The 53,595-nt window shown below is 70.8% G+C and carries 63 protein-coding genes, 3 tRNA genes and 1 riboswitch; of the genes, 62 read left to right on the top strand and 4 right to left on the bottom strand.

Annotated features, from left to right (window positions below):
- Nucleotides 1–107: 107 nt before the first annotated feature.
- Together ACWENR_RS07725 and ACWENR_RS07720 are read right to left on the bottom strand one after the other, a co-directional pair.
- On the bottom strand, nucleotides 108–521 hold the full coding sequence (locus ACWENR_RS07725; RefSeq protein ID WP_452276230.1) for a VOC family protein: 414 nt from the start codon (nucleotides 519–521) through the stop codon (nucleotides 108–110).
- A 121-nt stretch (nucleotides 522–642) separates the two neighbouring features.
- Nucleotides 643–1,302: a hypothetical protein gene (locus ACWENR_RS07720; protein ID WP_452276229.1), complete on the bottom strand. Its 660-nt coding sequence runs from the start codon at nucleotides 1,300–1,302 to the stop codon at nucleotides 643–645.
- Between the two features lie 531 nt (nucleotides 1,303–1,833).
- Here ACWENR_RS07720 and ACWENR_RS07715 point away from each other — a divergent pair.
- From ACWENR_RS07715 to ACWENR_RS07435, 57 genes are all read left to right on the top strand, one after another.
- Nucleotides 1,834–1,974 (top strand): hypothetical protein, encoded by a 141-nt coding sequence (locus ACWENR_RS07715; protein ID WP_176737369.1) that lies wholly within the window; start codon nucleotides 1,834–1,836, stop codon nucleotides 1,972–1,974.
- 51 nt (nucleotides 1,975–2,025) lie between these two features.
- The gene (locus ACWENR_RS07710; RefSeq protein WP_452276228.1) at nucleotides 2,026–4,554 is read left to right on the top strand and encodes a putative bifunctional diguanylate cyclase/phosphodiesterase; all 2,529 of its coding nucleotides are present in this window, start codon (nucleotides 2,026–2,028) and stop codon (nucleotides 4,552–4,554) included.
- A gap of 96 nt (nucleotides 4,555–4,650) precedes the next feature.
- Nucleotides 4,651–4,723: transfer RNA gene (locus ACWENR_RS07705), tRNA-Thr, on the top strand.
- A 25-nt stretch (nucleotides 4,724–4,748) separates the two neighbouring features.
- Nucleotides 4,749–4,821 (top strand) — tRNA-Met (locus ACWENR_RS07700).
- 131 nt (nucleotides 4,822–4,952) lie between these two features.
- Complete coding sequence (gene rpmG / locus ACWENR_RS07695) at nucleotides 4,953–5,120, top strand: 50S ribosomal protein L33 (RefSeq protein WP_013288652.1); 168 nt, start codon at nucleotides 4,953–4,955, stop codon at nucleotides 5,118–5,120.
- 124 nt (nucleotides 5,121–5,244) lie between these two features.
- Nucleotides 5,245–5,691, top strand: coding sequence for an FAS1-like dehydratase domain-containing protein (locus tag ACWENR_RS07690; protein ID WP_452276227.1), 447 nt, complete (start codon nucleotides 5,245–5,247; stop codon nucleotides 5,689–5,691).
- Nucleotide 5,692: 1 nt separating this feature from the next.
- Entirely contained in the window at nucleotides 5,693–6,085 is a 393-nt protein-coding gene (locus ACWENR_RS07685; protein WP_452276226.1) for a MaoC family dehydratase, read from the top strand.
- A gap of 126 nt (nucleotides 6,086–6,211) precedes the next feature.
- Nucleotides 6,212–6,284: transfer RNA gene (locus ACWENR_RS07680), tRNA-Trp, on the top strand.
- Nucleotides 6,285–6,496: 212 nt separating this feature from the next.
- Nucleotides 6,497–6,895: a preprotein translocase subunit SecE gene (secE, locus tag ACWENR_RS07675; protein WP_452276225.1), complete on the top strand. Its 399-nt coding sequence runs from the start codon at nucleotides 6,497–6,499 to the stop codon at nucleotides 6,893–6,895.
- Between the two features lie 38 nt (nucleotides 6,896–6,933).
- Nucleotides 6,934–7,656, top strand: a complete 723-nt coding sequence (gene nusG, locus ACWENR_RS07670; RefSeq protein ID WP_091102517.1) for a transcription termination/antitermination protein NusG — start codon at nucleotides 6,934–6,936, stop codon at nucleotides 7,654–7,656.
- A gap of 180 nt (nucleotides 7,657–7,836) precedes the next feature.
- Nucleotides 7,837–8,268: a 50S ribosomal protein L11 gene (gene rplK, locus ACWENR_RS07665; protein ID WP_452276224.1), complete on the top strand. Its 432-nt coding sequence runs from the start codon at nucleotides 7,837–7,839 to the stop codon at nucleotides 8,266–8,268.
- A gap of 79 nt (nucleotides 8,269–8,347) precedes the next feature.
- Nucleotides 8,348–9,064, top strand: coding sequence for a 50S ribosomal protein L1 (gene rplA, locus ACWENR_RS07660; RefSeq protein ID WP_452276223.1), 717 nt, complete (start codon nucleotides 8,348–8,350; stop codon nucleotides 9,062–9,064).
- 78 nt (nucleotides 9,065–9,142) lie between these two features.
- Nucleotides 9,143–9,970: an ATP-binding cassette domain-containing protein gene (locus ACWENR_RS07655; RefSeq protein WP_452276222.1), complete on the top strand. Its 828-nt coding sequence runs from the start codon at nucleotides 9,143–9,145 to the stop codon at nucleotides 9,968–9,970.
- Entirely contained in the window at nucleotides 9,967–10,656 is a 690-nt protein-coding gene (locus ACWENR_RS07650) for a hypothetical protein (RefSeq protein ID WP_452276221.1), read from the top strand. The genes ACWENR_RS07655 and ACWENR_RS07650 overlap by 4 nt, the downstream gene beginning before the upstream one ends.
- Nucleotides 10,657–11,004: 348 nt before the next feature.
- Entirely contained in the window at nucleotides 11,005–11,550 is a 546-nt protein-coding gene (gene rplJ, locus ACWENR_RS07645) for a 50S ribosomal protein L10 (RefSeq protein ID WP_091102532.1), read from the top strand.
- Nucleotides 11,551–11,604: 54 nt separating this feature from the next.
- Complete coding sequence (rplL, locus tag ACWENR_RS07640) at nucleotides 11,605–11,994, top strand: 50S ribosomal protein L7/L12 (protein ID WP_452276220.1); 390 nt, start codon at nucleotides 11,605–11,607, stop codon at nucleotides 11,992–11,994.
- Nucleotides 11,995–12,567: 573 nt separating this feature from the next.
- The gene (gene rpoB / locus ACWENR_RS07635) at nucleotides 12,568–15,999 is read left to right on the top strand and encodes a DNA-directed RNA polymerase subunit beta (RefSeq protein WP_452276219.1); all 3,432 of its coding nucleotides are present in this window, start codon (nucleotides 12,568–12,570) and stop codon (nucleotides 15,997–15,999) included.
- Between the two features lie 80 nt (nucleotides 16,000–16,079).
- Nucleotides 16,080–19,967 carry a DNA-directed RNA polymerase subunit beta' gene (locus tag ACWENR_RS07630; protein WP_452276218.1) on the top strand — a complete coding sequence of 1,296 codons (3,888 nt, stop codon included), beginning with the start codon at nucleotides 16,080–16,082 and terminating at the stop codon, nucleotides 19,965–19,967.
- A 98-nt stretch (nucleotides 19,968–20,065) separates the two neighbouring features.
- Nucleotides 20,066–20,437, top strand: a complete 372-nt coding sequence (locus ACWENR_RS07625; protein WP_452276217.1) for a hypothetical protein — start codon at nucleotides 20,066–20,068, stop codon at nucleotides 20,435–20,437.
- Nucleotides 20,438–20,815: 378 nt separating this feature from the next.
- Nucleotides 20,816–21,163, top strand: coding sequence for a hypothetical protein (locus ACWENR_RS07620; protein WP_452276216.1), 348 nt, complete (start codon nucleotides 20,816–20,818; stop codon nucleotides 21,161–21,163).
- 506 nt (nucleotides 21,164–21,669) lie between these two features.
- Entirely contained in the window at nucleotides 21,670–22,044 is a 375-nt protein-coding gene (rpsL, locus tag ACWENR_RS07615) for a 30S ribosomal protein S12 (protein ID WP_014440718.1), read from the top strand.
- Between the two features lies 1 nt (nucleotide 22,045).
- A complete protein-coding gene (rpsG, locus tag ACWENR_RS07610) occupies nucleotides 22,046–22,516 on the top strand; it encodes a 30S ribosomal protein S7 (RefSeq protein WP_013735957.1) in 471 nt (156 codons plus the stop codon).
- Between the two features lie 75 nt (nucleotides 22,517–22,591).
- The gene (gene fusA, locus ACWENR_RS07605; protein WP_452276215.1) at nucleotides 22,592–24,688 is read left to right on the top strand and encodes an elongation factor G; all 2,097 of its coding nucleotides are present in this window, start codon (nucleotides 22,592–22,594) and stop codon (nucleotides 24,686–24,688) included.
- A 221-nt stretch (nucleotides 24,689–24,909) separates the two neighbouring features.
- On the top strand, nucleotides 24,910–26,103 hold the full coding sequence (gene tuf, locus ACWENR_RS07600) for an elongation factor Tu (RefSeq protein WP_452276214.1): 1,194 nt from the start codon (nucleotides 24,910–24,912) through the stop codon (nucleotides 26,101–26,103).
- 350 nt (nucleotides 26,104–26,453) lie between these two features.
- The gene (gene rpsJ, locus ACWENR_RS07595; protein ID WP_007073037.1) at nucleotides 26,454–26,762 is read left to right on the top strand and encodes a 30S ribosomal protein S10; all 309 of its coding nucleotides are present in this window, start codon (nucleotides 26,454–26,456) and stop codon (nucleotides 26,760–26,762) included.
- Nucleotides 26,763–26,773: 11 nt separating this feature from the next.
- Nucleotides 26,774–27,439, top strand: a complete 666-nt coding sequence (rplC, locus tag ACWENR_RS07590) for a 50S ribosomal protein L3 (RefSeq protein WP_452276213.1) — start codon at nucleotides 26,774–26,776, stop codon at nucleotides 27,437–27,439.
- On the top strand, nucleotides 27,436–28,086 hold the full coding sequence (rplD, locus tag ACWENR_RS07585; protein WP_452276212.1) for a 50S ribosomal protein L4: 651 nt from the start codon (nucleotides 27,436–27,438) through the stop codon (nucleotides 28,084–28,086). Before rplC ends, rplD begins: the two co-directional genes overlap by 4 nt.
- Nucleotides 28,083–28,385, top strand: coding sequence for a 50S ribosomal protein L23 (gene rplW, locus ACWENR_RS07580; protein ID WP_091079396.1), 303 nt, complete (start codon nucleotides 28,083–28,085; stop codon nucleotides 28,383–28,385). The genes rplD and rplW overlap by 4 nt, the downstream gene beginning before the upstream one ends.
- Before the next feature lie 12 nt (nucleotides 28,386–28,397).
- A complete protein-coding gene (gene rplB, locus ACWENR_RS07575; RefSeq protein WP_091570064.1) occupies nucleotides 28,398–29,237 on the top strand; it encodes a 50S ribosomal protein L2 in 840 nt (279 codons plus the stop codon).
- A 12-nt stretch (nucleotides 29,238–29,249) separates the two neighbouring features.
- A complete protein-coding gene (gene rpsS, locus ACWENR_RS07570) occupies nucleotides 29,250–29,531 on the top strand; it encodes a 30S ribosomal protein S19 (RefSeq protein WP_007073032.1) in 282 nt (93 codons plus the stop codon).
- Nucleotides 29,532–29,571: 40 nt separating this feature from the next.
- The gene (gene rplV, locus ACWENR_RS07565; protein ID WP_091102565.1) at nucleotides 29,572–30,030 is read left to right on the top strand and encodes a 50S ribosomal protein L22; all 459 of its coding nucleotides are present in this window, start codon (nucleotides 29,572–29,574) and stop codon (nucleotides 30,028–30,030) included.
- Nucleotides 30,030–30,884 carry a 30S ribosomal protein S3 gene (gene rpsC / locus ACWENR_RS07560; protein ID WP_452276211.1) on the top strand — a complete coding sequence of 285 codons (855 nt, stop codon included), beginning with the start codon at nucleotides 30,030–30,032 and terminating at the stop codon, nucleotides 30,882–30,884. Before rplV ends, rpsC begins: the two co-directional genes overlap by 1 nt.
- Nucleotides 30,885–30,887: 3 nt before the next feature.
- A complete protein-coding gene (gene rplP, locus ACWENR_RS07555) occupies nucleotides 30,888–31,313 on the top strand; it encodes a 50S ribosomal protein L16 (protein WP_007465292.1) in 426 nt (141 codons plus the stop codon).
- A complete protein-coding gene (rpmC, locus tag ACWENR_RS07550) occupies nucleotides 31,313–31,549 on the top strand; it encodes a 50S ribosomal protein L29 (RefSeq protein WP_013288628.1) in 237 nt (78 codons plus the stop codon). Before rplP ends, rpmC begins: the two co-directional genes overlap by 1 nt.
- Entirely contained in the window at nucleotides 31,546–31,821 is a 276-nt protein-coding gene (rpsQ, locus tag ACWENR_RS07545) for a 30S ribosomal protein S17 (protein WP_088998356.1), read from the top strand. The genes rpmC and rpsQ overlap by 4 nt, the downstream gene beginning before the upstream one ends.
- Before the next feature lie 97 nt (nucleotides 31,822–31,918).
- A complete protein-coding gene (gene rplN, locus ACWENR_RS07540; protein WP_007073026.1) occupies nucleotides 31,919–32,287 on the top strand; it encodes a 50S ribosomal protein L14 in 369 nt (122 codons plus the stop codon).
- The gene (gene rplX, locus ACWENR_RS07535; protein ID WP_013288626.1) at nucleotides 32,284–32,604 is read left to right on the top strand and encodes a 50S ribosomal protein L24; all 321 of its coding nucleotides are present in this window, start codon (nucleotides 32,284–32,286) and stop codon (nucleotides 32,602–32,604) included. The genes rplN and rplX overlap by 4 nt, the downstream gene beginning before the upstream one ends.
- Entirely contained in the window at nucleotides 32,604–33,173 is a 570-nt protein-coding gene (rplE, locus tag ACWENR_RS07530) for a 50S ribosomal protein L5 (protein ID WP_073834925.1), read from the top strand. The genes rplX and rplE overlap by 1 nt, the downstream gene beginning before the upstream one ends.
- Nucleotide 33,174: 1 nt before the next feature.
- Nucleotides 33,175–33,360 carry a type Z 30S ribosomal protein S14 gene (locus ACWENR_RS07525; protein ID WP_007465272.1) on the top strand — a complete coding sequence of 62 codons (186 nt, stop codon included), beginning with the start codon at nucleotides 33,175–33,177 and terminating at the stop codon, nucleotides 33,358–33,360.
- Nucleotides 33,361–33,433: 73 nt separating this feature from the next.
- Nucleotides 33,434–33,841, top strand: a complete 408-nt coding sequence (rpsH, locus tag ACWENR_RS07520) for a 30S ribosomal protein S8 (RefSeq protein WP_013288624.1) — start codon at nucleotides 33,434–33,436, stop codon at nucleotides 33,839–33,841.
- A gap of 16 nt (nucleotides 33,842–33,857) precedes the next feature.
- A complete protein-coding gene (gene rplF, locus ACWENR_RS07515; protein WP_350711533.1) occupies nucleotides 33,858–34,400 on the top strand; it encodes a 50S ribosomal protein L6 in 543 nt (180 codons plus the stop codon).
- 52 nt (nucleotides 34,401–34,452) lie between these two features.
- A complete protein-coding gene (gene rplR / locus ACWENR_RS07510; protein WP_452276210.1) occupies nucleotides 34,453–34,842 on the top strand; it encodes a 50S ribosomal protein L18 in 390 nt (129 codons plus the stop codon).
- A 33-nt stretch (nucleotides 34,843–34,875) separates the two neighbouring features.
- Nucleotides 34,876–35,490 (top strand): 30S ribosomal protein S5, encoded by a 615-nt coding sequence (gene rpsE, locus ACWENR_RS07505; protein ID WP_091102580.1) that lies wholly within the window; start codon nucleotides 34,876–34,878, stop codon nucleotides 35,488–35,490.
- Nucleotides 35,490–35,672 carry a 50S ribosomal protein L30 gene (gene rpmD, locus ACWENR_RS07500; protein ID WP_007073018.1) on the top strand — a complete coding sequence of 61 codons (183 nt, stop codon included), beginning with the start codon at nucleotides 35,490–35,492 and terminating at the stop codon, nucleotides 35,670–35,672. The genes rpsE and rpmD overlap by 1 nt, the downstream gene beginning before the upstream one ends.
- The gene (gene rplO / locus ACWENR_RS07495) at nucleotides 35,672–36,115 is read left to right on the top strand and encodes a 50S ribosomal protein L15 (protein ID WP_091102583.1); all 444 of its coding nucleotides are present in this window, start codon (nucleotides 35,672–35,674) and stop codon (nucleotides 36,113–36,115) included. The genes rpmD and rplO overlap by 1 nt, the downstream gene beginning before the upstream one ends.
- Before the next feature lie 235 nt (nucleotides 36,116–36,350).
- Nucleotides 36,351–37,679, top strand: a complete 1,329-nt coding sequence (gene secY, locus ACWENR_RS07490) for a preprotein translocase subunit SecY (RefSeq protein WP_452276209.1) — start codon at nucleotides 36,351–36,353, stop codon at nucleotides 37,677–37,679.
- Nucleotides 37,680–38,333: an adenylate kinase gene (locus tag ACWENR_RS07485; RefSeq protein ID WP_350681984.1), complete on the top strand. Its 654-nt coding sequence runs from the start codon at nucleotides 37,680–37,682 to the stop codon at nucleotides 38,331–38,333. It begins immediately after the preceding gene.
- Nucleotides 38,334–38,426: 93 nt separating this feature from the next.
- Nucleotides 38,427–39,278, top strand: a complete 852-nt coding sequence (gene map / locus ACWENR_RS07480; RefSeq protein ID WP_452276208.1) for a type I methionyl aminopeptidase — start codon at nucleotides 38,427–38,429, stop codon at nucleotides 39,276–39,278.
- Between the two features lie 562 nt (nucleotides 39,279–39,840).
- Complete coding sequence (infA, locus tag ACWENR_RS07475; protein ID WP_007073013.1) at nucleotides 39,841–40,062, top strand: translation initiation factor IF-1; 222 nt, start codon at nucleotides 39,841–39,843, stop codon at nucleotides 40,060–40,062.
- Between the two features lie 93 nt (nucleotides 40,063–40,155).
- Nucleotides 40,156–40,269 (top strand): 50S ribosomal protein L36, encoded by a 114-nt coding sequence (rpmJ, locus tag ACWENR_RS07470; RefSeq protein ID WP_012184307.1) that lies wholly within the window; start codon nucleotides 40,156–40,158, stop codon nucleotides 40,267–40,269.
- Nucleotides 40,270–40,532: 263 nt separating this feature from the next.
- A complete protein-coding gene (rpsM, locus tag ACWENR_RS07465; RefSeq protein WP_091290326.1) occupies nucleotides 40,533–40,913 on the top strand; it encodes a 30S ribosomal protein S13 in 381 nt (126 codons plus the stop codon).
- A 17-nt stretch (nucleotides 40,914–40,930) separates the two neighbouring features.
- On the top strand, nucleotides 40,931–41,338 hold the full coding sequence (rpsK, locus tag ACWENR_RS07460; protein ID WP_014440747.1) for a 30S ribosomal protein S11: 408 nt from the start codon (nucleotides 40,931–40,933) through the stop codon (nucleotides 41,336–41,338).
- Between the two features lie 13 nt (nucleotides 41,339–41,351).
- On the top strand, nucleotides 41,352–41,978 hold the full coding sequence (gene rpsD, locus ACWENR_RS07455; protein ID WP_088998366.1) for a 30S ribosomal protein S4: 627 nt from the start codon (nucleotides 41,352–41,354) through the stop codon (nucleotides 41,976–41,978).
- 99 nt (nucleotides 41,979–42,077) lie between these two features.
- Nucleotides 42,078–43,100, top strand: coding sequence for a DNA-directed RNA polymerase subunit alpha (locus ACWENR_RS07450; protein WP_013735931.1), 1,023 nt, complete (start codon nucleotides 42,078–42,080; stop codon nucleotides 43,098–43,100).
- Nucleotides 43,101–43,134: 34 nt separating this feature from the next.
- Nucleotides 43,135–43,695, top strand: a complete 561-nt coding sequence (gene rplQ / locus ACWENR_RS07445) for a 50S ribosomal protein L17 (RefSeq protein ID WP_436688102.1) — start codon at nucleotides 43,135–43,137, stop codon at nucleotides 43,693–43,695.
- A 68-nt stretch (nucleotides 43,696–43,763) separates the two neighbouring features.
- The gene (truA, locus tag ACWENR_RS07440; protein ID WP_452276207.1) at nucleotides 43,764–44,594 is read left to right on the top strand and encodes a tRNA pseudouridine(38-40) synthase TruA; all 831 of its coding nucleotides are present in this window, start codon (nucleotides 43,764–43,766) and stop codon (nucleotides 44,592–44,594) included.
- A gap of 182 nt (nucleotides 44,595–44,776) precedes the next feature.
- On the top strand, nucleotides 44,777–45,823 hold the full coding sequence (locus ACWENR_RS07435) for a P1 family peptidase (RefSeq protein WP_452276206.1): 1,047 nt from the start codon (nucleotides 44,777–44,779) through the stop codon (nucleotides 45,821–45,823).
- Nucleotides 45,824–45,903: 80 nt separating this feature from the next.
- On the opposite strand, the gene ACWENR_RS07430 is transcribed toward ACWENR_RS07435, so the two are convergent.
- Entirely contained in the window at nucleotides 45,904–47,037 is a 1,134-nt protein-coding gene (locus ACWENR_RS07430) for a hypothetical protein (protein ID WP_452276205.1), read from the bottom strand.
- A 136-nt stretch (nucleotides 47,038–47,173) separates the two neighbouring features.
- Between ACWENR_RS07430 and ACWENR_RS07425 the strand changes: the two genes are divergently transcribed.
- The 3 genes from ACWENR_RS07425 (at nucleotide 47,174) to ACWENR_RS07415 (ending at nucleotide 50,720) form a co-directional block, all read left to right on the top strand.
- Nucleotides 47,174–47,779 carry a class I SAM-dependent methyltransferase gene (locus tag ACWENR_RS07425; RefSeq protein ID WP_452276204.1) on the top strand — a complete coding sequence of 202 codons (606 nt, stop codon included), beginning with the start codon at nucleotides 47,174–47,176 and terminating at the stop codon, nucleotides 47,777–47,779.
- A 41-nt stretch (nucleotides 47,780–47,820) separates the two neighbouring features.
- On the top strand, nucleotides 47,821–49,500 hold the full coding sequence (locus ACWENR_RS07420; protein WP_452276203.1) for an ABC-F family ATP-binding cassette domain-containing protein: 1,680 nt from the start codon (nucleotides 47,821–47,823) through the stop codon (nucleotides 49,498–49,500).
- A gap of 275 nt (nucleotides 49,501–49,775) precedes the next feature.
- The gene (locus tag ACWENR_RS07415) at nucleotides 49,776–50,720 is read left to right on the top strand and encodes an aldo/keto reductase (RefSeq protein WP_452276231.1); all 945 of its coding nucleotides are present in this window, start codon (nucleotides 49,776–49,778) and stop codon (nucleotides 50,718–50,720) included.
- 676 nt (nucleotides 50,721–51,396) lie between these two features.
- Here the strand turns inward: ACWENR_RS07415 and ACWENR_RS07410 are convergent.
- Nucleotides 51,397–52,302, bottom strand: coding sequence for a DUF559 domain-containing protein (locus ACWENR_RS07410; protein ID WP_452276202.1), 906 nt, complete (start codon nucleotides 52,300–52,302; stop codon nucleotides 51,397–51,399).
- Between the two features lie 122 nt (nucleotides 52,303–52,424).
- A riboswitch (TPP riboswitch) is annotated at nucleotides 52,425–52,533 on the top strand.
- Here ACWENR_RS07410 and thiE point away from each other — a divergent pair.
- Entirely contained in the window at nucleotides 52,528–53,154 is a 627-nt protein-coding gene (thiE, locus tag ACWENR_RS07405) for a thiamine phosphate synthase (protein ID WP_452276201.1), read from the top strand. Its footprint overlaps the riboswitch before it by 6 nt.
- On the top strand, nucleotides 53,148–53,595 hold a 448-nt coding region (locus ACWENR_RS07400), incomplete at its 3' end, for an FAD-dependent oxidoreductase (protein ID WP_452276200.1). The genes thiE and ACWENR_RS07400, both read left to right, overlap by 7 nt.

Here is a 53,595-nt window from a genome sequence, read left to right as displayed (position 1 = left end):
CGGCGCGATCCCGCGTCGACGCCGAACCCACCCGCCGCTCGCGGAGGGCACCCCGAGGACGTACGCGCCCGGCGACGGTCACCGGCACGTGCCGGGAGCGCCCGTGGTCACTCCGCGTAGGGCTGGTCCGTGCCCTGGTCGCTGTAGCCGAGGCTCCAGACGTAGCCGTCGGGGTCGGCGAAGGTGCCGCCGTACCCGCCCCACGGCAGGGCGCCGGCGGGCTTGAGGATCGTGGCGCCGGCCTTCTCCGCCTCCGCCATGATCTCGTCGACCCGCGCCTGGCTGCGGACGACGTAGGTGAGGACCACCCCGCTGAAGCCGCTGCCCGCCGGGCTCAGGCCCACCTGCTCGGCCAGGCCCTCGCGGCCGTAGAAGCCGACGAGCGAGCCGTTGTCCGACTCGAAGAACACCGAGATGCCGTAGTCGTCCTTGACCTTCCAGCCGAGGCCCTCCCCGTAGAACTGCTTGGACCGGGCCATGTCCCGGACGCCGAGCAGGATCGAGCTCAGGTTCGCCTTCATGTCTTGTCTCCTTGTGTACGAGAAATGCACGCAAGGCCACGCTACGAACGGTTCGGTGTCCGGCGCTTCTCGATTCCTGACCGGTTCCGGCCACCCGGGTCGCCGCCCCGGGACGGGTGACTCAGCAGCCGACCTCGTGCAGCGCCGGCCACACCGGGTCGCTGCTGCGGCCGCTGACGGTCAACATGCCGCCGTCGGCGCCCCACGTCAGCTCGTACGTGCCCTCGGCGATGGGGCGGTAGCCGTCGTCGGCGGTCCACGAGCCGACCCGCCGGCCGATCCCGACGCGACCCACCTCGTACACCGCGCCGCTGCCGGCGAAGAGGAACGCCGTCTCCCGCGCCACCGCCCGGCAGCCGCCCGGGCCGTCCGGGGTCAGCACGTGGTACGTCGTGGAGAGGTCGTTCAGCCCGCCGAGCGCACTGCCCAGCGCCGTGAGGACGGTCAGCAGCGTCAGCGCCCACCGGGGTCCGCGGCCGGTGGCGGCCGGGCCGGGCGACGACGCGCGTACGCGGCGCCGGAACAGCAGGAGCGCCCACGAGACGACGAGCAGGGCGCCACCCAGCGCCCACCCGGGTACGACGCGCCCGCCGACCACCAGCAGCAGGCCGCTCCAGCCCGCGGCGACCAGCACGGCGGCCAGCACCGCGCATCCCGCCGCGACGGAGCGGAGCGGCGCGGTGCGGGGCGGCCCGCCCGGCGTACCCGATCGATCCGTGGCGTCGCCGGTCGGCGGGTTCGTCCCCGGCCTGGCCTGTCGTTCCGTCGCGTCCCCCGGCACGCGGCCATCGTAGGGAGTCGCCGCCCCGGGTGCGGTCCCGGGCGCGCGGGCCGGGCCGGGGACCGCCACCGCCGGGACGAGCGACGACGCTCCGCCGCCCGGTGCGCGCATCGGCCCGTCCTGATCCGTCGATCCCCGCCGGGGCGCCCCCCGCCGACCGGACGCGGCGTGTCCCGCCTCTGGCGCGATGGCTCAGAGCGGGTATGGTGGTCGATGCCCGGATGTGTGTCCGGACGGGTGGGTGTGACTCGCCGGGCGGTTGACGGATGCTGCCCGCGGGAGCGGGTCACCCCGGCCAGGCCAAGCGCCGAGCGGAATGCGACGAAGGTCGTATTCGGCACTGTACGAAGTGGTCGGTGGTGCCCGCAGGGCTCGTGATCTGGCCCGGGATGCCGAGGCCGGTGGTCCGAACGGCGCGACGTGGCCGACGCTCGGGTCGGCGGTACGCGCACCGCTTTTCTGGGTACCTGCCTTGTGGCACGATCGTGGAACCTCCACCATCCCCGTGACACCTTCTCGACAGGAGCAAACATGTCTGGTCGAAAGCCGGGCCGGCTGCTTGGCTCGCTTCTCGTGCTCGCCGCCCTCGCCAGCGGTGTCGTCGTCGGCGACCTCTCCACCCTCGGGGAAGCGCGGACGATGGACTGGATCTGGAACATGCCGTCGCTCTGACGATCCACGACTTCGATGATGTGAGCCGGCGCGACCGGTGAGGGGAGCGGCATGGCGGGTCGAGGCCGCACCGGTCCCCGCTCGACGGAATACGCCTGGCTGATCACCGGGCCGCTGGCGCTGCTCGCCGTCCTCTGCGCGACGGTGGTCGGCCTGGTCGCCCCGGCACCCTTCGGAAAATGGCCACTGGCAGCGCTGCTGCTGGTGGCCATGGTGGCTGCCGGCCTGCCGGTGCTGAACTTCACGGTCCGCCGGCAGTCCATCGGCATGACGCTGAACGAGATTCCCCTCGTCCTGGCGTTCTTCCTCGTCCGACCGCTCACCGTCGTGACGATCTACACGCTCGCGGCGATCATCACCCACGCGCGGCACCGCTTCGGCGCCACCAAGTTCTGGTTCAACGTGGCCCGGGCGGCCGCGGGGTCGTCGCTGGCAGTGCTCGTGCTCCAGGCGTTTCCGCCGTTGCAGGGCGTGGGCCCGCGCACCTGGCTGACCATGCTCGCCGCGGCGAGCATGGTCAATCTCGTCAGCCTGACCGCCATCGCCGGCGTGCACACGCTCCTGCAGGGCTGGCAGGCCGGCCGGGAGGTGTTCCGCAAGTCCGTTCCCGGGCACCTCGCCGCGGCGATCAACATCGTCTGCGGGATCATCATCCTGATCCTGATCGCCGCCACCTGGTGGTCGCTGCTGCTCCTGGCGGTCCTGGTCGCGGCGCTGGCCCTCGTCTACCGGGCCTACGCGCAGTTCTTCCGGCAGCACCGCACCCTCGCGGACATGTACGAGCTGAGCCGCGCGGTGAGCGAGAGCGGCCAGGACGGCACCCTGCCCGACGCCCTCCTCGGGCGCGTACGGGCGCTGATGCAGGCGGAGTACGCCACGCTCTGGCTGCCCGCCCAGGGGCGGCATCCCGAGGTGCTGCTGACCGCGCGCAACGACGACCCGGGCCTGCTCGACTTCGCCAAGACCCCGGCCGCGCTGCGGGAACGCGCCCGCGACGAGGGCCGTACGGTCGCCGTGGGGCGGGGCATGACGACCGACGGCGACCTGCGCGCGGCGCTCTCGGCGCAGCGCGTCAAGGACGTGATCGTGATCCCGCTGCGGTCCGGGCAGGCGGTCATCGGCACGCTGGAGGTGGCGAACCGGCTGGGGGACAGCAACTACTTCGTCCGCGCCGACGTGCCCCTGTTCGAGACGGTCGCGGCGCACGCGGCGGTGGCGCTGGAGAATTCCCGGCTCGTCGACCGGCTGCGGCACGACGCCTACCATGACACGCTGACCAAGCTGCCCAACCGGCGGCGGATCAGCGGCGCCCTGGACGAGGCGGTGAAGATCCGGGCGCCCGGCGAGGTGGTGGCGCTGCTCCTCTTCGACGTCGACCGGCTGCGCCAGGTCAACGAGTCGCTCGGGCACGCCGCCGGCGACAAGGTGCTGGTCGAGGTCGCCGACCGACTGCGCTCCTGCGCCCCGTCCTCCGCCCTGGTGGGCCGGGCCGGCGGCGACGAGTTCCTCGTCACGCTGCGGCTGGAGAGCGCGGAGGCGGCGGTCGAGCTGGCCGCCCAGCTGCGCGAGCAGATCCGCGACGAGATGGTCTTCGACGCGCTCACCCTGGACGTGGACACGGCGGTCGGTGTCGCCGTGCACCCGGACCACGGCAGCGACGCCGCCTCCCTGCTGCAACGGGTCGACCTGGCGGCGACTGCGGCCAAGTCCGTCCCGGGCAGCGTGCAACTGTTCAACCCGGCGCTGGAGTCCCGGTCGTTGCGGCGGCTCGGGCTCGCCGGCGACCTGCGGCGGGCGCTGGACGAGGGCGAGCTGGAGGTCTACTTCCAGCCGAAGGTGACGCTGCGGGACCGCCGGCTGGTCGGCGTCGAGTGCCTGGCCCGGTGGGAGCATCCGGCGCACGGTTCGGTCGCCCCGGAGGACTTCGTGGCGGTGGCCGAGCACACCGGTCAGCTCGGCCGGCTCACCGAGATCGTCCTCCGGGAGGGGCTGCGGCGCAGCCGGGACTGGTCGCACGCCGGCCAGCCGCTCGCCGTCGCGGTCAACCTCTCCGCCCGTACGCTCACCGACCAGCACTTCCCGGCCCGCGTCTCCGAGCTGCTCGACGAGTACGACGTGCCGCCGCAGCGGCTCACGCTGGAGATCAAGGAGGCCGGGGTGCTGGACGGCACCGACCGGCCCATCCCGACCCTGCGCCGGCTGCGCGACCTCGGCGTGCGGCTCTCGGTCGACGACTTCGGCACGGGCGATTCCTCCCTGGCCCACCTGCGCCGGCTGCCCGTGCACGAGGTGAAGGTCGACCGTTCCTTCGTGCAGGGCATGGCGACGGATCCGGGCGACCTGGCGATCGTGAACGCGGTGGTCACCCTCTCCCAGCAGTTCGGCCTGGCCGTGGTCGCCGAGGGCGTGGAGAGCGAGCTGACGCTGGAGCTGCTGCAGGACATCGGCTGCGAGATCGGCCAGGGCTTCCTGTTCAGCCGGCCGCTGCCGTACGAGCGGCTGGAGGCCTGGTTCGGCGCCCAGGTGGACCCGGAGACCATCACCGCGGGGGAGCTGCCCCGGCTGCGGGTGGTGCCCTGAGCTGCGCGGATGCGCGGGTGGGGGATCCGATTTCATCTCCACCGCGGGGCCGTGTAATGTATCCCCTGCGCGTCACCCCCCGGGGAGATCGCGCAGGCCCCCTTAGCTCAGTCGGCAGAGCGTCTCCATGGTAAGGAGAAGGTCTACGGTTCGATTCCGTAAGGGGGCTCAGAGGGTCCGGCTGGACCCGCCACGGCGGTGTAGCTCAGATGGTAGAGCAAGCGGCTCATAATCGCTGTGTCGCCGGTTCAAGTCCGGCCACCGCTACTCGTCCTCCGGGCTGGTTCCCGGTGGCCGGTGGGATGGGCGCCACAGGCGCCCACTTTGCATGTCCGCGCCGTCAGCGCGTAGGCTGATGCGCCGTAGTTGTTACCCGTTAGCGAGGAAGGCACTCCGCCGTGGCGAAGGCGACCGATGTCCGGCCGAAGATCACTTTGGCGTGTGTGGAGTGCAAGGAGCGCAACTACATCACGCGCAAGAACCGTCGTAACGACCCGGACCGCATCGAGCTGAAGAAGTTCTGCCCGCGGGACGGCAAGCACACGGTCCACCGCGAGACCCGCTGACCGGCGGCCGGCTCCGCCGGCCCGGTCCCTGGCACTTCCGATCGCCGATCCGTTAGGACGGCGCGGCTTCGGCCGTCGCCGCCCGAACGGATCGGCGATCTTTTTTTGCGTGTAGGTTCGCGGCATGTCCCTGGACCCGTCCTTCGTCGGCCGGACGTATCCGCCGACCGCCCCCTACCAGGTGGGCCGAGAAAAGATCCGTGAGTTCGCGACGGCGATCGGCGCGACCGACCCGGCCCACCACGATCCGGAGGCCGCCCGCGCGCTCGGCCACCCCGACGTGGTCGCCCCGCCGACCTTTCCCGTGGTGGTCAGCATGGCCGCCAGCCAGCAGATCATCGACGACCCGGACCTGGGCGTCGACTACAGCCGGGTCGTCCACGGCGACCAGCGCTTCGCCTACACCCGCCCGGTGGTGGCGGGCGACGAGCTGGTCTGCGTCTGCGTCGTCGAGGACGTCAGCAGTCGCGGCGGGCACGACTTCCTGACCACCCGTACCGAGGTCGGCACGCCGGCCGGCGAGCCGGTGGTGACCGTCTGGTCGAAGATCGTCGTACGCGGGGAGGGCTGAGATGGAGCTGCCAGCCAAGACGTTCCGGGTGACGCGCGCGGACCTGGTCCGCTACGCCGGCGCCTCGGGGGACTTCAACCCGATCCACTGGAGCGACCGGTTCGCCACCAAGGTGGGGCTGCCCGGGGTGATCGCCCACGGCATGTTCACCATGGCGCTGGTCGGCCGCGCGCTGACCGAGTGGGCCGGCCGGCCGGACGCGGTCGTCGACTACAACGTCCGCTTCACCCGGCCGGTGGTCGTCCCGGACGACGACGAGGGCACCGAGATCGAGGTCACGGCGGTGGTGCGTGAGGTCACCGAGGAGGGCCTGACCAGGCTCGACGTGACCGCCACGTGCCACGGCGAGAAGGTGCTCTCGCAGGCCCGGGCGACCGTCCGGACGGCGGGCTGACCAGGCCGGCGACGCGCGATGGGCAGACCGGTTGGGAAAGTCGCGCGACTACCCGTACACTGGTCCGCCGTGGGGCAAGTGACCCCTGCGCGGTCGTGTGACCGGGCGGGGCGAGCGTTGCCGCACAGGGGTGTAGCTCAATTGGCAGAGCAGCGGTCTCCAAAACCGCAGGCTGCAGGTTCAAGTCCTGTCACCCCTGCGCCTCAGGCCTGACCGTTCCCGTGGGTCGCGCCGCCCGTAGGGCGGCGTCCGGCCCGTGGTGGTGGCATCGGCGGGGTGGTTCCGAGGCATTCGGGCCGTCCGGTCGATCCGCCGGCCGCGGCCCGTCGCGGGACGGTTGGTCCGGCCGGCGTGACCAAGCGCTGCGCACGCCCACGGCGTGCGACCCGACATCCCGCGACGGAGGGCGAAGTGGCCGACAAGAAGCGGCGCGGCGAGGACGCCGGCGACGACCGTCTGCACGACGAGATCGTCGACGACGTGGCCGACGACGACGCCACCGACGCCGAAGCCGAGGAGCCGGTTTCCCGCGGCGGCACCGCGACCCGGTCGCGGGCGAAGGCCGAGTCGGCCGACAGCCGGCCGAAGACCAAGACGGACACCGATCGCGTGGGTCTGTTCGGCCGCATCGCCCGATTCATCCGCGAGGTCGTGGCCGAGCTGCGTAAGGTCATCTGGCCGACCCGCAAGGAGCTGCTGACCTACACGGCCGTGGTGGTCGCCTTCGTCGCGGTGATGCTGACGATCGTGGCCGGCCTGGACTTCGCCTTCGCGAAGGGCGTGCTGTGGGTCTTCGGCAACCCCAGCTGAGCGGCCGACTGAGCCGATAGTGACGGAAGTGAGCGAGCGTGCCTGAGTACGACGAGACCGCCGAGACCACGGACGAGCAGTCCACGGTGGCGACGGCGGCTGGTGACGAGTCGGTCGAGGCCGCCAGCGAGCCGGAGTTCCCCACCACCGAGCCCGCCCCGGACGAGGATTTCGACCCGGTCGCCGAGCTGCGGCAGAAGCTGCGCTACGCGCCGGGCGACTGGTACGTGGTGCACTCGTACGCCGGCTACGAGAACAAGGTCAAGACCAACCTCGAGACCCGGATCACGAGCCTCGACATGGAGGACTACATCTACCAGGTCGAGGTGCCGACCCGGGAAGAGGTCGAGGTCAAGAACGGGAAGCGGTCGCAGGTCCAGGCCAAGGTCTTCCCGGGCTACATCCTGGTGCGGATGGAGCTGACCGCCGAGTCCTACTCCTGCGTGCGCAACACGCCGGGCGTGACGGGCTTCGTCGGCGCGACCGACCGGGCCGACCGGCCGGCCCCGCTCTCCCTCGACGAGGTGCTGAAGTGGCTGGCGCCGGCCGTCGAGACCGAGCAGAAGAAGGCCAAGCCCGAGATCAAGGTCCTCGACTTCGAGGTCGGCGACTCGGTCACGGTCACCGACGGCGCCTTCGCCTCGCTGCCGGCGACGATCAGCGAGATCAACGCCGACCAGCAGAAGCTCAAGGTGCTCGTGTCGATCTTCGGTCGTGAGACGCCCGTGGAGCTCAACTTCAACCAGGTCACCAAGATCTGACGTACGGTCGCCGGCGGTGGGCAGCGTCCCGCCGCCGGCGCACCCGTTCCCGCCCGCTCGACCTCGGCGGGAGGGACGCCGGGACACTGCGCTACCCTAGAACGTCGCCGCTGTCGAATCGCGCTGACCGTGCGCGCCCGTGGCCGGCACCTTTCCCAGTTTCAAGCCCCAGGAAGAGACATGCCTCCGAAGAAGAAGCTCGTCAAGACGTTCACGCTTCAGCTGCCGGCGGGCCAGGCCACCCCGGCGCCGCCGGTCGGCCCCGCGCTCGGCCAGCACGGCGTGAACATCATGGAGTTCTGCAAGTCCTACAACGCGCAGACCGAGTCCCAGCGGGGCGACATCGTCCCCGCCGAGATCAGCGTCTACGAGGACCGCAGCTTCACGTTCGTGCTGAAGACCCCGCCCGCCGCCCGGCTGCTGATCAAGGCCGCCGGCGTGCAGAAGGGCTCGGGCGTCCCGCACAAGGAGAAGGTCGGCTCGGTCACCCGCGCCCAGGTGCGCGAGATCGCCGAGAAGAAGATGGCCGACCTCAACGCCAACGACGTCGACCAGGCCGAGAAGATCATCGCCGGCACCGCCCGGTCGATGGGCCTCGACGTCACCGACTGACCTCGGTCACCGCCAGATCCAGTTCGTGGGAGGGCGCGCGGACGTCGCGGCCCGCCATAGACCACAGGAGTCACAGGACATGCAGCGCAGCAAGAGCTACCGCAAGGCCGCCGAGGTCATCGACCGGTCGAAGCTCTACACCCCCGCCGAGGCCGTGAAGCTGGCCAAGGACACCACCACCGCCAAGTTCGACGCCACGGTCGAGGTCGCCATGCGCCTCGGCGTCGACCCCCGCAAGGCGGACCAGATGGTCCGCGGCACGGTCAACCTGCCGCACGGCACCGGTAAGACCGCCCGCGTGATCGTCTTCGCCGCCGGCGCGAAGGCCGAGGAGGCCGCCGCCGCCGGTGCGGACGAGGTGGGCACCGACGAGCTGGTCGCCCGGATCCAGGGCGGTTGGCTCGACTTCGACGCGGCGATCGCCACGCCCGACCAGATGGCCAAGATCGGCCGGATCGCGCGGATCCTGGGCCCGCGCGGCCTGATGCCGAACCCGAAGACCGGCACGGTGACCATGGACGTCACCAAGGCCGTCTCGGACATCAAGGGCGGTAAGATCACCTTCCGGGTGGACAAGCACTCGAACCTGCACCTGATCATCGGCAAGGCGTCCTTCTCGGAGAGCCAGCTGATCGACAACTACGCGGCGGTCCTCGACGAGGTCCTGCGGGCCAAGCCGTCCGCCGCGAAGGGCAAGTACCTCAAGAAGGTCACCCTCACCACCACCATGGGCCCGGGCGTCCCGGTCGACCCGAACCTGGTGAAGAACCTGCAGGAGGGCTCGGCCGAGGCCTGAGCACACCAGCACCCGGAACGGGGCGTCGCCACACCGTGGCGGCGCCCCGTTCCGCGTCCGCTGTGGCATGCTCGGCCGGTGCGGCTCGAAGACGTCTGGCTGCGGTACCGGCGGCGTGGGCCCTGGGTGCTGCGGGCAACCGACGTGCGCGTCGACCCGGGCGAGGTCGTGGTCGTGCTCGGCCGCAACGGCGTCGGCAAGTCGACCCTGCTCCAGGTGGCGGCCGGGGTGCTGCGGCCGAGCCGGGGGCGGGTGACCGACCGGCCCCGGCACGTCGGGTGGGTCCCGGAGCGCTTCCCCGCCGACCAGCCCTTCACCGTCGAGCGCTACCTGGCCGCCATGGGGCGCGTCGCCGGCCTCGACCCGCTCGCGGCGGGCCGGGCCGTCGACCACTGGACCGACCGGCTGGGCCTGGCCGGCTTCCGCCGGGTGCGGCTGCCGGAGCTCTCCAAGGGCACCGCCCAGAAGGTCGGCCTGGCCCAGGCGGTGCTGCGCCCGCCCGGCCTGCTGGTGCTCGACGAGCCGTGGGAGGGGCTGGACGCCGCCACCCGGGAGCTGGTGCCCGCCGTGATCGACGAGGTGGCGACCGCGGGCGGGGCGGTGCTGGTCAGCGACCATCGCGGCGAGATCGCCCGGCTGCCCGACGCCCGGCGCTGGACGGTGGCCGACGGCGCCGTCACCGAGGCCGCGCCGCCGCCCGACGAGGCAGTCGCCGTGGTCGAGGTGGCGGTGCCGGCCGCGCGGGTCGCCGGCGCCGTCGCCCGGTTGCGCGCCGAGGGGCATCACGTCCTTCGCGTACGCCCCGGCGCGTCCGCGCCGCCCGACCCCGCCCAGGGGACGGCGGTGCCGGCCGCGGAGATCGGCGCTGCGGAGCCGGGCGGGCCGGCCGGCGGGGGAGCGCGGTGACCGCCCTGCTCCGGCTGCGGCTGGCCGGCTTCCTGCGTACGGGGCGGGCGCTGGCCCCGCTGCTCGCCGGCCTGGTGGCCCTCGGCATCCTCTACGGCGGCGGTCGGGCCCAGCCGGGCGAGGCGTACGGCGTCTCGGCGGTGGTGCTCTTCCCGGTGCTGGCCTGGCAGACCAAGGTGCTGCTGGACGTCGAGCCCGACGTGCAGCGCCGGCTGGCCCAGGCCCTGGTCGGCGCGCGCCGGGAGCGGCTCGCCGGCCTGCTCGCCGCCGGCGTGGCCGGGCTGGGCACGGTGGCCGTCGCGCTGACCTTCCCGTGGCTGGTCGGCGGGGTCACCGGTCCCGTGGCGCCGGACGACCGCCCGGTGCCCCTCGGCATCGCCGTCGGGCTGTGGGCGCACCTGCTGGCCGTACCGGCGGCGGTGGCGCTCGGGGCGCTGGCCAGCCGCGCCTCGGCGGGCGGCGCGGGGCGCGGCGTCGCGGTGCTGGCGCTGGGCGGCGTCGGCGCGGTCGTGCTCGGCCTGAGCGGCTCGGTGGCGCCGTGGCTGGCGCCGCCGGTGATGGCGACGGCGCGGGCCGCCGCCGGCGACCTGGGCGCGCCGACCGTGGCGCTGCTGACCGCCTGGGCCGCCGCCTGGAGCGCGGTCGCCGGCGCGGCCTACCTCTGGCGGCGTCGCCACCGCCCCTGAGCGTCCACCGCCGGGTAGTCAACTCGTCCCACGCGCGGCGTGACCCGGCACACCCGGGGCGATTTGGCGGTCGCGGCACTCCTCGCGTAACCTTGGCCGCGAAGTTCCACCCAGAGACCGCTGGTCACCGTGCCCCGGCACGGTCGAAGGTCCCGCGACGACGGGCGACCCGCGCAGGGCGGTAAGCGAAATTCGGTGCTGAGCACGGTCCGCCGACTGTGCCTCGTGTCCCGGCCCTCGCCCCGTGCGCCCTGCGCCGGGGCTTTCTCGTTCTCGTGATGCCTCCGCTCCCGTCGAAAGCTCCGGCCGACGACGGTGACCAGCCTCGAGCAACGAGAGAGGAGGGACATGGCGGACAAGCCGATCCGGGCCGACAAGGCCACGGCCGTCGCTGAGCTGACCGAGAGCTTCCGCAACGCGGGCGCCACGGTGCTGACCGAGTACCGCGGTCTGACGGTTTCCCAGCTCACCCAGCTGCGACGCTCGCTCGGCAAGGAGACCAGCTACACGGTCGCGAAGAACACGCTCGCGAAGCGTGCCGCGTCCGACGCTGGCATCTCCGGTCTCGACGAGATGTTCACCGGTCCTACCGCGCTGACTTTCGTTTCGGGCGACGTCGTCGAGGCGGCGAAGGGGCTTCGCGACTTCGCGAAGGCCAACCCGAAGCTCGTCATCAAGGGCGGTGTCTTCGAGGGCAAGGCCATTTCCGCGGCCGAGGTCACGAAGCTCGCCGACCTGGAGTCCCGTGAGGTGCTGCTGGCCAAGCTGGCCGGCGCGATGAAGGGCAACCTGAGCAAGGCCGCGGCCCTGTTCCAGGCTCCGCTCTCCAAGGCCGCCCGTGCGGCGGCCGCCCTGGCGGACAAGCGCGAGAAGGAGGGCGCCGAGGCGGCCTGAGGCCCCGCGGCGCACCCAGTTCTTACCTAACAGATTCAGGAAAGGACGCCAGACATGGCGAAGCTCAGCACCGACGAGCTGCTCGACGCGTTCAAGGAGATGACGCTGATCGAGCTCTCCGAGTTCGTGAAGCAGTTCGAGGAGACCTTCGAGGTCACCGCCGCCGCCCCGGTCGCCGTGGCCGCGGGTGCCCCGGCCGCCGGCGGTGCCGCCGCCCCGGCCGAGGATGAGAAGGACGAGTTCGACGTCATCCTCGAGGCTGACGGCGGCAAGAAGATCCAGGTCATCAAGGTCGTGCGCGAGCTGACCGGCCTGGGCCTCAAGGAGGCCAAGGACCTGGTCGAGGCCGCTCCGAAGGCCGTCCTGGAGAAGGCCAACAAGGAGACCGCCGACAAGGCCAAGGCCAAGCTCGAGGGCGAGGGCGCCAAGGTCACCCTCAAGTGACCTGAGGTCGACCAGGCGCGCGTCCGGCTCACGTGAGCCGGGGCACACCGCGTCACGGCGGGCGGTGATCCGACAGCGGATCGCCGCCCGCCGTCGTGGTGCACCCGGCGTCCAACGCGGTGAGCAGGGCGTCCGCGCCCGGCGACGGCGACCGTGCGGCGCCTGCCGGTAGCCCGCGGGTGGGAAAGACGGGGCGACCCGGATGCCGGCCCTTGACGCGGCCCCGGGCTGACAGGCACGCTGACACCAGCAAGACCTTCCGCGCTTGCAACGGCCACCACTTGGGTAATGGCAGCGGCAGCACCACCGGCCGCCACACCCGAGCGGCCCGGCAGGAACGTCGCGTTCCGAGCGGCCCGGTGAGACCCCGTTCGAGGGGGTCCCGAGGCACGTTCCGCGACGACCTGCGGGGTGGGCTGGACAGCGGTTAGCCTCTCGGCTACACTGCTAGTTTGCGCTGCCTTCCGACTTGACCCCTGCTCGGAAATGTCCGGTTATGGATATTTCCGGTGGGGTCATTGGAGTGCACGCGTACCAGCCGTTCTGCAGCACCGGTCCTCGGAAGGACGCATCTTGGCAGCTTCCCGCCCTGCGAAGACCAGTCGTACGTCGAGCGCATTCGCTCCCCGCCGAGTTTCATTCGGCAGGATCACCGAACACCTCGAGGTCCCCAACCTCCTCGCCATCCAGAACGAGTCCTTCGACTGGCTCGTCGGCAACGAGGCTTGGCAGGGCCGGTCGGCGGACGACCCGCACGCACGCTCGGGTCTCGCGGAGATCCTCGACGAGATCAGTCCCATTGAGGACTTCTCCGGCACCATGTCGCTCTCCTTCTCGGCTCCGCGCTTCGACGAGGTCAAGGCCTCGATCGAGGAGTGCAAGGAGAAGGACCTGACCTACTGCGCGCCGCTGTTCGTGACCGCGGAGTTCACCAACAACACCACCGGCGAGATCAAGAGCCAGACGGTGTTCATGGGTGACTTCCCGATGATGACGCCGAAGGGCACCTTCATCATCAACGGCACCGAGCGCGTCGTCGTCAGCCAGCTCGTCCGGTCCCCGGGCGTCTACTTCGACAAGCAGCCGGACAAGACCTCCGACCGCGACCTCTCCAGCGTCAAGGTGATCCCGAGCCGGGGTGCCTGGCTGGAGTTCGACATCGACAAGCGCGAGACGGTCGGCGTTCGCATCGACCGCAAGCGCCGGCAGGCCGTCACGGTGCTGCTCAAGGCCATCGGTTGGTCGGCCGAGCGGATCCGCGAGCGGTTCGGCTGGTCCGAGCTGATGATGACCACGCTCGAGAAGGACCACATCGCCGGCCAGGACGAGGCGCTACTCGACATCTACCGGAAGCTCCGCCCTGGCGAGCCGCCGACCCGCGAGAACGCCCAGACCCTGCTCGACAACCTCTTCTTCAACCCGAAGCGGTACGACGTCGCCAAGGTCGGGCGTTACAAGTTCAACAAGAAGCTCGAGCTGGAGGTGCCGATCACCACCGGCACGCTGACCGAGGACGACATCGTCGCCACCGTGGAATACCTCTGCCGGCTGCACGCCGGTGAGGAGGGCTACGAGGCCGACGACATCGACCACTTCGGCAACCGGCGCCTGCGTACGGTGGGCGAGCTGATCCAGAACCAGGTCCGGGTCGGTCTGTCCCGGATGGAGCGCGTCGTCCGCGAGCGGATGACGACCCAGGACGTCGAGGCGATCACGCCGCAGACCCTGATCAACATCCGCCCGGTGGTGGCGGCGATCAAGGAGTTCTTCGGCACCTCGCAGCTGTCCCAGTTCATGGACCAGACCAACCCGCTGGCGGGCCTGACCCACCGGCGCCGGCTGAGCGCGCTCGGCCCGGGTGGTCTGTCCCGGGAGCGGGCCGGCTTCGAGGTCCGCGACGTGCACCCGTCCCACTACGGCCGGATGTGCCCGATCGAGACGCCGGAAGGCCCGAACATCGGTCTGATCGGCGCGCTGTCCACCTTCGCCCGGGTCAACCCGTTCGGCTTCATCGAGACGCCGTACCGGAAGGTCGTCGACGGTCGGGTCACCGACCAGATCGACTACCTGACCGCGGACGAGGAGGACCGGTTCGTCAAGGCGCAGGCCAACGCGCCGCTGCGGGCCGACGGCACGTTCGCCGAGGACCGCGTCCTGGTCCGCCGTAAGGGCGGCGAGACCGAGGACGTCCCGCCGGCGTCCGTGGACTACATGGACGTGTCGCCGCGGCAGATGACCTCGGTCGCGACCGCGATGATCCCGTTCCTCGAGCACGACGACGCCAACCGGGCGCTGATGGGCGCGAACATGCAGCGCCAGGCGGTGCCGCTGGTCAAGGCCGAGTCCCCGCTGGTCGGCACCGGCATGGAATACCGTGCCGCGGTCGACGCCGGTGACGTGGTCGTCGCCGAGGTCGGTGGTGTCATCGAGGACCTCTGCGCCGACTACATCACCATCCACCAGGACGACGGCCACCGCCGCACGTACCTGCTGCACAAGTTCCGCCGCTCCAACGCCGGCTCCTGCGTCAACCAGAAGCCGGTCGTCTTCGAGGGCGATCGCGTCGAGGCCGGCCAGGTCATCGCCGACGGTCCCTGCACCGACGAGGGCGAGATGGCGCTCGGGCGCAACCTGCTCGTGGCGTTCATGTGCTGGGAGGGCCACAACTACGAGGACGCGATCATCCTGTCGCAGCGCCTCGTGCAGCAGGACGTCCTCACCTCGATCCACATCGAGGAGCACGAGGTCGACGCCCGGGACACCAAGCTGGGCCCGGAGGAGATCACCCGCGACATCCCGAACGTCAGCGAGGAGATGCTCGCCGACCTCGACGAGCGCGGCATCATCCGGATCGGCGCCGAGGTCGTCCCCGGTGACATCCTGGTCGGCAAGGTCACGCCCAAGGGCGAGACCGAGCTGACCCCGGAGGAGCGGCTGCTCCGCGCGATCTTCGGTGAGAAGGCGCGCGAGGTCCGCGACACCTCGCTGAAGGTGCCGCACGGCGAGACCGGCACGGTCATCGGCGTGCGTACCTTCTCCCGCGAGGACGGCGACGAGCTGCCGCCGGGCGTCAACGAGCTGGTCCGGGTCTACGTCGCCCAGAAGCGGAAGATCCAGGACGGTGACAAGCTCGCCGGCCGGCACGGCAACAAGGGCGTCATCTCCAAGATCCTTCCGGTCGAGGACATGCCGTTCCTCGAGGACGGCACCCCGGTCGACATCGTGCTCAACCCGCTGGGTGTGCCGAGCCGGATGAACATCGGCCAGGTGCTGGAGACGCACCTCGGCTGGGTGGCCAAGACCGGTTGGAAGGTCGACGGCGACGACGCCGAGTGGAAGCGTCAGCTCCGCTCGATCGAGGCGCACGAGTCCGAGCCGGACACCAACGTGGCCACGCCGGTCTTCGACGGCGCCCGCGAGGAGGAGATCTCCGGTCTGCTGGCGTCGACCCTGCCCAACCGGGACGGCAAGCAGCTGATCGGCTCCACCGGCAAGGCGCAGCTTTTCGACGGCCGCTCCGGCGAGCCGCTGCCGGACCCGATCGCGGTCGGCTACATCTACATCCTGAAGCTCAACCACCTGGTCGACGACAAGATCCACGCCCGGTCGACCGGCCCGTACTCGATGATCACGCAGCAGCCGCTGGGTGGTAAGGCGCAGTTCGGTGGCCAGCGCTTCGGTGAGATGGAGTGCTGGGCGATGCAGGCGTACGGCGCCGCCTACGCCCTGCAGGAGCTGTTGACGATCAAGTCCGACGACGTCCTCGGCCGGGTCAAGGTCTACGAGGCGATCGTCAAGGGCGAGAACATCCCCGAGCCGGGCATCCCCGAGTCGTTCAAGGTGCTGCTCAAGGAGCTGCAGTCGCTGTGCCTCAACGTCGAGGTGCTCTCCAGCGACGGCGTGGCCCTCGAGATGCGCGAGACCGACGACGAGGTGTTCCGGGCCGCGGAGGAGCTGGGCATCGACCTGTCCCGGCGCGAGCCGAGCTCGGTCGAAGAGGTCTGAGGTGAGTGGTCGGGGGCCGGCTCGCCGGCTCCCGACCCCACCCACTAGCTAGCAGTACAGACGACGACATAGGGGACATAGTGCTCGACGTCAACTTCTTCGACGAGCTGCGCATTGGCCTCGCCACCGCCGACGACATCCGTCAGTGGTCGCACGGCGAGGTCAAGAAGCCTGAAACGATCAACTACCGCACCCTGAAGCCGGAAAAGGACGGGCTCTTCTGCGAGAAGATCTTCGGTCCGCAGCGGGACTGGGAGTGCTACTGCGGTAAGTACAAGCGGGTCCGCTTCAAGGGCATCATCTGCGAGCGCTGCGGCGTCGAGGTGACCCGGTCGAAGGTCCGCCGTGAGCGCATGGGCCACATCGAGCTCGCCGCCCCGGTGACCCACATCTGGTACTTCAAGGGCGTGCCGAGCCGGCTGGGCTACCTGCTGGACCTCGCCCCCAAGGACCTCGAAAAGATCATCTACTTCGCCTCGTACGTCGTGACGAGCGTGGACGCCGAGGCGCGTCACCGCGACCTCTCGACGATCGAGAACGAGATCCTGGCCGAGAAGCGGCAGGCCGAGAACAGCCGCGACTCGGAGATCGAGAAGCGGGCCGCCAAGCTCGAGGCCGACCTGGCCGAGCTGGAGGCCGAGGGTGCCAAGGCGGACGTGCGGCGCAAGGTCAAGGAGGGCGGAGAGCGCGAGATGCGCCAGATCCGCGACCGGGCCCAGCGCGAGATCGACCGCCTGGACGAGGTGCTCGACACCTTCCGCAAGCTGGAGCCGAAGCAGCTCGTCACCGACGAACTGCTCTACCGCGAGCTGCGCGACCGCTTCGGCGAGTACTTCACCGGCGGCATGGGCGCCGAGGCCATCAAGGCGCTGGTCCAGAACATGGACCTCGACGCCGAGGCCGAGAGCCTGCGCGAGACCATCCGCTCCGGCAAGGGCCAGCGGAAGATCCGGGCGCTCAAGCGGCTCAAGGTCGTCGCGGCGTTCCTGAACACCCGCAACTCGCCGCTCGGCATGGTGCTGGACTGCGTCCCGGTCATCCCGCCGGACCTGCGCCCGATGGTGCAGCTCGACGGTGGCCGCTTCGCGACCTCCGACCTGAACGACCTGTACCGCCGCGTGATCAACCGGAACAACCGCCTCAAGCGGCTGATCGACCTCGGCGCGCCCGAGATCATCGTCAACAACGAGAAGCGGATGCTCCAGGAGGCCGTCGACGCGCTGTTCGACAACGGCCGCCGCGGCCGGCCGGTCACCGGCCCGGGCAACCGCCCGCTCAAGTCGCTGTCCGACATGCTCAAGGGCAAGCAGGGCCGGTTCCGCCAGAACCTGCTGGGCAAGCGCGTCGACTACTCCGGCCGTTCGGTCATCGTGGTCGGCCCGAAGCTCAAGCTGCACCAGTGCGGCCTGCCCAAGCAGATGGCGCTGGAGCTGTTCAAGCCGTTCGTGATGAAGCGGCTGGTGGACCTCAACCACGCGCAGAACATCAAGTCCGCCAAGCGGATGGTCGAGCGGCAGCGGCCGGTCGTGTGGGACGTGCTGGAAGAGGTCATCGGCGAGCACCCGGTGCTGCTGAACCGGGCGCCGACCCTGCACCGACTGGGCATCCAGGCCTTCGAGCCGCAGCTGGTCGAGGGCAAGGCCATCCAGATCCACCCGCTGGTCTGCACCGCGTTCAACGCCGACTTCGACGGTGACCAGATGGCGGTGCACGTGCCGCTCTCCGCCGAGGCCCAGGCCGAGGCGCGGATCCTGATGCTGTCGTCGAACAACATCCTCAAGCCGGCCGACGGCAAGCCCGTCACCATGCCCACCCAGGACATGGTCATCGGCCTCTACCACCTCACCCACCGCACCGAGGGCGAGCGGGGCGAGGGCCGGGCGTTCAGCTCCGACGCCGAGGCCCGGATGGCGTTCGACAACGGCGAGCTGCACCTGCAGGCCCCGGTGAAGATCCGGCTGCGTGGCGTGGTCGGGGTCGACAACGGCGCCGGCGCCGAGCCGTGGACCGCCCCGGAGGGCTGGGTCGAGGGCGACCCGCTGACCGTGGAGACCACCCTCGGCCGGGTGCTGTTCAACGAGACGCTGCCGCAGGGCTACCGCTTCGTGAACTACGAGATCCGCAAGGGTCAGCTCTCCGCGATCGTCAACGACCTCGCCGAGCGCTTCCCCAAGGTGGCCCTCGCGGCCACCCTGGACGGGCTCAAGGAGGCCGGTTTCCACTGGGCCACCTGGTCCGGCGTGACGATCGGCATGGAGGACGTCATCGCTCCGCCGCGCAAGCGGGAGATCCTGGAGCGGTACGAGAAGGAAGCCGACCGGATCGACAAGCAGTACCAGCGTGGTCTGATGACCGCCGAGGAGCGCCGCGGCGAGCTCATCGAGATCTGGACCAAGGCGACCAACGAGGTCGCCAAGGAGATGGACACCGCGCTGCCGCAGGAGAACCCGCTGTGGAAGATGATCAACTCGGGTGCCCGCGGTAACCTGCTCCAGCTCCGGCAGATCGCGGCGATCCGTGGTCTGGTGGCCAACCCGAAGGGTGAGATCATCCCGCGGCCCATCAAGGCCAGCTACCGGGAGGGTCTGTCCGTACTGGAGTACTTCATCTCCACGCACGGCGCCCGGAAGGGTCTCGCGGACACCGCCCTGCGTACCGCCGACTCGGGTTACCTGACCCGTCGTCTGGTGGACGTCTCGCAGGACGTCATCATCCGCGAGGAGGACTGCGGCACCGACCGCGCCATCCCGATGCAGATCGGTGAGCGGCTCGACGGCAGGCTGGTCGTGCACGAGCACGCCGAGACCAGCGTGCACGCCCGGACGCTGGCCGACGACATCAAGGGGCCGGACGGCACCGTCGTCGCCGAGCGGGGCCAGGACATCAACTCCATCCTGGTCGACAAGATCGTCGCCGCCGGGGTGGAGACGGTCCGGGTGCGCAGCGTGCTCACCTGCGAGTCGAAGCTGGGCGTCTGCGGTGCGTGCTACGGCCGCTCGCTGCCGACCGGCAAGACGGTGGACGTCGGCGAGGCGGTCGGCATCATCGCCGCCCAGTCGATCGGTGAGCCGGGCACGCAGCTGACGATGCGTACCTTCCACACCGGTGGTGTCGCGGGTGAGGACATCACCCAGGGTCTGCCCCGTGTCCAGGAGATCTTCGAGGCCCGGGTGCCGAAGGGCAAGGCGCCCATCGCCGACACCCCGGGTCGGATCCGGATCGAGGACGGCGAGCGTTCGCGGAAGATCATCGTGGTGCCGGACGACGGCAGCGACGAGATCGTCTACGACAAGATCTCCAAGCGGGTCCGGCTGCGGACCCACGACGGCGGTCACGTCGCGGTCGGCGAGAAGCTCACCGAGGGCACCATCGACCCGCACGAGCTGCTGCGGATCATGGGTCCGCGGGCGGTCCAGGTCCACCTGACCAGTGAGGTCCAGGAGGTCTACCGCTCGCAGGGTGTGCTGATCCACGACAAGCACATCGAGATCATCATCCGCCAGATGCTCAAGCGGGTGACGGTCATCGACTCCGGCTCGACCGAGTTCCTGCCGGGCGTGCTGGTCGACCGGGCGCTGTTCGAGTCGGAGAACCGCCGACTCGTCTCCGAGGGTGGCGAGCCCGCCGCCGGTCGCCCGGTGCTGATGGGTATCACCAAGGCCTCGCTGGCCACCGACTCCTGGCTCTCGGCGGCCTCCTTCCAGGAGACCACCCGGGTGCTGACCGACGCGGCGATCAACTCGCGCAGCGACTCGCTCGTCGGCCTCAAGGAGAACGTGATCATCGGTAAGCTCATCCCGGCCGGTACGGGCATCAGCAAGTACCGCAACGTCCGGGTCGAGCCGACCGAGGAGGCGAAGGCCAAGGTCTACTCGATGACCGGCTACCCGGAGACCGACTACGGCTTCGGGCCGGCCAGCGGCCAGGCGGTTCCGCTGGACGACTTCGACTTCGGGTCGTACCGCTAGGCAGCACGACGACGAGGCCCCCGGCACCCGCCGGGGGCCTCGTCGCGTCCGGGGGTTCGGCCGGCCCGGGCCGGTGCTGCCGGGGCATGATGGTGGGCATGACGACCGCACCCGGGCAGGCGCCCGTCGCCCCGCCGGTGTCGCCGCGCCACCCGCTCGACCCGGACCCGGCCCGGGCCACCAAGGCGAAGGCGGTCTTCGCGCTGGGGCTGATCGGCGCGCTGACCGGACTCTTCATCGGCGGCGTGGTGCCCGCCACGGTGGCGCTCCAGCTCGCCCGGCAGGCGCGCCGCGAGGCGTACGCCTCGGGCGGCTTCCTGACCGGCGCCGCCTGGCTGCGCCAGGGGGAGCGGCTGGCCTGGACGGGCCTGGTCCTGGTCGCGGTCACCGTGGTGGCCGCGGTGGTGATCGGGGTGGTCCGCCTCGCCGACACCCCCTACGGGCAGGACTTCGCGCCGAACGTGGACTGAACGCCCGCCCGCCCGGCCGGTCCCGCCCGGGGCGGGGCGCCCGGCCGCCGGCGGTAGCCTGACCCGGTGTCCGTCGCGCGGCGGTGGACGCCGAGGAAGTCGACAGGAGGACCCGTGACGGAACCGGCGCGCCACCCGGGCAGCGAACCCGCGGCGCCTCCCGCCGCGAACCCGGCCCCCGCGCCGCCGGGCGTGGGGGAGTGGGCACGACCCGACGCGGGCGCCCCGCCCGCCCCCGCCGCCCCGGGCTGGAGCCCACCCGTCGGTCCGGGGCCCGGTTGGGGTCCGGCCGCCCCGCCGGCGGCGCCTCCGCCGCCGTCGAGGGAGCGGGCCCGGCCGCCGAAGCGGGTCGAGGCCGTCGCCGGTACGCCCTTCGGCGTGGTGCACCTCGACGTGCCGCCGGTCACCTCTGGCCTCGCCGTCGGCTCCCTGGTGGCGGGGATCGTCTCCATCCTCGTCGCGCTGCTGGTGATCTGCTTCGGCGCGGTGGCGGCCATGGGCGGCGCGTGGGCCGCCGGCGCCTTCACGGTGCTGGGCGTGCTGGCGGGGGCGGGCGCGGTCGCCGCGGGCCTGCTCGGGCTGCGGCAGATCCGGCGGGGGGCGCCACCGCCCGCGGTCCGGTTCACCGGCCGGGGGCTGGCGGTGGCCGGGGTGAGCTGCGGCGGCGCGGGCCTGCTGCTCAGCCTGCTCGGCCTGGGGCTGGCGTTGCTGGTGGCGCTGGCGTGACGCGCGCCGGCGCGCGGGGCGTGCGCCCCGCGGGCGCCGGCGGACCCGGCGCGGGGTCGACGGGCCGGCCCGGGGGAGAGCCGGTACACTTGTGACCGTAGGTGCCCATCACGGCGGGCGGGCGCGACGGGTTCGATCGGCGGGCGGTGAGACGCTACGCCGGCCGCTCCGTTTTGACCTGTGCGGTTGTGGTAGGTACTCTTTCCCCTTGTGCCCGGGCAAGCCCGGGCAACTCGTGCGTGCGCTGGATCCGGCGAGCCGGAGATCCCGTGGGAGCACGACAAAGCCAAAGACCCGGTACGCGGCCTGCCGTGTGCCGGCGAAAGACCCCGGTCGACACGCGTGAGCGTCGGCGCCGGGACCGTGATCTGGGCGACACGCCCGACCGCGGGTGCCGGGACCGCCGCGAGGCGGCCCTGGTCGGAATGTAGGAGAGCCGGTCATCAGGCCGGCTACGGCAGACGACGCGGCCGCCACCCGGCGGTCGAAGGGAGCGGAGAAACCCGGTGCCCACGATCCAGCAGCTGGTCCGAAAGGGCCGCCAGGCGAAGACGAGTAAGACCAAGACCCCGGCGTTGAAGGGTTCCCCTCAGCGGCGCGGCGTGTGCACCCGCGTGTACACCACCACCCCGAAGAAGCCGAACTCGGCGCTGCGCAAGGTCGCTCGTGTCAAGCTCAGCAGCCAGATCGAGGTGACCGCCTACATCCCGGGCGTCGGCCACAACCTGCAGGAGCACTCGATCGTGCTCGTCCGCGGCGGTCGTGTGAAGGACCTCCCCGGCGTGCGTTACAAGATCGTCCGCGGCTCGCTGGACACCCAGGGTGTCCGCAACCGCAAGCAGGCGCGCAGCCGTTACGGCGCGAAGAAGGAGAAGAGCTGACATGCCGCGTAAGGGACCCGCTCCGCGGAAGCCGCTGGTCGCTGACCCGGTGTACAACTCGCCGTTGGTCACCCAGCTGGTGAACAAGATCCTCCTGCGCGGTAAGCGTCAGCTCGCCGAGCGCATCGTCTACGCGGCCCTCGAGGGCTGCCGCGAGAAGTCCGGCACCGACCCGGTCGTCACCCTCAAGCGGGCGATGGACAACGTCAAGCCGACCCTGGAGGTGCGCAGCCGCCGCGTCGGTGGCGCCACCTACCAGGTCCCGGTCGAGGTCCGCCCCGCCCGGGCGACCACCCTGGGCCTGCGTTGGCTGGTCACCTACTCCCGCGCTCGTCGCGAGAAGACCATGGTCGAGCGGCTGATGAACGAGCTGCTGGACGCGAGCAACGGCCTCGGTGCCGCCGTCAAGCGGCGCGAGGACACGCACAAGATGGCCGAGTCCAACAAGGCCTTCGCGCACTACCGCTGGTAACACCCTGGTTCCGGCGCCCTCGCGGCGCCGGAACCGCCACCAGTTGTGTCGAGACGACGATAAGTAGGGATTGAAGTGGCCGCCGCAGACGCGCTCGCCAACGTACGCAACATCGGCATCATGGCCCACATCGATGCCGGTAAGACCACCACCACCGAGCGGATCCTGTTCTACACCGGCATCACGTACAAGATCGGTGAGGTCCACGAGGGCGGTGCCGTCATGGACTGGATGGAGCAGGAGCAGGAGCGTGGTATCACCATCACCTCCGCTGCTACCAAGTGTGAGTGGAAGGGCCACACGATCCAGATCATCGACACGCCCGGCCACGTCGACTTCACGGTCGAGGTCGAGCGGTCGCTGCGGGTGCTGGACGGCGCGGTCGCGGTCTACGACGGCGTCGCCGGCGTGGAGCCGCAGACGGAGAACGTCTGGCGGCAGGCGGACAAGTACAACGTCCCCCGGATGTGCTTCGTCAACAAGCTCGACCGGACCGGCGCCGACTTCTTCCGCTGCGTGCAGATGATGATCGACCGGCTCAACGCCACCCCGCTGGTGCTCCAGATCCCGATCGGCGCCGAGTCCGACTTCATCGGCGTCGTCGACCTGGTCGAGATGCGGGCGCTCACCTGGCGCGGCGAGACCCAGAAGGGTGAGGACTACGCGGTCGAGGAGATCCCGGCCGACCTCGCCGACTCCGCCGCCGAGTGGCGCGAGAAGCTCATGGAGACCCTGGCCGACGTCGACGACGCGGTGATGGAGAAGTACCTGGAGGGCGAGGAGATCTCCGTCGAGGAGATCAAGGCCGCCATCCGTCGGGCCACCATCGCCGGCAAGGCCAACCCGGTCCTCACCGGTACCGCCTTCAAGAACAAGGGCATCCAGCCGATGCTGGACGCGGTCGTCGCGTACCTGCCGTCGCCGCTGGACATCCCGGCGATCGAGGGCACGGCCGTCGACGGCGAGACCCCGATGCAGCGCAAGCCGGCGAAGTCGGAGCCGTTCTCGGGCCTCGCCTTCAAGATCCAGACGGACAAGCACCTCGGCAAGCTCACCTACGTCCGGATCTACTCCGGCACGCTCGAGTCCGGCTCCCAGGTGGTCAACTCCACCAAGGACCGCAAGGAGCGCATCGGCAAGATCTACCAGATGCACGCCAACAAGCGGGAAGAGCGCAGCTCGGCCCAGGCCGGTGACATCATCGCGGTGCAGGGTCTCAAGCAGACCACCACCGGCGACACCCTGTGCGACCCGGCGAACCCGGTCATCCTGGAGTCGATGACCTTCCCGGAGCCGGTCATCGAGGTTGCCATCGAGCCGAAGACCAAGGCCGACCAGGAGAAGCTCAGCACCGCCATCCAGCGGCTGGCCGAGGAGGACCCGACCTTCCGCGTCAAGCTGGACGACCAGACCGGTCAGACGGTCATCTCCGGCATGGGCGAGCTGCACCTGGACATCCTGGTCGACCGGATGCGCCGCGAGTTCAACGTCGAGGCCAACATCGGCAAGCCGCAGGTGGCATACCGCGAGACCATCCGCCGCAAGGTGGAGAAGGTCGAGTACACCCACAAGAAGCAGACCGGTGGTTCCGGCCAGTACGCCCGGGTGATCATCAGCCTGGAGCCGCTGCCGCTGGGCAACGACGCCCCGACCTACGAGTTCGCCAACGCCGTCACCGGTGGCCGCATCCCCCGGGAGTTCATCCCGTCGGTGGACGCGGGTGCCCAGGACGCGATGCAGTACGGCATCCTCGCCGGCTTCCCCCTGGTGGGCGTCAAGCTCACCCTGGTGGACGGCCAGTACCACGAGGTCGACTCGTCGGAAATGGCATTCAAGATCGCCGGCTCGATGGCGATGAAGGAGGCGGCCCGCAAGGCCGACCCCGCGCTGCTCGAGCCGATGATGGCCGTTGAGGTCACCACTCCTGAGGAGAACATGGGTGACGTCATCGGCGACCTCAACTCCCGCCGTGGCATCATCCAGGCGATGGAGGAGCGCAGCGGCGCCCGCGTCGTCCGGGCTCTGGTGCCGCTGTCGGAGATGTTCGGCTACGTCGGCGACCTGCGGTCGAAGACCCAGGGCCGGGCTAGCTACAGCATGCAGTTCGACTCCTACGCCGAGGTTCCGGCCTCGGTCGCGAAGGAGATCATCGCCAAGGCGACGGGTGAGTGACGCTCGCCTGAGCTGATCCGGTGACCCGGGGCTGGTCGCGGGAGGGGCATCCCGCCCGCGGCCACCTCGGTCGGATTGTGTGAATCCGGGCCTGTAGGCTTCATCGCCGCAGAACCCACAATGGCTCTCCGGCCGTCAGGCCGGAAAGGCTGTCGACAGAGTCCTAAGCGCCGACCGGCGCGCCGGGGCGAACGAACCAAGAAGTCCACAGGAGGACACCAGTGGCGAAGGCGAAGTTCGAGCGGACTAAGCCGCACGTCAACATCGGCACCATTGGTCACATCGACCACGGTAAGACGACGCTGACGGCGGCCATCACCAAGGTCCTGCACGACAAGTACCCGGACCTCAACCCGTACACGCCGTTCGACGAGATCGACAAGGCGCCGGAGGAGAAGGCCCGCGGCATCACGATCTCCATCGCGCACGTCGAGTACCAGACCGAGGCGCGGCACTACGCGCACGTCGACTGCCCCGGTCACGCCGACTACATCAAGAACATGATCACCGGTGCCGCGCAGATGGACGGCGCGATCCTGGTGGTCGCGGCGACCGACGGCCCGATGCCGCAGACCCGCGAGCACGTGCTGCTGGCCCGCCAGGTCGGCGTGCCGTACATCGTCGTGGCGCTCAACAAGAGCGACATGGTCGACGACGAGGAGCTCCTGGAGCTCGTCGAGCTCGAGGTCCGCGAGCTGCTCTCGTCGCAGGAGTACCCGGGTGACGACCTGCCGGTCGTCCGGGTCTCGGCGCTGAAGGCCCTCGAGGGTGACCCCGAGTGGACCGCGAAGCTGCTGGACCTGATGACCGCTGTCGACACCGCGATCCCGCAGCCGGAGCGCGAGACCGACAAGCCGTTCCTGATGCCGATCGAGGACGTCTTCACGATCACCGGTCGTGGCACGGTCGTCACCGGTCGCGCGGAGCGCGGCGTTCTCAAGCCGAACGAGGAGGTGGAGATCGTCGGCATCCGCGAGAAGTCGATGAAGACCACCTGCACCGGCATCGAGATGTTCCGCAAGCTGCTCGACGAGGCCCGCGCGGGCGAGAACGTCGGTCTGCTGCTGCGTGGCATCAAGCGCGAGGACGTCGAGCGCGGCATGGTCGTCATCAAGCCGGGCACCACGACCCCGCACACGGAGTTCGAGGCGACGGTCTACATCCTCTCCAAGGAGGAGGGCGGCCGGCACACCCCGTTCTTCCAGAACTACCGTCCGCAGTTCTACTTCCGGACCACGGACGTCACCGGTGTCGTCACGCTCCCCGAGGGCACCGAGATGGTCATGCCGGGTGACAACACCACCATGACGGTGAAGCTGATCCAGCCCATCGCCATGGAGGAGAACCTCAAGTTCGCGATCCGCGAGGGTGGCCGCACCGTCGGCGCCGGGTTCGTCACCAAGATCATCAAGTGAGCTAGGTAACCCCGATTAGACCCGCCGCCTGTCGTGCGGCATACTAGTCAGGTTGCGTAACGACAGTTCGCTGCCCGTGTTCGGCCTTCGCTGAACCGCCGGGCTGTAGGACAGTCGGGCGTAGGGTGGTTGGCGGCGCGTCCGCCAACCACCCTCGCACGGCGTTCAGGTCGCGGTAGTGCGATCGGCGCCTTGACCCACCGCGCGGTCAGTATCGCTCCGGAGTCCCGGGGCGGAGCCTGGCCCGGGAGCGCGACACGCCCGACCGCGGGGGTCGGCGAAGAGGGCCTGTACCAGCCGGTACAGGCGCCCGCAACACAGCGGCATCGAGAGAAGGAACAGAAGCCACCATGGCGGGACAGAAGATCCGCATCCGGCTCAAGGCCTATGACCACGAGGTCGTCGACTCCTCGGCTCGGAAGATCGTCGAGACGGTGACGCGTACCGGGGCGCAGGTCGCGGGCCCGGTGCCGCTGCCCACGGAGATCAACCGTTTCTGCGTTATCCGCTCGCCGCACAAGTACAAGGACTCGCGCGAGCACTTCGAGATGCGCACGCACAAGCGGCTGATCGACATCATCGACCCGACCCCGAAGACGGTCGACTCGCTCATGCGCCTCGACCTGCCGGCTGGCGTCGACATCGAGATCAAGCTGTAGGGACCGGACAAATGGACAGGCAAGTCAAGGGGATCCTGGGCGCAAAGCTCGGCATGACCCAGGTCTGGGACAACAACCGTGTTGTCCCGGTGACCGTGGTTCAGGCCGGCCCGTGCGTCATCAGCCAGGTTCGTAGCGCCGAGAAGGACGGTTACTCCGCGGTCCAGCTGGCGTACGGCACGATCGACCCGCGCAAGGTCAAGAAGCCGATCAGCGGGCACTACGCGAAGGCCGACGTCGCGCCGCGCCGGCACATCGTCGAGCTGCGCACCGCCGACGCGGCGGACTACTCGCTCGGCCAGGAGATCACGGTCGAGGAGTTCCCGGCCGGCGTCTCGATCGACGTGACCGGCAAGACCAAGGGCAAGGGCTACGCCGGCCCGATGAAGCGGCACGGCTTCCACGGTCTGCGTGCCAGCCACGGTGTCGAGCGCAAGCACCGCTCGCCGGGCTCCATCGGCGCCTGCGCCACCCCGGGTCGCGTCTTCAAGGGCACCCGGATGGCGGGCCGGATGGGTGGCGTGCGCTACACCGTCCAGAACCTGACCGTCCAGGCGGTCGACACCGAGAACAACCTCCTGCTCGTCCGCGGCGCCATTCCCGGCCCGAAGGGCGCGCTGGTCCTGGTCCGCACCGCGGCCAAGACCAAGGTGAAGAAGGGCGGTGTGGCCAAGTGACCACCGTTGACGTCCTCACCGTCGAAGGCACCAAGAGCGGCTCCGTCGAGCTGCCCGCCGACATCTTCGACGTCCAGGCCAACGTCGCGCTGATGCACCAGGTCGTGGTGGCCCAGCTCGCGGCGGCCCGGCAGGGCACGCACAAGACCAAGACCCGCGGCGAGGTCGCCGGCGGCGGCAAGAAGCCGTACAAGCAGAAGGGCACCGGTCGCGCCCGTCAGGGCTCGATCCGCGCTCCGCAGTTCGCCGGCGGTGGCGTGGTGCACGGTCCCGTGCCGCGCGACTACAGCCAGCGCACCCCGAAGAAGATGAAGGCCGCCGCCCTGCGTGGCGCCCTGTCGGACCGGGCCCGCGCCGGGCAGGTGCACGTCGTCGAGGCGTTCGTCTCGGGCGAGAAGCCGTCGACGAAGGCCGCTCTGGCCACGCTGGCCAAGCTGACCGAGGCCCGTCGGGTCCTGGTCGTGCTGAGCAGCACCGACGAGCTGAACTGGGTGTCGCTGCGCAACGAGCCGCGGGTGCACCTGATCGAGGCCGGCCAGCTCAACACGTACGACGTGCTGGTGGCCGACGACGTGGTCTTCACCAAGGACGCCCTGGACGAGTTCCTGGGTGTTCCCGCCGAGACCACCGAGGAGGGTGGCAAGTGAGCACGATCGCCGACCCGCGCGACATCATCGTGGCGCCGGTCGTCTCGGAGAAGAGCTACAGCGAGCTGAACCGCAACTGGTACACCTTCCTGGTGCACCCGGACGCGAACAAGACCGAGATCAAGATCGCTATCCAGCAGATCTTCGACGTCCGCGTCCTGACGGTGAACACGCTCAACCGCGAGGGCAAGCGCAAGCGGACCCGCACCGGGTTCGGCAAGCGCAAGGACACCAAGCGGGCGATGGTGAAGCTGGCTGACGGTGACCGTATCGAGGCCTTCGGCGGCCCGGTCAGCTGAGGGGTGTAGACAATGGCTATCCGTAAGTACAAGCCGACGACGCCGGGCCGGCGTGGCTCGAGCGTCGCCGACTTCGCCGAGATCACCCGGTCGACGCCCGAGAAGTCCCTGCTGGCTCCGCTGCCGAAGAAGGGCGGACGCAACGCCCACGGCCGGATCACCACGCGGCACCACGGTGGCGGTCACAAGCGTCAGTACCGTCTGATCGACTTCAAGCGGGTCGACAAGGACGGCGTGCCGGCGAAGGTCGCTCACATCGAGTACGACCCGAACCGCACCGCGCGCATCGCGCTGCTGCACTACGCCGACGGCGAGAAGCGCTACATCCTCGCGCCGAAGGACCTGAAGCAGGGCGACGCCGTCGAGTCCGGTCCGGGCGCCGACATCAAGCCGGGCAACAACCTGCCGCTGCGCAACATCCCGGTCGGTACCACGATCCACAACGTGGAGCTGCGTCCGGGCGGCGGCGCCAAGCTGGCCCGCTCGGCCGGCGTCGGCATCCAGCTGCTCGGCCGCGAGGGCGCGTACGCGACCCTGCGCATGCCGTCCGGTGAGATCCGGCGGGTGGACGTGCGCTGCCGCGCCAGCATCGGCGAGATCGGCAACGCCGACCAGTCGAACATCAACTGGGGTAAGGCCGGCCGCATGCGGTGGAAGGGCAAGCGCCCGACCGTCCGTGGTGTCGCGATGAACCCGGTCGACCACCCGCACGGTGGTGGTGAGGGTAAGACCTCCGGCGGTCGCCACCCGGTCAACCCGCAGGGTAAGCCCGAGGGCCGCACCCGTCGTAAGGGCCAGCCGAGTGACCGGCTGATCGTCCGCCGCCGCTACGCCACGCGTAAGCGCGGCTGAGGGAGATAAGACATGCCTCGCAGCCTGAAGAAGGGCCCGTTCGTCGACGACCACCTGCTCAAGAAGGTGGAGACGCAGAACGACAAGGGCTCGAAGAACGTCATCAAGACCTGGTCGCGGCGCTCGACGATCATCCCGGAGATGCTGGGTCACACGATCGCCGTGCACGACGGACGCAAGCACGTCCCGGTGTTCGTGACCGAGGCGATGGTCGGGCACAAGCTCGGCGAGTTCGCGCTGACCCGCACGTTCAAGGGTCACGAGAAGGACGACCGGAAGAGCCGTCGGCGCTGACGCCGCGGGCATACGGATAGAGGAACAAGGGGTTACAGCGATGCCAGGAAAGGGCGACGCTCCGGTGCTTCCGGGCGCGCGGGCGGTTGCGCGGCACGTGCGCATCTCGCCGATGAAGGCGCGCCGGGTGGTCAACCTCGTCCGCGGCCTGCCCGCGAAGGAGGCGCTCACGGTGCTGCAGTTCGCGCCGCAGGCTGCGAGCGAGCAGGTTTACAAGGTGCTCGCGAGCGCGATCGCCAACGCGGAGAACAACGAGCGGCTGGACCCCGACGCGCTGCTCGTCAGCGAGGCGTACGTGGACGAGGGCCCGACCATGAAGCGGTTCCAGCCGCGGGCGCAGGGCCGGGCGTACCGGATCCGCAAGCGCACCTGCCACATCACCGTCGCGGTCGAGGCCGTGGCGCCGGCCGCGCCGAAGAAGGCCGCGGCGAAGAAGGCGGCCCCGGCGAAGCAGGCGGAGCCGGCTGAGACGCAGAGCAAGACGGAGGGCGCCGAGTAATGGGTCAGAAGGTTCACCCGCACGGGTTCCGGCTCGGCATCTCGACCGACTGGAAGTCCCGCTGGTTCGCGGACAAGCTCTACAAGGACTACATCGGCGAGGACGTCAAGATCCGCCGCATGATGTCCAAGGGCCTCGAGCGCGCCGGCATCTCCAAGGTCGACATCGAGCGCACCCGGGACCGGGTCCGCGTCGACATCCACACCGCCCGGCCGGGCATCGTCATCGGCCGTAAGGGTGCGGAGGCCGACCGGATCCGCGGCGAGCTCGAGAAGCTGACCGGCAAGCAGGTCCAGCTGAACATCATCGAGGTGAAGAGCCCCGAGTCGGACGCGCAGCTCGTCGCCCAGGGCGTCGCCGAGCAGCTGTCCAGCCGGGTCAGCTTCCGTCGGGCGATGCGCAAGGCCATGCAGTCCGCGATGAAGAACCCGGTCTGCAAGGGCATCCGGGTCCAGGTCTCGGGCCGTCTCGGCGGCGCCGAGATGAGCCGGACCGAGTTCTACCGCGAGGGTCGGGTCCCGCTGCACACGCTGCGGGCCAACATCGAGTACGGCTTCTTCGAGGCCCGTACCACCTTCGGCCGGATCGGCGTGAAGGTCTGGATCTACAAGGGCGACGCGGTGCCGGGTCGGGAGACCCCGACCGAGGCTCCGTCGCGCCCGCGCCGTGAGCGCGGCGACCGCCCCGAGCGGCCGCGCCGTGGTCGGTCCGGCTCGTCCGGCACGACCGCCGGCGGCACCGAGGCCGGCCGGGCCGCCGCGACCACCATCGCGCAGCAGGCCGAGACGCCGAGTGGTGACGCGGTGGATCCCGCCGCCGTCTCCGCCGCGGCAGAAACGCAGCAGGAGGGCTGACAGATGCTGATGCCGCGCAAGCCCCCGAAGGGCTTCCGCAAGCCGCACCACCCGGACCGCAGTGGCGCGTCCAAGGGTGGTAACCGGGTGGTGTTCGGCGAGTTCGGGATCCAGGCTCTCGAGCCGGCGTACGTGACCAACCGCCAGATCGAGTCGGCGCGTATCGCGATGACCCGCCACATCAAGCGTGGCGGCAAGGTCTGGATCACGATCTTCCCGGACCAGGCCCTCACCAAGAAGCCGGCCGAGACCCGGATGGGTTCCGGTAAGGGTTCGCCCGAGTGGTGGGTCGCCAACGTGAAGCCGGGGCGGGTTCTCTTCGAGATGTCCTTCCCCAACGAGCAGATCGCGCGAGAGGCGATGCGTCGCGCGATCCACAAGCTCCCGATGAAGTGCCGCATTGTTACGCGCGAAGTGGGTGAATCCTGATGGCAGCGGGCGTCAAGCCTTCCGAGCTGCGTGAGCTCTCCGAGGAGGAGCTGGTCACGAAGCTGCGTGAGGCCAAGGCGGAGCTGTTCAACCTCCGCGTGCAGGCCGCAACCGGGCAGCTGGACAACAACCGGCGGCTGCAGGTCATCCGTCGGGAGATCGCCCGGATCTACACGATCATGCGTGAGCGCGAGCTGGGTCTCTCGGCCGCGCCGACTGAGGTGACTGCATCATGAGCGAGAACACCACCGCCGCCGCGCGGGCCCGCCGCAAGGTGCGTGAGGGCCTCGTGGTCAGCGACAAGATGGAAAAGACCGTCGTCGTCGAGGTCGAGGACCGGGTCAAGCACGCGCTGTACGGCAAGATCATGCGCCGTACCAGCAAGCTGAAGGTGCACGACGAGCAGAACACCGCCGGCATCGGCGACCGGGTCCTGATCATGGAGACCCGGCCGCTGTCCGCCACGAAGCGGTGGCGGCTCGTGGAGATCCTGGAAAAGGCCAAGTAGCGAAGGCTCAAGCTCGCCCGGCGTCAGTCGGGCGCGGGTTCCGCCAGGCTCCGGCCGCCTCGCGCGGCCGGAGAACCGGCAGACATAGGAGATAGACGTGATTCAGCAGGAGTCGCGACTGCGCGTCGCCGACAACACGGGTGCTCGGGAGATCCTGTGCATCCGGGTTCTCGGTGGCTCCGGTCGGCGCTACGCGAGCATCGGCGACGTCATCGTGGCCACCGTCAAGGACGCGATCCCGGGTGCCGGTGTGAAGAAGGGCGACGTCGTCAAGGCCGTCGTCGTTCGCACCGCCAAGGAGAAGCGGCGGCCGGACGGTTCGTACATCCGCTTCGACGAGAACGCCGCCGTCATCATCAAGGACGGCGGGGACCCGCGCGGTACCCGTATCTTCGGCCCGGTGGGCCGGGAGCTGCGGGACAAGCGGTTCATGAAGATCATCTCTCTCGCGCCGGAGGTGTTGTGACCGTGAAGGTCAAGAAGGGCGACACGGTCGTCGTCATCGCCGGCAAGGACAAGGGTGCCAAGGGCAAGGTCATCGCGGCCTACCCGCGGCAGGACAAGGTCCTGGTCGAGGGCGTGAACCGGGTCAAGAAGCACACCCGCATCAGCACCACCCAGCGTGGCGCCAAGACCGGTGGCATCGTCACCCAGGAGGCCCCGATCCACGTCTCGAACGTGATGGTCCTGGACTCCGACGGCAAGCCGACCCGCGTCGGTTACCGGATCGACGACAACGGCCAGAAGGTCCGCATCGCGCGTAGCACCGGTAAGGACCTGTGATGACCACGGCTACCGAAACCAAGACCATGCCGCGCCTCAAGGAGCGGTACCGCAACGAGATCGTGGCCGAGCTGCAGAAGCAGCACAACTACGGCAACCCCATGCAGGTGCCGCGGTTGGTCAAGATCGTCGTCAACATGGGTGTCGGCGAGGCCGCCCGGGACGCCAAGCTGATCGACGGCGCGGTCCGGGACCTGGCCACCATCACCGGCCAGAAGCCGCAGGTGCGGCGGGCGACCAAGTCCATCGCGCAGTTCAAGCTCCGCGAGGGCATGCCGATCGGCGCGAAGGTGACCCTCCGCGGCGACCGGATGTGGGAGTTCCTGGACCGGCTGCTGTCGATCGCGCTGCCGCGTATCCGCGACTTCCGCGGTCTGGACGGGCGCAAGCTCGACGGGCACGGCAACTACACGTTCGGTCTGACCGAGCAGTCGGTGTTCCACGAGATCGACCAGGACAAGATCGATCGGCAGCGGGGCATGGACATCACGGTGGTCACGACCGCCACGACCGACGACGAGGGCCGGGCGCTGCTCAAGCTCCTGGGCTTCCCGTTCAAGGAGAACTGAGATGGCCAAGAAGGCGCTGATCATCAAGGCGGCCGCGAAGCCGAAGTTCTCGGTTCGCGCTTACACCCGCTGCCAGCGGTGCGGGCGTCCGAAGGCGGTCTACCGCAAGTTCGGTCTCTGCCGGGTGTGCATCCGGGAGATGGCCCACCGCGGTGAGCTGCCCGGCGTGTCCAAGGCTTCCTGGTAATAGCTATTGCTCTTCGCCGTAGGCCCGGGGCTCACCGCCCCGGGAACCCCGGCGAGAAAGGCTGACGAATTCCATGACGATGACCGACCCGATCGCAGACATGCTCACGCGTCTGCGTAACGCCAACCAGGCGTACCACGACCGGGTGACGATGCCCTACTCGAAGATCAAGGCGAACATCGCCGAGGTCCTCAAGGCCGAGGGTTACATCGCCACCTGGTCGGTCGAGGAGCCCGAGGAGGGCGCCGTCGGCAAGCGACTGGTCGTCGAGCTGAAGTACGGCCAGAACCGCGAGCGGAGCCTGGCCGGCATCAAGCGAGTGTCCAAGCCCGGTCTGCGGGTTTACGCCAAGTCGGACGGGCTCCCGCGGGTGCTCGGCGGGCTGGGCGTGGCGATCATTTCGACGTCCCAGGGGCTGCTCACCGACCGGCAGGCCCGCAAGCGGAGCGTTGGCGGGGAAGTCCTCGCCTTCGTCTGGTAACGGGAGACAGGTAGAAATGTCGCGTATTGGACGTAAGTCGATCCCGGTGCCAGCCGGCGTCGACATCACGATCGACGGGCAGACCGTCAAGGTCAAGGGCCCGAAGGGCGAGCTCTCGCACACGCTGGCCGAGCCGATCACGATCGACCGGGCCGAGGACGGGCAGCTGAACGTCAACCGCCCGAACGACGAGCGCAAGGCCAAGGAGCTGCACGGCCTGAGCCGTACCCTGGTCGCCAACATGATCGTCGGCGTCACCGAGGGCTACCGCAAGAGCCTGGAGATCGCCGGTACCGGTTACCGCGTCACCGCCAAGGGCAAGGACCTGGAGTTCGCGCTCGGGTTCTCGCACCCGGTGCTGGTGCCGGCGCCGGATGGCATCACCTTCACGGTGGAGAAGCCGACGCTGTTCCACGTGGCCGGCATCGACAAGCAGCTGGTCGGCGAGGTTGCCGCCAACATCCGGAAGATCCGCCCGCCGGAGCCCTACAAGGGCAAGGGCGTGAAGTACCAGGGCGAGGTCATCCGCCGCAAGGCCGGTAAGGCAGGTAAGAAGTAATGGGCGAGGTCATCCGCCCCTGCAAGGCCAAGGCTGGAAAGGCAGGTAAGAAGTGAGCGCCACGCTGCTCAAGCGCCGCCGCGGCGTCGCCGCCAAGCGTGCCGTCGGGCGTGCGCGCCGGCACTTCCGGGTCCGCAAGAACATCAGCGGCACCGCCGAGCGCCCCCGCCTCGTGGTCACCCGTTCCCTGCGGCACATCGTCGCCCAGATCGTGGACGACACCAAGGGTCACACCCTGGCGTCGGCCTCGACCCTGGAGGCTTCGCTGCGCGGTTCGGAGGGCGACAAGAGCGCCCTGGCCGGCAAGGTCGGCGCCCTGCTCGCCGAGCGGGCCAAGGCCGCCGGCATCTCCAAGGTCGTCTTCGACCGCGGTGGCAACCGGTACGCGGGGCGGGTCGCCGCGCTTGCCGACGCCGCCCGCGAAGCCGGGCTCGAGTTCTAGAAACCCCGTCACGAGAGAGAAGGAAGGCTGCTGATGCCAGGTCAACAGCGCCGTGGCGGCGGGTCCGGTGGCAACGAGGGTGGTCGCCGCGACAACCGCCGTGAGGGCGGCCGCGGAAACGCGCCCGTCGAGAAGACCCCGCACCTCGAGCGGGTCGTCGCGATCAACCGCGTCGCCAAGGTCGTGAAGGGTGGTCGTCGCTTCAGCTTCACCGCCCTGGTGATCGTGGGCGACGGCGACGGCACCGTCGGCGTGGGCTACGGAAAGGCCAAGGAGGTGCCCGCGGCGATCGCCAAGGGTGTCGAGGAGGCCAAGAAGCACTTCTTCAAGGTGCCGCGGATCGGTCAGTCGATCCCGCACCCGGTGCAGGGCGAGGACGCCGCCGGCGTCGTGCTGCTCAAGCCGGCCTCCGCCGGTACGGGTGTCATCGCCGGTGGCCCGGTGCGCGCCGTGCTGGAGTGCGCGGGTATCCACGACGTGCTCTCCAAGAGCCTCGGCTCGTCGAACCCGATCAACATCGTGCACGCCACCGTGGCGGCGCTGAAGGGGCTCGAGTCCCCCGAGGCCGTCGCCGCCCGTCGTGGTCTGCCGGTCGAGGACGTCGCGCCGGCCGCCATGCTGGCGTCGCGGGCGGGGGTGGCTTCCTGATGGCTCGCCTGAAGGTCACCCAGGTCCGGTCCGAGATCGGGACCAAGCAGAACCAGCGTGACTCGCTGCGCTCGCTCGGTCTCAAGCGGATCAACGACGTGGTGGTCAAGGAGGACCGTCCGGAGATTCGCGGCATGATCTTCGCGGTCAACCACCTCGTGAAGGTCGAGGAGGTCGAGTAATGACGATCAAGGTCCACCACCTGCGCCCGGCGCCCGGTGCCAAGACCGCGAAGACCCGGGTGGGTCGCGGTGAGGGCTCGAAGGGCAAGACCGCCGGTCGCGGTACCAAGGGTTCCAAGGCCCGCAAGAACATCTCGGCGGCGTTCGAGGGTGGGCAGATGCCCATCCACATGCGCCTGCCGAAGATGAAGGGCTTCAAGAACAAGTTCAAGGTGGTCTTCCAGGTGGTCAACCTGGACCGGCTCGCCGAGCTGTTCCCGAACGGCGGCCAGGTCGGCCCGCTGGAGCTCGTCGAGGCCGGCGCGGTCCGCAAGGGCCAGCCGGTCAAGGTCCTCGGCACCGGGGACCTCGGCGGGGTCGCCCTCCAGGTGTCGGCGCACGCGTTCAGCGCGTCGGCCAAGGAGAAGATCACCGCCGCCGGTGGCACCGTCACCGAGCTGTAAGGGCTGTACGACCTGTGGCGCCCGCTCAGTTGTCTCAACTGGGCGGGCGCCATGGTCTCCCCGGCATGTGTGCGCCGGGTAACATTGGATTCGGTTTATGTAGCCGGGCACATCTGCCCGGAGCGGGATCGGGCTGTTAGAGTCCCTTCCCAGCTATGGATATCGGGCGTTCGCCCGGCACCCACCCCGACCCGCCCGGGATCACCGGCGGCCCGCCGCGCGCAGGAGGAAGAAGTTGCTGTCCGCCTTTCTCAGTGCGTTCCGTACGCCTGACCTGCGCAAGAAGCTGCTGTTCACAGTAGGCATCATCGCGGTCTACCGGCTCGGGGCGACGCTGCCCAGTCCGGGTGTCTCGTACGGCAACGTCCAGAAGTGCCTCGACACCCTGGAGAACGGCTCCACCGGGGTGTTGAACCTGCTCAACCTCTTCTCCGGCGGCGCGCTGCTGCAGCTCTCGGTCTTCGCGCTGGGCATCATGCCCTACATCACCGCGTCGATCATCCTGCAGCTGCTGACGGTGGTCATCCCGCGGCTGGAGCAGCTCCGCAAGGAGGGCCAGGCCGGCCAGGCGAAGATCACCCAGTACACCCGCTACCTGACCCTGGGCCTGGGTGTCCTGCAGGCGTCGGCGTTCGTGGCGCTGGCCCGCTCCGGCCAGCTCTTCCAGAACCAGTGCGACCAGTTCCCGATCATCCCCGAGGGCACCGGGATCCCGGACTGGCTGACGCTGACGGTCCTGGTCATGACGATGACCGCCGGTACCGGCGTGGTGATGTGGCTCGGCGAGCTGATCACCGACCGGGGCGTCGGCAACGGCATGTCCGTCCTGATCTTCACCTCGATCGCCGCCCGGCTCCCCGCCGAGGGTTGGCAGATCAAGCAGACCGGCGGCTGGAGCCGCTTCCTCCTGGTCATCGCGCTGGTCCTGGTGGTCATCACCGCGGTCACCTTCATCGAGCAGGCCCAGCGCCGCATCCCGGTGCAGTACGCCAAGCGCATGATCGGCCGGCGGATGTACGGCGGCACCTCGACCTACATCCCGCTGAAGGTCAACCAGGCGGGTGTCATCCCGGTCATCTTCGGCTCGTCGCTGCTCTACCTGCCCCAGCTGGCGCTGCAGTTCTTCGACCAGACCAACCCGGGCAAGACCCAGGCGTGGATCCAGAACAACCTGGTCGACCCGACGAGCCCGATCTACATCTCGGTCTACTTCCTGCTGATCATCTTCTTCACGTACTTCTACGTCTCGATCACGTTCAACCCGACCGAGGTCGCGGACAACATGAAGAAGTACGGCGGCTTCGTGCCGGGCATCCGCCCCGGCAAGCCGACCGCCGACTACCTGGACTTCATCCTCAGCCGGATCACCCTGCCGGGCGCCCTCTACCTGGGCATCATCTCGATCCTGCCGAACTTCTTCTTCATCTGGCTGGACAAGCAGCAGTACCTCAACTTCCCGTTCGGCGGCACCGCTGTCCTGATCATGGTCGGCGTCGGTCTGGAGACCACCAAGCAGATCGAGAGCCAACTCATGCAGCGGAACTACGAAGGGTTCCTGCGGTAGATGAGACTCGTTCTGGTTGGCCCGCCGGGTGCGGGCAAAGGTACGCAGGCCGAGTTCGTCGCCGCGCACCTCTCGGTCCCGAAGATCTCCACCGGTGACATCTTCCGGTCGAACGTCTCGCAGGGCACTCCGCTCGGCGTCGAGGCGAAGCGCTACATGGACGCCGGCGAGCTGGTGCCCGACGAGGTCACCATCAACATGGTGCGGGACCGCCTCGCCGAGCCGGACGCCGCCGAGGGCTTCCTGCTCGACGGCTTCCCGCGCACCACGCCCCAGGCCGCCGCGCTGGACAAGCTCCTCGCCGACCTGGGCACCGCGCTCGACCTGGTGCTGGAGCTGGTCGTCGACGACGACGAGGTGATCCGGCGGCTCTCCGGCCGGCGTACGTGCCGGGGCTGCGGCAAGATCTGGCACGTCGAGTTCGACGCGACCACCCGCGAGGGCATCTGCGACCGGTGCGGCGCCGAGCTGTTCCAGCGCGACGACGACAAGCCGGAGACGATCGCCACCCGCCTGCGGGAGTACGCGGACAAGACCGCGCCGCTCGTCGACTACTACGGCGCCCAGGGCAAGCTGGTCGGGATCGACGCCACCGGCCCGGTGGAGGACGTGACCGTCCGCGCCATCGACGCCCTGCGGTCGTACGGCGGCTGACGTCCCGCCGGGCTCCGGCGGATAGAGTGCGAAGAGCGGGGTACGTCCGACGTGCCCCGCTCTTCGGCTTCGGCAACGAAAGGTAACGGCTCCATGCGTCGTCCCCAGCTGGACATCCAGCTGAAGACCCCTGACCAGATCGAGAAGATGCGGGCCGCCGGGCTGGTGGTCGCCGAGGCGCTGCGTCGGATGCGGGAGGCGGTCGCCCCCGGGGTCAGCACCGCCGACCTGGACGCCATCGCCGAGTCGACCATCCGCGAGGCCGGCGCGGTCCCCTCGTTCAAGGGCTACCACGGCTTCCCCGCGTCGATCTGTTCGTCGGTCAACGAGCAGGTCGTGCACGCCATCCCGTCGCCGCAGCAGGTGCTCCGCGACGGCGACCTGATCTCGATCGACTGCGGCGCGGTGCTCGACGGGTGGCACGGCGACGCCGCCATCACGGTCGGCGTGGGCGAGGTCGACCCGGCGCTGCTGAGGATGGCCGAGGTGGCCGAGGACGCCATGTGGGCGGGCATCGCGGCCGCCGCGCGCGGCGCGGCCAGCGGCAAGGGCCGGCTCACCGACATCTCGCACGCGGTGGAGAACGCGGTCCGCAAGGGCGGCCGGTACGGCATCGTCGACGGCTACGGCGGGCACGGCATCGGCACCGAGATGCACCAGGACCCGCACGTGCTCAACCACGGGCGGCCGGGGAAGGGCCCGCGTCTCGTGCCGGGCATGGCGCTGGCGATCGAGCCGATGATCACGATGGGCTCGCCCCGGACGGTGGAACTCTCCGACGGCTGGACCGTCGTCACCCGGGACCGGTCGATGGCGGTGCACGTCGAGCACAGCATGGCGCTGCTGCCGGACGGCGTCTGGGTGCTGACCGCCCCGGACGGCGGTCGCGCCCGGCTGGGCGAACTGGTCACCTCCCGCCAGCCCGCCGACTCGCCGGCGGTCTGAGCGCCGCTCACCCCGCCGCCCACCCCTGTCGCTGCGCACGAGGCCCGGCTGCCCTGCCGCAGTCCGGAGGAGGTCGGGAGTGGGGGCCGGCTCGGTGGGCGGCCCAGGCTTCCGTCCCTGCGACGGCCCGGAGCGGTGGGCGGGCGCGGGGGCCGGCCTCGGCGGGGCAACCGCGAGATCGGCCCGGTTCGGGGCCTGACCGGGGACGTGGGCCGTTGGCGGGATTGGCGGGCGGCGCGAGTGGGGCGGACGTCGATCCCAGGGTGAGGCTGGTCACGGCAGGACGCCGGCGGGCGGGGTTCGCGCCGGGCGCCGCGCGGCGGTAATGAGATCCCTGTCACCTTTCGGGTGGTCCGACCCTCCGGGCGGCGGCCGGTTTGGCGACGGCCCGCAGGCGGGCGTACACTTTCTGATCGGCGCACAGCGTCCACTCCGGCATGCCCGCCCTGCGCTTCGGTGGGAGTCGGAGCCGCGGCTGGCGCGGGTTCTCTGATCTTGATCAGTCGCCCGTGTAAGACGTTGTGGGCCGTCCGGAGCAACCGACGTCAGGACAGCGGAGGACATGCCGAAAAAAGACGGAGCCATCGAGATCGAGGGTCGGGTCATCGAGCCCCTGCCGAACGCAATGTTCCGCGTGGAGCTCGCGAACGGCCACAAGGTGCTGGCTCACATCAGCGGCAAGATGCGGCAGCACTACATCCGCATCCTGCCGGAGGACCGGGTCGTCGTCGAACTCTCGCCGTACGACCTGACCCGCGGGCGCATCGTCTACCGCTACAAGTAGTCCTGACGACGGCCGGGACGTCCCCGTGTCCGTCTTCGACGTCCGGTGTCGCGCCTCGGCGCGTCCTCGGGCCAGATGGGAAGTAAGGCAACCGTGAAGGTCAAGCCGAGCGTCAAGAGGATCTGCAACAAGTGCCGGGTCATCCGCCGGCACGGCCGGGTCATGGTCATCTGCACCGACCCGCGCCACAAGCAGCGCCAGGGCTGAACCAGTTCCGACCGACCGTTCGACAACGGTCGGTCGTAATCGGTCCGGGCCGCGGATCCAGACAACGAATCACATGCTCGTTCCAGCCGCGAGCGGTGCGCAGCGCGTACCTCTCAGTGGTTGACCCCCGGTCGGAGGCCGGGGCCCGCTCGGGCAGCGACCGATCCCGGTCGCCGGCGCACGCCGGAGGGACAGGGACGGCCGGTAGCGGGATGGGACGGGTCCACACCTCCGCCAGAACATCACGAGGAGTACGCCCGCACATGGCACGTCTAGTCGGCGTCGACCTCCCCCGCGAGAAGCGGATGGAGATCGCGCTCACCTACATCTTCGGCGTGGGTCGCACCCGGGCCCTGGAGACGCTCGCCGCCACCGGCATCTCGCCGGACAAGCGCGTCCGGGACCTTACGGACGAGGAGCTGGTCCAGCTCCGCAACCACATCGAGGGCAACTACAAGGTTGAAGGCGACCTGCGCCGCGAGGTCGCCGCTGACATCCGCCGCAAGGTCGAGATCGGCTGCTACGCCGGCATCCGGCACCGCCGGGGCCTGCCCGTGCGTGGCCAGCGGACCAAGACCAACGCCCGGACCCGGAAGGGCCCGAAGCGGACCGTCGCCGGCAAGAAGAAGCCCGGCAAGAAGTAATAGGAGCGCACAGACTTATGCCACCGAAGGCTCGTGCCGGAGCCGCCGTCAAGAAGGTCCGGCGCAAGGAACGCAAGAACGTCGCCCACGGGCAGGCGCACATCAAGAGCACCTTCAACAACACCATCGTGTCCATCACGGACCCGACCGGTGCGGTCATCTCCTGGGCCTCGTCCGGCCAGGTGGGCTTCAAGGGCTCCCGCAAGTCGACTCCGTTCGCCGCGCAGCTGGCCGCCGAGGCCGCCGCTCGCCGGGCCATGGAGCACGGCATGCGCAAGGTCGACGTGTTCGTCAAGGGCCCCGGCTCCGGCCGGGAGACCGCCATCCGTTCGCTGCAGGCCGCCGGTCTCGAGGTCGGACAGATCTCCGACGTCACCCCGCAGCCGCACAACGGGTGCCGTCCGCCCAAGCGTCGTCGGGTCTGAGAGGTAGAGAGAGATGGCTCGTTACACCGGTGCTGACTGCCGCCGTTGCCGGCGGGAGAAGATGAAGCTGTTCCTCAAGGGCAGCAAGTGCGATGGCCCGAAGTGCCCGTTCGAGTCCCGGCCGTTCCCGCCCGGGCAGCACGGCCGCGGCCGCACGAAGGAGACGGAGTACCTGCTCCAGCTCCGCGAGAAGCAGAAGGCCCGCCGCGTCTACGGCGTGCTGGAGAAGCAGTTCCGCGGCTACTACGAAGAGGCCGTGGGCAAGAAGGCCAAGACCGGTGAGGTCCTGCTCCAGATCCTCGAGTCGCGGCTGGACAACGTGGTCTACCGGGCCGGCTACGCCAAGTCCCGGGACATGGCCCGCCAGCTGGTCAAGCACGGCCACTTCACCGTGAACGGCAAGAAGGTCGACATCCCGTCGTACCGCGTCAAGGAGCACGACATCATCGAGGTCCGGGGCAAGAGCAAGGAGCTCACCCCGTTCATCGTGGCGCAGGCCGAGGCCGGCTCGAAGTCGGTTCCGGCGTGGCTGGAGGCTATCCCCAGCCAGATGAAGGTGCTCGTGCACTCGCTCCCGGCCCGCCAGGTCATCGACACGCAGGTCCAGGAGCAGCTGATCGTCGAGCTCTACTCCAAGTAGTCGGAGCTCGTTGCGGTGGCCCGCCCTCACGGGGGCGGGCCACCGGAACAGTTTGTCGTGGGCGTCATATGGCGGGCGCCCCGGAAGAGAAGAGAAGACATGCTCATCAGCCAGCGACCGACTCTCTCCGAGGAGTCGATCAACGAGACCCGGTCCCGGTTCACCATCGAGCCGCTGGAGCCCGGCTTCGGCTACACCCTGGGCAACTCGCTGCGGCGTACGCTGCTGTCGTCGATCCCGGGTGCCGCGGTCACCTCGATCAAGATCGACGGTGTGCTGCACGAGTTCACCACGATCCCCGGTGTCAAGGAGGACGTGGTCGAGCTCGTCATGAACATCAAGGAGCTCTGCGTCAGCTCCGAGCACGACGAGCCGGTCAGCATGTACCTGCGCAAGCAGGGCCCGGGCGACGTGACGGCGGGCGACATCCAGCCGCCGGCCGGCGTCTCGGTGCACAACCCCGACCTGAAGCTCGCCACCCTCAACGGCAAGGGCCGGCTCGACATGGAGCTGACCGTCGAGCGGGGCCGCGGCTACGTCACGGCGGCGCAGAACAAGCAGGCGGGCGCGGAGATCGGCCGGATCCCGGTCGACTCGATCTACTCGCCGGTGCTCAAGGTGACCTACCGCGTCGAGGCGACCCGTGTCGAGCAGCGGACCGACTTCGACCGGCTGATCATCGACGTCGAGACCAAGCCGTCGATGGGTCCGCGTACGGCGCTGGCCTCGGCCGGCTCGACGCTGGTGGAGCTGTTCGGTCTGGCCCGGGAGCTGGACGAGACCGCCGAGGGCATCGACATCGGGCCGTCCCCGCAGGACGCCCAGCTCGCGGCGGACCTGGCGCTGCCGATCGAGGAGCTGGACCTGACCGTCCGCTCCTACAACTGCCTCAAGCGCGAGGGCATCAACTCCGTTGGTGAGCTCATCGGGCGTACCGAGGCCGACCTCCTCGACATCCGCAACTTCGGTCAGAAGTCGATCGACGAGGTCAAGATGAAGCTCGCCGGGATGGGTCTGGGGCTGAAGGACTCGGCTCCGAACTTCGACCCGGCGCACGTCGTGGACGCCTTCGGCGAGGCCGACTACGACACCGACGACTACCGCGAGACCGAGCAGCTCTAGTCCGCGCTGCCGCCACACCTGAGGAGCACCAAGCATGCCCACGCCCACCAAGGGCCCCCGCCTCGGCGGCAGCCCCGCGCACGAACGGCTGATGCTGGCCAACCTGGCCACCGCGCTGTTCCAGCACGGCAAGATCCAGACCACCGAGACGAAGGCCCGGCGGCTGCGTCCGCTGGCCGAGCAGCTCATCACCAAGGCCAAGCGCGGCGACCTGGCGTCCCGCCGGCGGGTGCTGGGCGTCGTCAAGGACAAGGACGTGGTCTACGCCCTGTTCGACCAGATCGCGCCCCGGTACGCCAACCGTAACGGTGGCTACACCCGGATCGTGAAGACCGGTCCGCGCAAGGGTGACGCCGCGCCGATGGCGATCATCGAGCTGGTCGAGGAGCTTCAGGTCGCCGAGCCGAAGGCGAACAAGAAGACCGCCGCCCGCAAGGCCGCGCAGCAGGACAAGGTCGAGGCGCTCGCCCCGGCGGAGGAGACCCCGAAGTCGAACTCGGGCGACCAGGACGCCGAGGCGCCCGTGTCGGCGTCCGGCGACACCGCCGCCGCCCGCGAGGACAGCGACGAGGCCGGCGAGAACGACAAGGCCTGATCCAGGCCACCGTCGGGCCCGGCACCCCACACGGGGTGCCGGGCCCGATCCATGAGGCGGAGGTACGAGTGGACGAGCGCACCCGGCTCCGGCTGGACGTCGCGTACGACGGCTCCGGCTTCTCCGGCTGGGCCGCCCAGCCGACGCGGCGCACCGTCGCCGGGGTGCTCGTGGAGACCCTCGACCTGGTGCTCGGGGCCGGGACGGCGACCGGGCTGACCGTGGCGGGCCGCACCGACGCGGGCGTGCACGCCACCGGGCAGGTCTGCCACGTCGACCTGCCCGCGGCCGTGTGGCGGGAGCACGAGGGGCGGCTGCTGCGCCGGCTGGCCCGGCTGCTCCCCGCCGACGTGCGGGTACGCGCGATGACGGCGGTGCCGGCGGACTTCGACGCCCGGTTCTCGGCCACCTTCCGCCGCTACGAGTACCGCGTGACCGACGCGCCGTGGGGCGCCGAGCCGCTGCGCCGGCACGAGGTGCTGGCCTGGCCGAAGCCGCTCGACCTGGCCGCGCTCAACGCCGCCGCGGCGGGCCTGGTGGGGGAGCACGACTTCGCCGCGTACTGCCGGCGCAAGGAGAACGCCACCACCCTGCGCGAGGTGACCCGGCTGGACTGGCGGCGGGACCCCGACGGGATCCTCGTCGCGACCGTGCAGGCCGACGCCTTCTGCCAGGCGATGGTGCGCAGCCTGGTCGGGGCGATGCTGGTGGCCGGGGACGGCCGCCGCCCGGTCGAGTGGCCGGGCAGCCTGCTCGCTCGCCGGGAGCGTTCCAGCGAGGTGACGGTGGCCCCGGCGCACGGGCTGACCCTGGTCGCCGTGGGCTATCCCGACGACCCGGCCGAGTACGCCCGCCGCGCCGAGGTGACCCGCCGGCTGCGCGTACCCCTGGAGGGTTGACCGCGTCGGCCCGGCACCGCCGACGGGGCCGGCGCGGCGCTGCGGGGCTGGCGCGGCGCCCGCGGGCCGGCAGCGCTGGCACGCACGAGGCGGCACCGGCGAGCCGGGGCCGGGCGAGTCCCCGCCCCCGTCGGGCAGCGGTGGCCACGCGTTCGGCAGCAAGTCGAGAAGGGATGGGAGCCGTGCAGGAACCCCGTCGGGCCCGCGAGCTCGGCATCGTCGTGGGGACGCTGCCGACGGGGCCGGTGAACGCCGTCACCGACGTCCCCGGCGTGCGGGTGGGGCACACCACCCTGGTCGAGGGCGACAGCATCCGGACCGGGGTGACGGCGATCGTCCCGGACCAGCTGACCGATCGCCGGTCGCTGCCCGCCGGGCTGTTCGTGGGCAACGGGCACGGCAAGATGGTCGGCTCCACCCAGGTAACCGAGCTGGGCGAGATCGAGACCCCCGTGGTGCTGACCGCGACCCTGTCCACGTTCCGGGCCGCGGACGCGCTGCTCACCTACATGCTCGGGCAGCCGGGCCGGGAGACGGTCGAGTCGCTGAACCCGGTGGTGGCCGAGACCAACGACGGGTTCCTCTCCGACATCCGGGCGCGACCCGTGCGGGCGGAGCACGTGCTCGCGGCGCTGGGCGAGGCGCGCGGCGGGCTGCCCGCCGAGGGGGCCGTCGGCGCGGGTACGGGCACGGCGGCCCTCGGCTTCAAGGCCGGCGTCGGCACGTCCTCGCGGCTGGCCGCGACGTCGCGGGGCACGGTCACCGTCGGCGTGCTGGCGCAGGCCAACTTCTCCGGCGTGCTCCAGGTGCTGGGGGTGCCGATCCGGTGCGAGCAGGTGGGCGTGCCGACGGCCCCGGGGCGGCCGGAGCGACCGGGGAACTCCTGCGTGATCGTGGTCGCCACGGACGGCCGGTTCGACGCGCGGCAGCTCGGCCGGATCGCCCGCCGGGCCGTGTTCGCGATGGCGCGGGTCGGATCGGACTTCGCCGGCGGCAGCGGCGACTACGCGCTGGCGTTCTCCACGGCCGACCCGGGGGCGTCGACGGCGCCCGAGCCCGACCTGGAACCGGTCTTCGCGGCGGTGCTGGAGGCGGTGGAGGAGGCCCTGCTGAACTCGCTGTTCACGGCGCGCACCACCGTCGGCTTCGCCGGGCGGACCAAGTACGCCGTCCCGCACGACCGGATGCGGCAGCTGCTCCGGACGCACCGCGTCGACCTGCGGAGCTGAGGCCGGCTCGAACCGGGCCTACCCGCGCGGACGGGTGCGCGGCCCCGTGGTCCACGCACCCGTCCACACCGCAGGCACCGTCACTCGCCCGGCAGTTCCCCGCCGTCCTGCGAGCCGGTGCGGTCCGCGCCCTCGTCGGTCGGCTGGCCGGCCGTCCCGCCGTCCGCCCGGCGCTCCAGCACGCCCCGGTTGAGGTGCAGCTCGATCATGTCGAAGAGGACCTCGCGGGCCTTGGTGTCGCCGGACCGGATGGCCCCGCCGTCGGCGCGGGCGACCACCGCGTACGCCAGGTAGTGGCCGCGTACCTGCCAGCCGACCCGGGCCGGCGCGGTGGCGACGGCCTCGCTGTCGTCGTCGGCCGCCATGCCCCGGAACCGGCCCTGCCGCTCGTCGAGCATGAGCCGGATCCGGTCGCGGGCGCGCTCGGCGCTGTTCCGGTCGGTCAGGTTGAACAGGCCGGTGGTGACCAGGAGGTCGCCGTCGGGGGTCCGGAGCGTGGCGCGGACCACCTGGTTGCAGCCGAGGCGGACCAGCAGGTCGGCGACCTCCCCGGTGGCCGCCACCGCGCAGCTCGCGCTGGAGTGGGTCTTCAGCACCCGGTAGGCGGGTTGCCCGTCGGCGACGACGAGCTGCTTGCCGGGGAAGACCTCCTTGGCGGTCAGCGGCGCCTGGTCGGTGTCCCGGGAGTCGAGGTCGTGCGCCTCGGCCCCGGCGGACTCGGCGACCTCGGGCTGGCCGGTGGAGGTGGCCTGCGGGGTCTGGTCTCGCTCGTCGATCAGGGCGGCGGCGGCGAGGCCGCAGAGCGCGAGCAGCACGAGCACGGCCGCGCCGCCGACCAGCACCTGCCACAGCCGTCCGCCGCCCCGCCGTGGCGCGGGTAGCCCCACCGGCATGCTCGGCTCGGCGGTCGCGGGCGGCCCGGCCGGCGTGCTCGGCTCGACCGGGGGCGTCGACTGGACCGGTGCGTACGGCTGTGCCTGCGCGTACGGCTGCTGCTCGTCCGGCGGGGGCGGCGCCGGGATCGCCGCGCGGACGGGCTCCGGCTCGGCGGACGGCAGCACGACCCGGTTGGCCCGCGGCAGCGACGGCGTCGGGAAGCGGGACGGGGAGGGGCCGGCCGGGGGAGGCGGACCGGCACCGAGCCCCGACCGGTCGGACCCGGGCTCCGGGTACTCCATGAATGCGTCCTCATCGGACTCGTACCGATACACCATGTCGCCCAGACTAGGAGTTATTGTCCCTTTAGGGGGTAATAATTGGAAATTGTCGGTCGGGATGTTGCGGGTCGTGCTCAGCCCGCGCGCCGGGCCCGGGCCGGCCCGGCGGGACGGCGGTGCGAGAATTGCCGGCGTGACCGGCGACCACTACTTCACCGCTGAGCCCGCGACGGCCGCCCACCCGCGCGAGGTCGAGTTCTCCGTCGCCGGCCGCGACTACACCCTGACCTCCGCCGGCGGGGTGTTCTCCGCCGCCCGCCTCGACCCCGGCACGGCGGTGCTGCTGCACAAGGCGGAGCTGCCGCCCGCCGGCACCACCGGCGCGCTGCTCGACCTCGGCTGCGGCTTCGGGCCGATCACCTGCGTGCTGGCCACCTCGGCGCCCACGGCGACCGTGTGGGCCGTCGACGTCAACGAGCGGGCCCGCGAGCTGACGGCGGGCAACGCGGCACGGGTCGGCGCGGCCGACCGGGTGCGCGTCGCCGCGCCGGACGACGTGCCCGCCGACGTCACGTTCGCCCAGCTCTGGTCCAACCCGCCGATCCGGGTCGGCAAGGACGAGCTGCACCGGATGCTGCTGCGCTGGCTGCCCCGGCTCGCCCCCGACGGCGTGGCCTGGCTGGTCGTCGCCCGCCACCTCGGCGGCGACTCGCTGCACCGCTGGCTGGTCGAGCAGGGCTGGCGGGTCGAGCGGCACGCCAGCCAGAAGGGCTACCGGGTCCTGCGCGTCACCCGGTAATTGGCTGGGCCGCGGGGCGGCCGCTCGGGCAGGATGCCGACGTGGGATACGTGGACGTGGCGGCGGTCGGGCACATCCTCCCGGACGGCCGGGAGCTCTTCGCCGACGTGTCGTTCCGGGTCGGTGAGGGCGCCAAGGTGGCCCTCGTCGGGCCGAACGGCGCCGGCAAGACGACCCTGCTGCGGATGGTCGCCGGCGACCTGCCGGTGAAGACGGGCGCCATCGCGCGGGCCGGCGGGCTCGGCGTGATGCGCCAGTTCATCGGCATGATCGGCGACGAGTCCACGCTGGGCGACCTCGCGTTGTCGCTGGCCCCGCCGGCACTGCGCGACGCCGGCCGTCGGCTCGCCGCGACCGAGTCGGCCATGCGGGCGGCCGAGGTGCGTGGCAAGTACAGCACCGCCGCCGGCAAGGCCCAGCTGGCGTACGCGGACGCGCTCGCGGCCTGGGGCGAGATCGGCGGGTACGACACCGAGGTCCTCTTCGACACCGTCGCCACGATCGTGCTCGGCCTGCCGTGGGACGCCGCCCGGGAACGCCCGGTGCGGACCCTCTCCGGCGGCCAGCAGAAACGGTTCGCCCTCGAACTGCTGCTGCGCGGCCCCGACGAGGTGCTGCTCCTCGACGAGCCGGACAACTTCCTCGACGTGCCCGGCAAGCGGTGGCTGGAAGGACGGCTGCGAGAGTCCGGCAAGTCGGTGCTCTACGTCTCGCACGACCGGGAACTGCTCGCCCACACCGCCGACCGGGTGGTCGCCGTGGAGGGCGGCAGCACCTGGGTGCACCCGAGCGGCTTCGCGAGCTGGCACTCCGCGCGGGTGGCCCGGCACGCCCGCCTCGACGAGCTGCGCAAACGCTGGGACGAGGAGCACCAGAAGCTGCGCGAGCTGATGCTGATGTACAAGCAGAAGGCCGCGTACAACGACGGAATGGCCTCGCGCTACCAGGCCGCGCAGACCCGGCTGCGCAAGTTCGAGGAGGCCGGGCCGCCGCCCGTACCGCCGAAGGACCAGGACATCCGGATGCGGCTGACCGGCGGGCGGACCGGCAAGCGCGCGGTGGTCTGCGAACAGCTCGAACTCGACGGCCTGACCTACCCGTTCGACCTGGAGATCTGGTACGGCGACCGGGTCGCGGTGCTCGGCGCCAACGGCACCGGCAAGTCGCACTTCCTGCGGCTGCTGGCCCGGGGCGGCACCGACCCCGACCCCGCCAACGGCCCGGTCGACGGGGCGGCGGCGCTGGCGCCGGTCGCCCACGCCGGGGTGGCCCGGCTCGGCGCGCGGGTACGCGCCGGGCACTTCTCGCAGACCCACGACCGGCCGGAGCTGATGACCAGGACCCTCGTCGAGATCCTGTGGCGGGGCGACGACCACCGCGCCGGCATGGACCGGCACGCGGCGATGGCGGCGCTGAGCCGGTACGAACTCGCCGGGCAGGGCGACCAGCGCTTCGGCACCCTCTCCGGCGGGCAGCAGGCGCGCTTCCTGGTGCTGCTGCTGGAGCTCTCCGGCGCGACGCTCCTGCTGCTCGACGAGCCCACCGACAACCTCGACCTGGCCTCCGCCGAGGCACTGGAGGCCGGCCTGAACGCGTTCGAGGGGACCGTCGTGGCGGTGACCCACGACCGCTGGTTCACCCGGTCGTTCGACCGGTTCGTGCTCTTCCGCGGCGACAACGAGGTGGTGGAGACCCCCGAACCGGTCTGGGACGTGGCGTGACCCCCGCCTGCCTCGCCGACCTCGCCGACCGCCGTGGCGTGAGCCTCGCCGACCGCCGTCTCGCGTGATCCCCGCCTGCCTCGCCGACCGCCGTCTCGCTTGATCCCCGCCTGCCTCGCCGACCGCCGTCTCGCTTGATCCCCGCCGACCGCCGTCTCGCTTGATCCCCGCCGACCGCCGTCTCGCCGCCGGGGTGTTCGGCCGGTCGGGGCGGCGGGTTCGCCGCTCCTCGGCGTGCGGCTCGTGGCCGGCATAGGGTTGATCTCGTGACTGAGATGACCTATCGCCGGCTGGGCGACTCCGGGCTCGTGGTGTCCGTGGTCGGCATCGGCTGCAACAACTTCGGCCGCAAGCTGGACCTCGACGGCACCCGGGCGGTGGTCGACGCCGCGCTCGACGCCGGGATCAACTTCTTCGACACCGCCGACATCTACGGCGAGCCGCAGGGCGGCTCCGAGGAACTGCTCGGCCAGGCGCTCAAGGGCCGCCGCGACGACGTGGTGGTGGCCACCAAGTTCGGCATGGACATGCACGGACTCAACGGCCCCGACTTCGGCGCCCGGGGCGCGCGGCGCTACATCGCCCGCGCGGTGGAGGCGTCGCTGCGCCGGCTCGGCACCGACCACATCGACCTGTACCAGATGCACGAGCCGGACCCGGGCACCCCGATCGACGAGACCCTCGCCGCGCTCGACGACCTGGTCCGCGCCGGCAAGGTGCGCTACCTGGGCAACTCCAACTTCGCCGGGTGGCAGATCGCCGACGCCGACTGGGTGGCGTCGTCCAACGGCCGGTCGCGGTTCATCAGCGCCCAGAACCACTACAGCCTGCTGGAACGCTCCGTCGAGACCGAGGTGGTGCCGGCCTGCGAGCGGTTCGGCCTCGGGCTGTTGCCGTTCTTCCCGCTCGCCAACGGGCTGCTCACCGGCAAGTACCGGCGCGACCAGGCCCCGCCGGCCGGCAGCCGCCTCGCCGGTGGCGGCCGGTACGCCGAGCGCCTCGCCGCCGCCGACTGGGACACCATCGAGGCCATCGAGGCGTACGCGAAGGAGCGGGGACTGTCGATGCTCCAGGTGGCGATCGGCGGGCTGGCCGCCCAGCCGGCCGTGACCTCGGTGATCGCCGGCGCCACCACGCCGGAGCAGGTGCGGGCCAACGCCGAGGCGGGCGCCTGGCAGCCCACCGACGAGGACCTCGACGCCCTCCGCGCCGCCCTCTGAGCCACGTCGACACCGCCCCGGCACCCGCGCGACACCCGCGTACCGGGGCGGTGCGCCGACCCGGACGAGCGCTGCCCGTCCTGCCTGGGCGGGGAGCGGGCGTGCCCACCACCCGTCGCCCGCCGACCGCCCGCTGCGGGGCCCACGGGTGGCTGAGTGGAACAACACGAGTGTCACCTGCCCCCGGACACACCACCACGTGCCACCGACGCTGGTGCTGGTGGTGCGGTCGGCGCTGGGGCTGACGTTGGTGCTGGTGGTGCGGTCGACGCTGGGGCTTGGGCTGACGTTGGCGCTGGGGCTGGCGCCGCCGGCGGGGGGTAGGGCGAGGCGTCGGGCGGGTCGCCGTCGGTGGAACGTCATGGGTGTCAAAGGGTGGCGGAGGCACCCGTGGTGTTCCACTGAGCCAGCCGGTTGCCGCGTCGGGCGGTCGCCGCGTCGGGCGCGCGCCCGTCGGTGGAACGTCATGGGTGTCAAAGGGTGGCGGAGGCACCCGTGGTGTTCCACTGAGCCAGCCGGTTGCCGCGTCAGCCGACCACCGCGTTGGGCGGTTGCCGGGTTGGGCGGTCAGCGACGTCTGGTGGGCACCACGTTGGACGGTCATCGGGTGGGGTGGCCGTCCCGGTCAGGGGACCGGGCGGTCTGCCGGCCGGCCCGGTGGCCTGCCGTCGGCGGGTCAGGCGGAGGGGTGGCGCTCGCGGAGGGCCTGGCTGACCAGGGCGGCGGTGCGGGCCCGGTGTCTGAGCACGTCGTCGGCGGTGAAGCGGAGGACGACCCAGCCGGCCGCGCGCAGCGCGTTCAGCCGGGCGACGTCCTGCCGGAAGTGGGCGCGTTCCCGGTGGTGGTCGCCGTCGTACTCGACCGCGACGCGCAGGGCCGGCCACGCCAGGTCGACCCGGCCGACGAAGCGCCCGGAGGGATCGCGCACGTCGTGCTGGGCGATCGCGGGCGGTAGCCCAGCGTCGAGCAGGAGAAGCCGCAGACGGGTCTCCATCGGGGACTCGGCCAGCGGATTCGCCAGGGCCAGGACCTCTCGCAGCAGGGACAGCCCCGGCCATCCGGGCCGCGCGTCGGCGTAGGCGCGCAGCGTGCCGAGCTTGACCAGCCGGCGGTGCAGCAGCGCGTCCACGGCGACCAGAGCCTCGTCCCGAGGCGCCTGCCGGCCCAGGTCGAAGGCGGTGCGCAGGGCAGTGGTGACGGGCAGGCCGCCGAAGCGCGCGCGGTCGGAATCCGGCACCACGGAGCGGATCGCCCGAAGACGAGGGTGGGGGCGCATCCGCGCGGCGCGTGGCAGCAGGACGGTGACCGGCGCGTCCCGGGCCAGCAGGTCGACGCCCCACAGGTACGCGGCGCTGCGGCCGGCGATGACCCCGCCGACCGGCAGCGCCAGTGCGACCGCGTCGCACCAGAAGCGGTGGTCGTCGGCCCGGTAGCCGTCGCGGTGCACGTGGACGTCGGGGAGGAGCCGCCGCCAGGACGGCCCGCGCAGCATCGTCCAGGTCAGGAGCCCGTCGGCCACGGCGGCGCTGGCCCGGAACGGCTGGAAGGCCAGGCGTGGCGGAACCCGGGCGGCGGAGGGCATCCGGACAGCATGGCGTGATCGGGCGGTCACCCGCTGCCCCGACCGTTGGGATCGGGCGGTCGATGTGAAATCCGCATCCCGACCTTGGCGGATCCGGCGATCCGTCGTACGGTGACACCCGCAAGTGACCCACGGGAGCCCGGTGGACCGGGCTGAGAGGGGGGCTGTGAGCCCCCGACCGTCGAACCTGATCCGGGTAATGCCGGCGCAGGGAGGAGTGTTGCCGTGCCGTCCCTCGGGCGACTGCATCTGATCACCGACACCCGACCCGGGCGCGACCCGCTGGCCGTTCTGCGGGCCGCGCTTCCGGTGGCCCGCGCCGAACTGGTCGTACAGGTCCGCGTGGAGGACGACGCCACCGACCGGGAGGCGTACGACCTGGCCCGCCGGGTGGTCGCGCTCTGCGCGCCGTACGGCGCCACCTGCCTGGTCAACGACCGGCTGCACGTGGCGCTGGCGGTGGGCGCCGCGGGCGGGCACGTCGGCGCGGACGACCTGCCGGTCGGGGCGGCCCGCCGGGTGCTCGGCGCGACCGCCGTGCTCGGGGCCACGGCGCGCGAGCCGGTAACGGCCGCCGAGGCGGTCGCCGCCGGGGCCAGCTACCTGGGCGTGGGCCCCTGCCACGCCACCAGCACCAAGAGCGGGCTGCCGGCACCGATCGGCCCGGCCGGGGTACGCGCCGTCGCCGAGGCGGTGGACGTGCCGGTCGTCGCGATCGGCGGCGTGACCGCCGCCGCCGCGCCGGCGCTGCTGGCCGCCGGGGCGTACGGGTTGGCGGTGGTGGGGGCGCTCTCCGGGGCGGCCGACCCGGGCCGGGCGACGGCGGAGCTGCTGGGAGCCCTGGGGTGCTGAGCCGGCCGGACGTCGCCGTGGTGGGGGCGGGACCGGTCGGGCTGGGGATCGCGTGGCGCTGCGCGGCGCGCGGGCTCCGCGTCGTCGTCCACGATCCCGCCCCGGGCTCCGGCGCGTCCCACGTCGCCGCCGGGATGCTCGCCCCGGTCGCCGAGGCGTACTTCGGGGAGCACGAGCTGACCGGGCTGCTGACCGCCTCCGCCGCCCGCTGGCCCGCCTTCGCCGCCGAGCTGACCGTCGCCTCCGGCGTGGACATCGGCTACCGCACCGAGGGCACCCTGATGGTCGGGCTCACCGCCGACGACCTGGCGGAGGCGCGGCGGCTGTGGGCGTACCAGCAGGGTCTCGGACTGCCCGTGACGCCGCTGCGCCCCTCGGCGCTGCGGGACCGCGAGCCGGCGCTGGCCCCCCGGGTGCGCGGCGGCGCGCTCGCCGCCACCG

The organism is Micromonospora sp. NPDC004336, from assembly GCF_053602615.1.
This window is presented reverse-complemented; position numbering and strand designations above follow the sequence as displayed.

Excerpts from the sequence above, each read along its gene's own strand:
- rpsK (WP_014440747.1), top strand. The coding sequence starts at position 40,931 with ATGCCACCGAAGGCTCGTGCCGGAGCCGCCGTCAAGAAGGTCCGGCGC.
- map (WP_452276208.1), top strand. The coding sequence starts at position 38,427 with ATGCGTCGTCCCCAGCTGGACATCCAGCTGAAGACCCCTGACCAGATC.
- rplP (WP_007465292.1), top strand. The coding sequence starts at position 30,888 with ATGCTGATGCCGCGCAAGCCCCCGAAGGGCTTCCGCAAGCCGCACCAC.
- ACWENR_RS07450 (WP_013735931.1), top strand. The coding sequence starts at position 42,078 with ATGCTCATCAGCCAGCGACCGACTCTCTCCGAGGAGTCGATCAACGAG.
- rpsQ (WP_088998356.1), top strand. The coding sequence starts at position 31,546 with ATGAGCGAGAACACCACCGCCGCCGCGCGGGCCCGCCGCAAGGTGCGT.
- rplJ (WP_091102532.1), top strand. The coding sequence starts at position 11,005 with ATGGCGGACAAGCCGATCCGGGCCGACAAGGCCACGGCCGTCGCTGAG.
- rplE (WP_073834925.1), top strand. The coding sequence starts at position 32,604 with ATGACCACGGCTACCGAAACCAAGACCATGCCGCGCCTCAAGGAGCGG.
- rplF (WP_350711533.1), top strand. The coding sequence starts at position 33,858 with ATGTCGCGTATTGGACGTAAGTCGATCCCGGTGCCAGCCGGCGTCGAC.
- ACWENR_RS07625 (WP_452276217.1), top strand. The coding sequence starts at position 20,066 with ATGACGACCGCACCCGGGCAGGCGCCCGTCGCCCCGCCGGTGTCGCCG.
- rpsM (WP_091290326.1), top strand. The coding sequence starts at position 40,533 with ATGGCACGTCTAGTCGGCGTCGACCTCCCCCGCGAGAAGCGGATGGAG.
- rplA (WP_452276223.1), top strand. The coding sequence starts at position 8,348 with ATGCAGCGCAGCAAGAGCTACCGCAAGGCCGCCGAGGTCATCGACCGG.
- rpsC (WP_452276211.1), top strand. The coding sequence starts at position 30,030 with ATGGGTCAGAAGGTTCACCCGCACGGGTTCCGGCTCGGCATCTCGACC.
- ACWENR_RS07525 (WP_007465272.1), top strand. The coding sequence starts at position 33,175 with ATGGCCAAGAAGGCGCTGATCATCAAGGCGGCCGCGAAGCCGAAGTTC.
- ACWENR_RS07715 (WP_176737369.1), top strand. The coding sequence starts at position 1,834 with ATGTCTGGTCGAAAGCCGGGCCGGCTGCTTGGCTCGCTTCTCGTGCTC.
- rpsG (WP_013735957.1), top strand. The coding sequence starts at position 22,046 with ATGCCGCGTAAGGGACCCGCTCCGCGGAAGCCGCTGGTCGCTGACCCG.
- rpsE (WP_091102580.1), top strand. The coding sequence starts at position 34,876 with ATGCCAGGTCAACAGCGCCGTGGCGGCGGGTCCGGTGGCAACGAGGGT.
- ACWENR_RS07710 (WP_452276228.1), top strand. The coding sequence starts at position 2,026 with ATGGCGGGTCGAGGCCGCACCGGTCCCCGCTCGACGGAATACGCCTGG.
- ACWENR_RS07410 (WP_452276202.1), bottom strand. The coding sequence starts at position 52,302 with ATGCCCTCCGCCGCCCGGGTTCCGCCACGCCTGGCCTTCCAGCCGTTC.
- rpsS (WP_007073032.1), top strand. The coding sequence starts at position 29,250 with ATGCCTCGCAGCCTGAAGAAGGGCCCGTTCGTCGACGACCACCTGCTC.
- rplQ (WP_436688102.1), top strand. The coding sequence starts at position 43,135 with ATGCCCACGCCCACCAAGGGCCCCCGCCTCGGCGGCAGCCCCGCGCAC.
- rplK (WP_452276224.1), top strand. The coding sequence starts at position 7,837 with ATGCCTCCGAAGAAGAAGCTCGTCAAGACGTTCACGCTTCAGCTGCCG.
- rpsD (WP_088998366.1), top strand. The coding sequence starts at position 41,352 with ATGGCTCGTTACACCGGTGCTGACTGCCGCCGTTGCCGGCGGGAGAAG.
- ACWENR_RS07430 (WP_452276205.1), bottom strand. The coding sequence starts at position 47,037 with ATGGTGTATCGGTACGAGTCCGATGAGGACGCATTCATGGAGTACCCG.
- ACWENR_RS07685 (WP_452276226.1), top strand. The coding sequence starts at position 5,693 with ATGGAGCTGCCAGCCAAGACGTTCCGGGTGACGCGCGCGGACCTGGTC.
- infA (WP_007073013.1), top strand. The coding sequence starts at position 39,841 with ATGCCGAAAAAAGACGGAGCCATCGAGATCGAGGGTCGGGTCATCGAG.
- rpmD (WP_007073018.1), top strand. The coding sequence starts at position 35,490 with ATGGCTCGCCTGAAGGTCACCCAGGTCCGGTCCGAGATCGGGACCAAG.
- rplV (WP_091102565.1), top strand. The coding sequence starts at position 29,572 with ATGCCAGGAAAGGGCGACGCTCCGGTGCTTCCGGGCGCGCGGGCGGTT.
- rplO (WP_091102583.1), top strand. The coding sequence starts at position 35,672 with ATGACGATCAAGGTCCACCACCTGCGCCCGGCGCCCGGTGCCAAGACC.
- rpsJ (WP_007073037.1), top strand. The coding sequence starts at position 26,454 with ATGGCGGGACAGAAGATCCGCATCCGGCTCAAGGCCTATGACCACGAG.
- ACWENR_RS07725 (WP_452276230.1), bottom strand. The coding sequence starts at position 521 with ATGAAGGCGAACCTGAGCTCGATCCTGCTCGGCGTCCGGGACATGGCC.
- rpsH (WP_013288624.1), top strand. The coding sequence starts at position 33,434 with ATGACGATGACCGACCCGATCGCAGACATGCTCACGCGTCTGCGTAAC.
- rplB (WP_091570064.1), top strand. The coding sequence starts at position 28,398 with ATGGCTATCCGTAAGTACAAGCCGACGACGCCGGGCCGGCGTGGCTCG.
- ACWENR_RS07690 (WP_452276227.1), top strand. The coding sequence starts at position 5,245 with ATGTCCCTGGACCCGTCCTTCGTCGGCCGGACGTATCCGCCGACCGCC.
- rplL (WP_452276220.1), top strand. The coding sequence starts at position 11,605 with ATGGCGAAGCTCAGCACCGACGAGCTGCTCGACGCGTTCAAGGAGATG.
- rpmC (WP_013288628.1), top strand. The coding sequence starts at position 31,313 with ATGGCAGCGGGCGTCAAGCCTTCCGAGCTGCGTGAGCTCTCCGAGGAG.
- ACWENR_RS07415 (WP_452276231.1), top strand. The coding sequence starts at position 49,776 with ATGACCTATCGCCGGCTGGGCGACTCCGGGCTCGTGGTGTCCGTGGTC.
- ACWENR_RS07485 (WP_350681984.1), top strand. The coding sequence starts at position 37,680 with ATGAGACTCGTTCTGGTTGGCCCGCCGGGTGCGGGCAAAGGTACGCAG.
- rplC (WP_452276213.1), top strand. The coding sequence starts at position 26,774 with ATGGACAGGCAAGTCAAGGGGATCCTGGGCGCAAAGCTCGGCATGACC.